At 43.5% G+C, this 56,872-nt stretch carries 57 protein-coding genes and 2 pseudogenes (2 of these 59 only partly in view); 39 read left to right on the top strand and 20 right to left on the bottom strand.

The genetic code is table 11. The features are described 5' to 3' along the window. The 7 genes from ACXADE_RS05135 to ACXADE_RS05165 all read left to right on the top strand — a co-directional run. Window positions 1-1,492: the 3' portion of an ABC transporter ATP-binding protein gene (locus ACXADE_RS05135; protein WP_474979419.1), read on the top strand. Its footprint begins 257 nt before the window's first position; 1,492 of the gene's 1,749 nt are visible here — the last part of the coding sequence; its start codon lies beyond the left edge, outside the window; the stop codon is at window positions 1,490-1,492. After that, window positions 1,489-3,516 carry an ABC transporter ATP-binding protein gene (locus ACXADE_RS05140; RefSeq protein ID WP_474979420.1) on the top strand — a complete coding sequence of 676 codons (2,028 nt, stop codon included), beginning with the start codon at window positions 1,489-1,491 and terminating at the stop codon, window positions 3,514-3,516. Before ACXADE_RS05135 ends, ACXADE_RS05140 begins: the two co-directional genes overlap by 4 nt. A 36-nt stretch (window positions 3,517-3,552) precedes the next feature. After that, window positions 3,553-4,386 (top strand): S1C family serine protease, encoded by an 834-nt coding sequence (locus ACXADE_RS05145; protein ID WP_474979421.1) that lies wholly within the window; start codon window positions 3,553-3,555, stop codon window positions 4,384-4,386. 328 nt (window positions 4,387-4,714) lie between these two features. After that, on the top strand, window positions 4,715-5,452 hold the full coding sequence (gene sigI / locus ACXADE_RS05150) for an RNA polymerase sigma factor SigI (RefSeq protein WP_474979422.1): 738 nt from the start codon (window positions 4,715-4,717) through the stop codon (window positions 5,450-5,452). Beyond that, window positions 5,449-6,624, top strand: a complete 1,176-nt coding sequence (locus ACXADE_RS05155; RefSeq protein WP_474979423.1) for an anti-sigma factor domain-containing protein — start codon at window positions 5,449-5,451, stop codon at window positions 6,622-6,624. The genes sigI and ACXADE_RS05155 overlap by 4 nt, the downstream gene beginning before the upstream one ends. Window positions 6,625-6,695: 71 nt before the next feature. Continuing rightward, window positions 6,696-7,097, top strand: coding sequence for a DUF1499 domain-containing protein (locus ACXADE_RS05160; protein WP_474979424.1), 402 nt, complete (start codon window positions 6,696-6,698; stop codon window positions 7,095-7,097). Then, window positions 7,087-8,508 carry a dihydrolipoyl dehydrogenase family protein gene (locus tag ACXADE_RS05165; protein ID WP_474979425.1) on the top strand — a complete coding sequence of 474 codons (1,422 nt, stop codon included), beginning with the start codon at window positions 7,087-7,089 and terminating at the stop codon, window positions 8,506-8,508. The genes ACXADE_RS05160 and ACXADE_RS05165 overlap by 11 nt, the downstream gene beginning before the upstream one ends. 61 nt (window positions 8,509-8,569) lie before the next feature. Here ACXADE_RS05165 and ACXADE_RS05170 read toward each other — a convergent pair whose 3' ends face one another. Then, the gene (locus ACXADE_RS05170; protein WP_474979426.1) at window positions 8,570-9,187 is read right to left on the bottom strand and encodes a TetR/AcrR family transcriptional regulator; all 618 of its coding nucleotides are present in this window, start codon (window positions 9,185-9,187) and stop codon (window positions 8,570-8,572) included. Window positions 9,188-9,464: 277 nt separating this feature from the next. On the opposite strand from ACXADE_RS05170, the gene ACXADE_RS05175 reads away from it, so the two are divergent. Next, window positions 9,465-11,027, top strand: coding sequence for a GNAT family N-acetyltransferase (locus ACXADE_RS05175; protein WP_474979427.1), 1,563 nt, complete (start codon window positions 9,465-9,467; stop codon window positions 11,025-11,027). 12 nt (window positions 11,028-11,039) lie between these two features. After that, on the top strand, window positions 11,040-11,765 hold the full coding sequence (locus ACXADE_RS05180) for an SDR family oxidoreductase (protein ID WP_474979428.1): 726 nt from the start codon (window positions 11,040-11,042) through the stop codon (window positions 11,763-11,765). 52 nt (window positions 11,766-11,817) lie between these two features. Here ACXADE_RS05180 and ACXADE_RS05185 read toward each other — a convergent pair whose 3' ends face one another. Further along, entirely contained in the window at window positions 11,818-12,051 is a 234-nt protein-coding gene (locus tag ACXADE_RS05185; RefSeq protein WP_474979429.1) for a YhdB family protein, read from the bottom strand. Between the two features lie 181 nt (window positions 12,052-12,232). Between ACXADE_RS05185 and ACXADE_RS05190 the strand changes: the two genes are divergently transcribed. Then, window positions 12,233-12,694, top strand: a complete 462-nt coding sequence (locus tag ACXADE_RS05190) for a hypothetical protein (protein ID WP_474979430.1) — start codon at window positions 12,233-12,235, stop codon at window positions 12,692-12,694. A gap of 107 nt (window positions 12,695-12,801) precedes the next feature. After that, a complete protein-coding gene (locus ACXADE_RS05195) occupies window positions 12,802-13,338 on the top strand; it encodes a YhcN/YlaJ family sporulation lipoprotein (protein WP_474982198.1) in 537 nt (178 codons plus the stop codon). A 20-nt stretch (window positions 13,339-13,358) separates the two neighbouring features. Here the strand turns inward: ACXADE_RS05195 and ACXADE_RS05200 are convergent, their stop codons facing one another. Further along, on the bottom strand, window positions 13,359-14,069 hold the full coding sequence (locus ACXADE_RS05200) for a class I SAM-dependent methyltransferase (RefSeq protein WP_474979431.1): 711 nt from the start codon (window positions 14,067-14,069) through the stop codon (window positions 13,359-13,361). 123 nt (window positions 14,070-14,192) lie between these two features. On the opposite strand from ACXADE_RS05200, the gene ACXADE_RS05205 reads away from it, so the two are divergent. The 8 genes from ACXADE_RS05205 (at window position 14,193) to ACXADE_RS05240 (ending at window position 22,717) form a co-directional block, all read left to right on the top strand. Then, window positions 14,193-14,768 (top strand): TetR/AcrR family transcriptional regulator, encoded by a 576-nt coding sequence (locus ACXADE_RS05205; protein ID WP_474979432.1) that lies wholly within the window; start codon window positions 14,193-14,195, stop codon window positions 14,766-14,768. Between the two features lie 70 nt (window positions 14,769-14,838). Further along, window positions 14,839-15,213, top strand: a complete 375-nt coding sequence (locus tag ACXADE_RS05210; RefSeq protein WP_474979433.1) for a YhgE/Pip domain-containing protein — start codon at window positions 14,839-14,841, stop codon at window positions 15,211-15,213. Next, complete coding sequence (locus ACXADE_RS05215) at window positions 15,206-17,047, top strand: YhgE/Pip family protein (protein WP_474982199.1); 1,842 nt, start codon at window positions 15,206-15,208, stop codon at window positions 17,045-17,047. Before ACXADE_RS05210 ends, ACXADE_RS05215 begins: the two co-directional genes overlap by 8 nt. Window positions 17,048-17,196: 149 nt before the next feature. Next, window positions 17,197-17,694 (top strand): N-acetyltransferase family protein, encoded by a 498-nt coding sequence (locus tag ACXADE_RS05220; RefSeq protein ID WP_474979434.1) that lies wholly within the window; start codon window positions 17,197-17,199, stop codon window positions 17,692-17,694. A gap of 84 nt (window positions 17,695-17,778) precedes the next feature. Further along, a complete protein-coding gene (locus tag ACXADE_RS05225; protein WP_474979435.1) occupies window positions 17,779-19,191 on the top strand; it encodes a SpoVR family protein in 1,413 nt (470 codons plus the stop codon). Between the two features lie 1,220 nt (window positions 19,192-20,411). Then, entirely contained in the window at window positions 20,412-20,948 is a 537-nt protein-coding gene (locus ACXADE_RS05230; RefSeq protein WP_474979436.1) for a hypothetical protein, read from the top strand. Between the two features lie 201 nt (window positions 20,949-21,149). Beyond that, the gene (gene dat / locus ACXADE_RS05235) at window positions 21,150-22,040 is read left to right on the top strand and encodes a D-amino-acid transaminase (protein WP_474979437.1); all 891 of its coding nucleotides are present in this window, start codon (window positions 21,150-21,152) and stop codon (window positions 22,038-22,040) included. A gap of 239 nt (window positions 22,041-22,279) precedes the next feature. Then, complete coding sequence (locus tag ACXADE_RS05240; protein ID WP_474979438.1) at window positions 22,280-22,717, top strand: hypothetical protein; 438 nt, start codon at window positions 22,280-22,282, stop codon at window positions 22,715-22,717. Between the two features lie 20 nt (window positions 22,718-22,737). Here the strand turns inward: ACXADE_RS05240 and ACXADE_RS05245 are convergent, their stop codons facing one another. After that, complete coding sequence (locus ACXADE_RS05245) at window positions 22,738-23,373, bottom strand: YczE/YyaS/YitT family protein (RefSeq protein WP_474979439.1); 636 nt, start codon at window positions 23,371-23,373, stop codon at window positions 22,738-22,740. A gap of 139 nt (window positions 23,374-23,512) precedes the next feature. Between ACXADE_RS05245 and ACXADE_RS05250 the strand changes: the two genes are divergently transcribed. Beyond that, entirely contained in the window at window positions 23,513-24,265 is a 753-nt protein-coding gene (locus tag ACXADE_RS05250) for a (S)-benzoin forming benzil reductase (RefSeq protein ID WP_474979440.1), read from the top strand. 41 nt (window positions 24,266-24,306) lie between these two features. Here the strand turns inward: ACXADE_RS05250 and ACXADE_RS05255 are convergent, their stop codons facing one another. After that, window positions 24,307-25,284 (bottom strand): S66 family peptidase, encoded by a 978-nt coding sequence (locus ACXADE_RS05255; RefSeq protein WP_474979441.1) that lies wholly within the window; start codon window positions 25,282-25,284, stop codon window positions 24,307-24,309. Between the two features lie 105 nt (window positions 25,285-25,389). Between ACXADE_RS05255 and ACXADE_RS05260 the strand changes: the two genes are divergently transcribed. Continuing rightward, window positions 25,390-25,569 carry a hypothetical protein gene (locus ACXADE_RS05260; protein WP_474979442.1) on the top strand — a complete coding sequence of 60 codons (180 nt, stop codon included), beginning with the start codon at window positions 25,390-25,392 and terminating at the stop codon, window positions 25,567-25,569. A gap of 8 nt (window positions 25,570-25,577) precedes the next feature. On the opposite strand, the gene ACXADE_RS05265 is transcribed toward ACXADE_RS05260, so the two are convergent. Then, the gene (locus tag ACXADE_RS05265; RefSeq protein ID WP_474979443.1) at window positions 25,578-26,207 is read right to left on the bottom strand and encodes a class I SAM-dependent methyltransferase; all 630 of its coding nucleotides are present in this window, start codon (window positions 26,205-26,207) and stop codon (window positions 25,578-25,580) included. Further along, window positions 26,204-26,737 (bottom strand): dihydrofolate reductase family protein, encoded by a 534-nt coding sequence (locus tag ACXADE_RS05270; protein WP_474979444.1) that lies wholly within the window; start codon window positions 26,735-26,737, stop codon window positions 26,204-26,206. The genes ACXADE_RS05265 and ACXADE_RS05270 overlap by 4 nt, the downstream gene beginning before the upstream one ends. Before the next feature lie 278 nt (window positions 26,738-27,015). Between ACXADE_RS05270 and abc-f the strand changes: the two genes are divergently transcribed. Further along, window positions 27,016-28,596, top strand: a complete 1,581-nt coding sequence (gene abc-f / locus ACXADE_RS05275; protein WP_474979445.1) for a ribosomal protection-like ABC-F family protein — start codon at window positions 27,016-27,018, stop codon at window positions 28,594-28,596. Window positions 28,597-28,643: 47 nt separating this feature from the next. Here abc-f and ACXADE_RS05280 read toward each other — a convergent pair. Further along, a pseudogene (locus ACXADE_RS05280) lies at window positions 28,644-29,514 on the bottom strand (DMT family transporter). 328 nt (window positions 29,515-29,842) lie between these two features. Here ACXADE_RS05280 and ACXADE_RS05285 point away from each other — a divergent pair. Continuing rightward, complete coding sequence (locus tag ACXADE_RS05285) at window positions 29,843-30,115, top strand: hypothetical protein (RefSeq protein ID WP_474979446.1); 273 nt, start codon at window positions 29,843-29,845, stop codon at window positions 30,113-30,115. A 24-nt stretch (window positions 30,116-30,139) separates the two neighbouring features. Further along, the gene (locus tag ACXADE_RS05290; RefSeq protein WP_474979447.1) at window positions 30,140-30,694 is read left to right on the top strand and encodes a GNAT family N-acetyltransferase; all 555 of its coding nucleotides are present in this window, start codon (window positions 30,140-30,142) and stop codon (window positions 30,692-30,694) included. Window positions 30,695-30,708: 14 nt separating this feature from the next. On the opposite strand, the gene ACXADE_RS05295 is transcribed toward ACXADE_RS05290, so the two are convergent. After that, on the bottom strand, window positions 30,709-32,169 hold the full coding sequence (locus ACXADE_RS05295; RefSeq protein ID WP_474979448.1) for a SulP family inorganic anion transporter: 1,461 nt from the start codon (window positions 32,167-32,169) through the stop codon (window positions 30,709-30,711). Window positions 32,170-32,446: 277 nt separating this feature from the next. Here ACXADE_RS05295 and ACXADE_RS05300 point away from each other — a divergent pair, with 277 nt between their 5' ends. Beyond that, the gene (locus ACXADE_RS05300; RefSeq protein ID WP_474979449.1) at window positions 32,447-32,866 is read left to right on the top strand and encodes a universal stress protein; all 420 of its coding nucleotides are present in this window, start codon (window positions 32,447-32,449) and stop codon (window positions 32,864-32,866) included. 30 nt (window positions 32,867-32,896) lie between these two features. Continuing rightward, the gene (locus ACXADE_RS05305) at window positions 32,897-33,103 is read left to right on the top strand and encodes a zinc ribbon domain-containing protein (RefSeq protein ID WP_474979450.1); all 207 of its coding nucleotides are present in this window, start codon (window positions 32,897-32,899) and stop codon (window positions 33,101-33,103) included. A gap of 41 nt (window positions 33,104-33,144) precedes the next feature. Here ACXADE_RS05305 and ACXADE_RS05310 read toward each other — a convergent pair whose 3' ends face one another. The 3 genes from ACXADE_RS05310 to ACXADE_RS05320 form a co-directional block, all read right to left on the bottom strand. Then, the gene (locus ACXADE_RS05310; RefSeq protein ID WP_474979451.1) at window positions 33,145-34,779 is read right to left on the bottom strand and encodes a putative ABC transporter permease subunit; all 1,635 of its coding nucleotides are present in this window, start codon (window positions 34,777-34,779) and stop codon (window positions 33,145-33,147) included. After that, window positions 34,772-35,494, bottom strand: coding sequence for an ABC transporter ATP-binding protein (locus ACXADE_RS05315; RefSeq protein ID WP_474979452.1), 723 nt, complete (start codon window positions 35,492-35,494; stop codon window positions 34,772-34,774). The genes ACXADE_RS05310 and ACXADE_RS05315 overlap by 8 nt, the downstream gene beginning before the upstream one ends. 89 nt (window positions 35,495-35,583) lie before the next feature. Beyond that, entirely contained in the window at window positions 35,584-36,084 is a 501-nt protein-coding gene (locus ACXADE_RS05320) for an N-acetyltransferase family protein (protein WP_474979453.1), read from the bottom strand. Between the two features lie 89 nt (window positions 36,085-36,173). Between ACXADE_RS05320 and ACXADE_RS05325 the strand changes: the two genes are divergently transcribed. From ACXADE_RS05325 to ACXADE_RS05335, 3 genes are all read left to right on the top strand, one after another. After that, the gene (locus ACXADE_RS05325; RefSeq protein WP_474979454.1) at window positions 36,174-36,728 is read left to right on the top strand and encodes a sugar O-acetyltransferase; all 555 of its coding nucleotides are present in this window, start codon (window positions 36,174-36,176) and stop codon (window positions 36,726-36,728) included. An 87-nt stretch (window positions 36,729-36,815) separates the two neighbouring features. Continuing rightward, window positions 36,816-37,571, top strand: a complete 756-nt coding sequence (map, locus tag ACXADE_RS05330) for a type I methionyl aminopeptidase (protein ID WP_474979455.1) — start codon at window positions 36,816-36,818, stop codon at window positions 37,569-37,571. Between the two features lie 563 nt (window positions 37,572-38,134). Beyond that, a complete protein-coding gene (locus ACXADE_RS05335) occupies window positions 38,135-39,325 on the top strand; it encodes an IS110 family RNA-guided transposase (protein WP_474979456.1) in 1,191 nt (396 codons plus the stop codon). Between the two features lie 1,029 nt (window positions 39,326-40,354). Here ACXADE_RS05335 and ACXADE_RS05340 read toward each other — a convergent pair. The 3 genes from ACXADE_RS05340 to ACXADE_RS05350 all read right to left on the bottom strand — a co-directional run bounded on the left by ACXADE_RS05340 (window position 40,355) and on the right by ACXADE_RS05350 (window position 42,449). Then, complete coding sequence (locus ACXADE_RS05340; protein WP_035510016.1) at window positions 40,355-40,552, bottom strand: cold-shock protein; 198 nt, start codon at window positions 40,550-40,552, stop codon at window positions 40,355-40,357. Window positions 40,553-40,749: 197 nt separating this feature from the next. Further along, window positions 40,750-41,601 carry a hypothetical protein gene (locus ACXADE_RS05345; protein WP_474979457.1) on the bottom strand — a complete coding sequence of 284 codons (852 nt, stop codon included), beginning with the start codon at window positions 41,599-41,601 and terminating at the stop codon, window positions 40,750-40,752. A 20-nt stretch (window positions 41,602-41,621) separates the two neighbouring features. Next, the gene (locus ACXADE_RS05350) at window positions 41,622-42,449 is read right to left on the bottom strand and encodes an alpha/beta fold hydrolase (protein WP_474979458.1); all 828 of its coding nucleotides are present in this window, start codon (window positions 42,447-42,449) and stop codon (window positions 41,622-41,624) included. A gap of 100 nt (window positions 42,450-42,549) precedes the next feature. Between ACXADE_RS05350 and ACXADE_RS05355 the strand changes: the two genes are divergently transcribed. Beyond that, entirely contained in the window at window positions 42,550-43,323 is a 774-nt protein-coding gene (locus tag ACXADE_RS05355; RefSeq protein ID WP_474979459.1) for a cobalamin-binding protein, read from the top strand. A 20-nt stretch (window positions 43,324-43,343) separates the two neighbouring features. Here ACXADE_RS05355 and ACXADE_RS05360 read toward each other — a convergent pair whose 3' ends face one another. Next, window positions 43,344-44,177, bottom strand: a complete 834-nt coding sequence (locus ACXADE_RS05360; RefSeq protein WP_474979460.1) for an MBL fold metallo-hydrolase — start codon at window positions 44,175-44,177, stop codon at window positions 43,344-43,346. Between the two features lie 132 nt (window positions 44,178-44,309). Continuing rightward, complete coding sequence (gene nhaC / locus ACXADE_RS05365; RefSeq protein WP_474979461.1) at window positions 44,310-45,716, bottom strand: Na+/H+ antiporter NhaC; 1,407 nt, start codon at window positions 45,714-45,716, stop codon at window positions 44,310-44,312. Window positions 45,717-46,130: 414 nt separating this feature from the next. On the opposite strand from nhaC, the gene ACXADE_RS05370 reads away from it, so the two are divergent. The 4 genes from ACXADE_RS05370 to ACXADE_RS05385 all read left to right on the top strand — a co-directional run bounded on the left by ACXADE_RS05370 (window position 46,131) and on the right by ACXADE_RS05385 (window position 48,278). Next, window positions 46,131-46,868, top strand: coding sequence for an AzlC family ABC transporter permease (locus ACXADE_RS05370; protein ID WP_474979462.1), 738 nt, complete (start codon window positions 46,131-46,133; stop codon window positions 46,866-46,868). Then, a complete protein-coding gene (locus ACXADE_RS05375) occupies window positions 46,865-47,158 on the top strand; it encodes an AzlD domain-containing protein (RefSeq protein WP_474979463.1) in 294 nt (97 codons plus the stop codon). Before ACXADE_RS05370 ends, ACXADE_RS05375 begins: the two co-directional genes overlap by 4 nt. A gap of 61 nt (window positions 47,159-47,219) precedes the next feature. Continuing rightward, window positions 47,220-47,660 carry a hypothetical protein gene (locus ACXADE_RS05380; RefSeq protein ID WP_474979464.1) on the top strand — a complete coding sequence of 147 codons (441 nt, stop codon included), beginning with the start codon at window positions 47,220-47,222 and terminating at the stop codon, window positions 47,658-47,660. Between the two features lie 84 nt (window positions 47,661-47,744). Next, complete coding sequence (locus tag ACXADE_RS05385; RefSeq protein ID WP_474979465.1) at window positions 47,745-48,278, top strand: N-acetyltransferase family protein; 534 nt, start codon at window positions 47,745-47,747, stop codon at window positions 48,276-48,278. Window positions 48,279-48,311: 33 nt separating this feature from the next. Here the strand turns inward: ACXADE_RS05385 and ACXADE_RS05390 are convergent, their stop codons facing one another. Beyond that, a complete protein-coding gene (locus ACXADE_RS05390; protein ID WP_474979466.1) occupies window positions 48,312-49,187 on the bottom strand; it encodes a cation diffusion facilitator family transporter in 876 nt (291 codons plus the stop codon). A gap of 284 nt (window positions 49,188-49,471) precedes the next feature. Between ACXADE_RS05390 and wrbA the strand changes: the two genes are divergently transcribed. From wrbA to ACXADE_RS05405, 3 genes are all read left to right on the top strand, one after another. After that, a complete protein-coding gene (gene wrbA, locus ACXADE_RS05395; protein ID WP_474979467.1) occupies window positions 49,472-50,077 on the top strand; it encodes an NAD(P)H:quinone oxidoreductase in 606 nt (201 codons plus the stop codon). A gap of 1,528 nt (window positions 50,078-51,605) precedes the next feature. Next, complete coding sequence (locus ACXADE_RS05400) at window positions 51,606-51,848, top strand: IDEAL domain-containing protein (protein WP_474979468.1); 243 nt, start codon at window positions 51,606-51,608, stop codon at window positions 51,846-51,848. Window positions 51,849-52,017: 169 nt separating this feature from the next. Then, the gene (locus ACXADE_RS05405; protein WP_474979469.1) at window positions 52,018-52,851 is read left to right on the top strand and encodes a M15 family metallopeptidase; all 834 of its coding nucleotides are present in this window, start codon (window positions 52,018-52,020) and stop codon (window positions 52,849-52,851) included. Between the two features lie 39 nt (window positions 52,852-52,890). On the opposite strand, the gene ACXADE_RS05410 is transcribed toward ACXADE_RS05405, so the two are convergent. Beyond that, window positions 52,891-53,511 (bottom strand): NAD(P)-dependent oxidoreductase, encoded by a 621-nt coding sequence (locus ACXADE_RS05410; protein ID WP_474979470.1) that lies wholly within the window; start codon window positions 53,509-53,511, stop codon window positions 52,891-52,893. 104 nt (window positions 53,512-53,615) lie between these two features. Between ACXADE_RS05410 and ACXADE_RS05415 the strand changes: the two are divergent. After that, window positions 53,616-54,910: pseudogene (locus ACXADE_RS05415) on the top strand (MFS transporter). A 3-nt stretch (window positions 54,911-54,913) separates the two neighbouring features. Here the strand turns inward: ACXADE_RS05415 and ACXADE_RS05420 are convergent. After that, on the bottom strand, window positions 54,914-55,828 hold the full coding sequence (locus ACXADE_RS05420; RefSeq protein ID WP_474979471.1) for a zinc dependent phospholipase C family protein: 915 nt from the start codon (window positions 55,826-55,828) through the stop codon (window positions 54,914-54,916). 298 nt (window positions 55,829-56,126) lie between these two features. On the opposite strand from ACXADE_RS05420, the gene fumC reads away from it, so the two are divergent. After that, window positions 56,127-56,872, top strand: partial view of a class II fumarate hydratase gene (gene fumC / locus ACXADE_RS05425; protein ID WP_474979472.1) — the 5' portion only. 646 nt of this gene lie beyond the right edge of the window; 746 of the gene's 1,392 nt are visible here — the first part of the coding sequence; the start codon lies at window positions 56,127-56,129; its stop codon lies off the right edge, out of view.

Genomic DNA, 56,872 nt, shown 5'->3' on the forward strand with positions numbered 1-56,872 from the left:
GATGATGATGGAAAAAAAGATGAGATCACGATTGATGAATCATTTTCTCCGGATGACCCCGACATTTTTTGGGAAAAATCGGACAGGAGATCTCATGGCCAGAGCCACGAACGATTTGAAAGCATTGACGATGACGGCGGGGTTTGGCATCTTAACGCTCGTGGACTCGACTGTGTTCATGATGCTGATCATCGGGGTTATGGGATTTACCATTAGCTGGCCTTTAACATTTGCTGCGCTTATTCCCCTCCCTGTCATGGCAGTGGTCATGAACCGATATGGGAAAGTGATTCACAAGCGTTTTACAGAAGCTCAGGAATCGTTTGGAGAGATGAACAATCAAGTTCTTGAATCCGTTCGAGGTGTCCGCGTAATTCGTGCTTTTGTTCAGGAAAAAAATGATGAACGTTCCTTTCACAACCGGACCACAGAGGTCTTCGATAAAAACCTGGAAGTGGCGAAGATCGATGCTTTGTTCGAGCCGACGATCAAGATTCTGGTCGGATTGTCTTATACGATCGGATTAGGCTACGGTGCAAACCTTGTCTTTCAAAATCATATCACGCTCGGAGAAATGGTCTCCTTTAATGTTTACTTAGGAATGCTAATCTGGCCGATGTTTGCAGTTGGTGAGCTGATCAACGTGCTTCAGCGGGGGAATGCATCACTCGACCGGGTACAGTCTACCCTTGACTATGAACCGGATGTGAAGGACCCTGAACACCCGATCCGAATCGATAATCCGCATCAAATAGTGTTCAAGGATTATTCCTTTCAATATCCAGAGGCTGTGAATCAAAGCTTAAAAAATATCCAATTGACGGTGAAAAAAGGGGAAACCGTGGGGATTGTTGGCAAAACAGGGGCAGGAAAAACGACGTTATTCCGTCAGCTCCTTCGGGAGTATCCGGGTGGTTCAGGGAAACTGGAAGTGAACGGTGTGGATCTCGAAAAACTTGGCATGGATCAAACGAGAGGGTGGATTGGTTATGTCCCTCAGGATCAAGTGCTCTTTTCAAAAACCATACGGGAGAACATCCAGTTCGGTAAACCAGGGGCTACAGATACGGAGATTGGCCGGGTATTGGAACTCGCTCATATTTCATCTGATATCCAGCACCTTCCTGATGGTCTGGATACAAAAGTAGGCGAAAGCGGCGTAACGCTTTCGGGAGGCCAAAAGCAGAGGGTTTCCATTGCCAGAGCATTCATCATGGACCCTGAAATTCTCTTGCTGGATGATGCTATGTCAGCCGTGGACGGGAAAACGGAAGCTGCAATCCTCAGTCATCTACGCAAAGAGCGATTAGGGAAAACGACTTTCATTGCTGCCCACCGGTTGTCCGCAGTTACCCATGCGGACCATATTCTTGTCCTTGAGAATGGAAAATTGCTTGAACACGGGACTCATGAGGAGCTGGTCCACAGTGGTGGGTGGTATCAACAGCAGTATGAACATCAACAGCTGGAGGACAGGGAGGTGGAACAATGAGGAGTTCTACAGAAAAGCAGTTGTTTCATTATGCCTGGATGTTCCGTAAACAAATCTTTCTCGGCCTTGTTTGTTTGATCGTAGCTGTAGCTCTTGAGCTTACAGGACCATTCATTGCGAAGAGATTGATCGATCAGCACATCATTGGAATAGAGAGTGATTGGTATCAGGTTCAAGAAAGTGTAGAGGGCGCTGTCACTTATGATGGCAGCAGTTATGTACGAGCCGACCGCTATGAAGGGGCGGCGGATATCCTCCATACACGGACAATGATTCAAGCCGGACGCAATTATTATCTGACAGATGAAAAAGTCCCTATCACAGGAGCGCGACAGTGGGAAGATGGAGTCCTGACCATAAAATCGGCTAATGACACGTTCTCAGTAAGTGCCGAGAAGTTGAATGTTGAGTCGTTGTATCGATTTTTCCAACCGGAAATGAAAGCTATTTACTGGCTTCTCGGTCTATACGTGCTGTTATTGGTCATTGCTTCCATCTTTCAATTCTCACATACCTACTTGCTTCAGAAATCATCGAACAGAATTATAAGGAAAATGAGAGATGATCTATTTGAACATATTCAGAAGCTGCCGATACAGTTTTTTGTCGATCAGCCGGCAGGAAAGGTAGTCGCCCGTATAACGAATGATACAGAGTCCATTCGTGAACTTTATGTGAAAGTCCTCGCTACTTTCGTGACCAGTTTCTTTTATATGGCTGGAATCTACCTCGCTTTATTATTATTAGACTGGCGCCTTGCCTTATGGAGTCTGTTATTGATTCCTATCCTGTTTGTATGGATGAAAGTGTTTAAAGGGTATGCAGGCAGATATAATCAAGTTGTTCGGACGACCGTTAGTGATATGAACGGAAATATTAATGAAGCGATCCAGGGAATGTCCATCATTCAATCCTTTCGACAGGAATCACAGACATCCAGGGATTTTGAAAGATTGAATGAGCGTCATTTCATCTATCAGCGTAAATTGATTAAACTTAGTGCTTTGACCTCCTTCAATCTCGTGAATGTGTTGAGGAATTTGGCGTTTGTTGCATTCATTTTGTATTTTGGAGGCGGTTCTATAAGTCCTGAAGGGGTAGTAACTGCTGGGGTCTTATATGCTTTCGTTGACTACTTAAACAGGCTATTTCAACCAGTTACGGACCTCGTCAACCAATTGCCACAATTGGAGGAAGCACGTGTAGCTGCCGGGCGCGTCTTTGATATTCTGCAAGAAAAGGGAGAAGATGTGGAAGTTCAACCGATTGAAAAATATCGGGGGGACATCGAGTTTGCTCAAGTCACTTTTGCTTATGAAAAAGGAAATACAGTGCTCGGAAATTTATCGTTCAGGGTGAAGACGGGAGAAACAGCCGCATTCGTCGGTCATACAGGTTCCGGGAAGAGCTCAATCATGAATCTGTTGTTCCGATTTTATGAACCCCAGGAAGGGACGATAAAAATCAATGGAATACCTACGAATCAATGGTCCCGCCAGCAAGTGAGAAGCCATATGGGAATTGTCCTGCAGGATCCTTTTATATTCAGTGGAACGATTTTGTCGAATGTAACGATGAATGATGAACGTATTTCCCGGGAAATGGCGGTCAGAGCTTTGAAGGCTGTCGGAGCAGATCAGTTTATTAAGAAATTTCCCGAGAAATATGATCATCTCGTGGAGGAAAAAGGAGCAAGCCTGTCTATGGGCGAGAGGCAGTTAATTTCTTTTGCCCGTGCGCTGGCGTTTGACCCTGCCATTTTGATTTTAGATGAAGCAACAGCGAATATCGATACCGAAACCGAACAGTTGATTCAAAATGCCCTCGAAGTTTTGAAACAGGGAAGAACTACTTTAGTGATCGCCCATCGCCTGTCGACCATTCAGCAAGCCGATCAAATTTTCGTATTGAATCATGGTACAATTAGAGAACAGGGAAACCATGATCAATTGATCCAAATGAAAGGGGAGTACTACCGCATGTACCGCATGCAGCAGGGAGCTGCAGGTATAACGGCGGTTTAAGTGCCTCCTCATTCTGCTGATATGGAGGCAGGGTTGATGCGTGAATATGAAAAGGATAGAAAAGATATTATTGATGAAGACCTTTATGAAGAAATCGATGATGAGGAATTGTATGAACTCGTTCAGGAAGAGAAAAGAAAAGCTTATGAACGGGAAAGGTCAGAAGAGAAAGCCCGAAAGGAAAGACGACCGTTTCCGAAATGGCTGTTTTGGCTCATCGCCTTAATGATGGTGTTTAATATCGTCGCTGTACTGCCGAATACTTTTTCCATACCAGCTATCGATTTCCTTATGACGTCCGCTAAACTCTCTACCAATGAAACGGTAAAGGAGTATAAGGAGTCGGTTGTCGTTGTGGAGGCTGGTCAAAGCAGAGGGACCGGATTTGCTTATACAGAAGACGGGTATATCCTTACGAACCACCACGTAATCGAAGGTGAAAAAAGAATTTCAGTCGGTTTTCCAGAGGATGGTTTATTTGATGCGCAAGTAGTAGCGTCATTTCCTGAAGTTGATCTTGCCATACTTGATGTAGATGGTAAAGGGCTCCCTCATCTGGAATTAGCTGATGACACGACATTCGATTCAGGGGAACATGTTTACTTTATCGGAAACCCTCTCAAGTTTACTGGAATAGCCAATCAGGGGAACGTCATCGGTTATAAGCAGCTCGATGATTGGAATGAGGAGGTTCTCATGTTGGATGCTCCAATTTACAGAGGGAATTCCGGGAGCCCTGTCATCAATGAACAAGGGCAGGTAATTGGAGTTGTTTTTGCCACCCTGCATGATGATAAAGAAGGTCGTGTAGGTCTTGCAGTACCGATTGATTATTATCATGAGTTAATCAAAGAAGGGAGCCTTTCATAGGTTCTCTTCTTTTTTTCGGAGGTATTTATACCTACAAATGCAAGGCTTTCAGACTTTATCTTTTTTTGTAGAAATAAGAAGAGTCTTAGGGCTTATTTTTTGAAATGGTTATTTAATAAAATGTAACCCCTTTGAAGTAGACCAATGGGGTCTTGTTCAGTAAAATGGTCATGGTCACGGACAATACCTTTTTACCTGACCCTAAAACTGCATACTTCAGAAATATTGGTTGATACGATTTTGTAACACAATTGAAATAATCTTAAAAAAGACACCCAAAAAACGATAGCCCAAACCGAAATCATTAATAGGCTGGAGGTGATAAAGGTTGATCAAACGTCTTTTTCAAAAAGCGGATCCCTCCCTGGATGAGCAAGTTTCTTCAGCCAAGCAGGGGGACGATGTTGCAAGGAATGAAATGCTGAAACAGTATCAACCTTTTATCGCCAAAAGTGTTTCTGAAGTTTGTAAGAGATATATAGACCCTAAGAAAGATGATGAGTTCAGTATCGGCTTGCTTGCTTTCAATGAAGCGATTCAATCTTACTCATCAGATAAAGGAAGTTCATTTCTTTCTTTTGCAAGGCTTGTGATCAAGCGTAAGGTGATCGATTACATTCGTAATGAACAAAAACGGGTGCACGTCACTTCGCTTGATGAGGATTTCCAGGATGAAGAACAAATGGAAAACCCTCTGGAGATTTCAGCTGCCAAAGAAAAGTACCAATTGGAGACAGAAGCTTGGCACCGTAAAGAAGAAATCTTGGAGTTTCAAGCCCAATTGAAAAAATATAAACTTTCATTTGATGAGTTAATTGGTGCGTCACCAAAGCATAGAGACGCGCGGGAATCCGCCGTCCAGGTAGCGAGACTTGTGTATGAGGATGAATCCCTGTGTTCGCAAGTTCTCGATAAAGGCCGACTTCCGATTAAAGAATTGGTTCATCGTGTCGATGTTAGTAAGAAAACATTGGAGCGAAACCGCAAATTCATCATTGCCTTAGTTCTCATCCTTAACGGGGATTATGTATATCTCAAGGATTATTTGAAAGGGGTGGGTATGTGAAAAAAGGTATTGTCATGGAGCAGCAGAGTGAATACATGATCGTTATGACCAGCGATGGTAAATTTCATAAAGCTGAAAAAGTTGACGATGCAGATATCGGGATGGAAATTCGATTCAAAATCATTGAGGATCATAAAGTCCTGCATCGTTGGACTCAGGTGCTGCATAATCATTATTCGAGAGCAGCTATTGTTGCCCTTGTGTTCCTGCTGGCGTTATTTCCTGCTTTCTTTCTCTATGGAAACAATCAGGCTTATGCTTATATGAACATAGATATCAATCCAAGTGTGGAACTTGAGTTGAATGATAAAATGCAGGTCATCGATCTGAATCCTCAAAACGAGGAAGCGGAAGATATCATTTCGTCCTTTGAAGATTGGAAAAAGCAAGACGCGTCCGAAGTTACCTTTCAATTGATCGAGTTGAGTCAACAAAAAGGTTACGTCAATGAATCCAATCAAGTACTGATTGGGATCAGTTATTTAAAGGAAGAAGCGGATGCTGAATATACAGATGAGATCGAACAGTTTCTGAAAGAAAAGTCCACAAATATGACGATTGCAACCTTCCTGGTACCCGAAGAGCTAAGAAAAAAAGCTATTAAACAAAAGGCTTCTGTCAATGAGATGGTGGCGGATAAAATCAATGAAACGGATTCCGAAGATGGGATGAGTTCAGAAAATCCTGTACCCGTTGAAGAAGATGATCGAGAAATTATTCAATCCTTTTATAAAAAAGATTCATCGGATGAAGGGCAGGAGGCCCCGGTCGATCCTGATTTGAAACCTATTGAGCCGGCAAATCGTGACTTGGAAATCGAGAAACAATCGACGATAGAGACGGACGTTGAACAAGCGGATCCGTTAGGAAAAGCGAAGACGGGTCCACCTGAAAGTGAGGAAAAATCTTCTTTTCACTTAGAAAAACATGGAGAGAAGAAATATAACGAAAAAAAGAACATAACGAATAACAACAAAAAAGATAAAATCCATAAGAAAGAATCCTACAGGGATCAGAAATACCATAAATCGAAAAAAGAGGATAAAGCTAAAGCACGGTCTTCTTCAAAACATCATAGGAAGAAAGGTGACCAGCCTAAAGGGAAAGGTCACCACTACAAAAAGCAACCTTCTTCCGGCAAGCAAAACTCATCTCATGGAAAGCACTCCTGAATATTCAGGAGTGCTTTTTTGTTGAAGGCAGCGACAGGATAGAGGTATCGTGTAGAAAAGGAGGAGTCATGATGAGTGAGTCTTATATAGGTGTCAAAAACGGGAAACTGTCCGATTGTCCAAGATCTCCGAACTGCGTCAGTACTCAAACAGACCAGGAAGATAAGCGGATGTCTCCACTACCCTTCTCGACAGACCTCGAGACGACAAAATCTGTGGTGAAGGAGATTATCGGTCAGATGGAGAGGACAAAAGTGGAAACCGAAACCGTAAATTATATTCACGCGCTCGTTGAAACAAAATGGATGAAATTTAAAGACGATGTAGAATTTTATTTTGATGAAGATGGGAAGGTTGTTCATTTTCGTTCGGCTTCCAGAATGGGGTATTCCGATTTTGGGGTTAATAAGAAGAGAATGACAGAGTTCAAGGAGCATTATGAGACGATGAGGAGAGGATCACGTGACATTTGATTATCAGATAGCTGTCATCGGGGGCGGATCAGGTGGACTGACAGTAGCCGCTGGTGCCGCGAGCTTTGGTGCGAAAACAGCGCTTATTGAGCGGAAATCCGACCTTGGGGGGGATTGCCTTCACTACGGGTGCATGCCCTCCAAAGCTTTGATTCAGGCAGCTAAAGAGGTGAAAGAAGCTTCAGATTACACAAAATTCACAGATGAAGATTACTCTAAGTGGTTTTCTTCTGCTATGGAGCGGGTGGAAGAGGCATTACAAGATGTTCAGGCGCACGATTCAAAAGATCGTTTCATTGAACTTGGCATCGATCTTTACGAGGTAGAAGGAAAATTCCTTGATGAACATACATTGCAAGTGGGCGAGCAAACGATTACAGCTAAGCGTTTCGTTATCGCGACAGGATCATCCCCATGGATTCCGCCTATAGCAGGAATGGAACAAGTGGATTACCTGACGAACGAATCCATTTTTTCATTGAAAGAAAAACCTTCGTCTATGGTGGTGATTGGTGGAGGAGTCATTGGGGCAGAACTTTCCCAGGCTATGAGCCGTTTGGGAGTGGAAGTGACCATGATCGAAGGCGGCCCTCAAATCCTATCCAAAGAGGACGAGGAGATAGGCGCCCTTTCTCAGCAACTGTTATCTGAGGAGCTTCATATCCTGACCAATTCCAAAGCTGAATCCGTGGTAAGGGAAGGGGGACGTGTCCGGGTACACTATACAAAAGATGGCATCCAGAACAGCCTTCTCACAGATGCGATCCTAGTAGCTGCTGGAAGGAAACCGAACATAGGTAGTCTCGATTTGGACAAGGCGGGAGTCAAGACTGAAAATGGCTCCATTAGCGTCGATGTCACATTGAGAACCAACAAAAGCCATATTTATGCTGTCGGGGACTGTAATGGGTCGATGCCGTTCACTCATGTGGCAGGAATGGAAGGTAAAATCGCTGTGTCCAATGCTGTGTTAGGGCTTTCCAGGAAAGTTTCCTATGAAAAAGTTCCCTGGGTGGTCTATACATCACCTGAGGTCTATCATCTCGGCTTGACGGAATCACAAGCAATGGAAGAATATGGGGAGGACCTGTTGACCTTCAAAACAAAATTGAGCGATAATGATCGTTTTATGGCAGAGCGTAAGAGAGACGGACTTGTGAAAGTTATGACAACCAACCGAGGTAAAATTGTAGGGGCGCATGCGATTGGCGAAGGAGCGGGAGAATGGATGCAGGAAGTCGGTACGATTCAGGCGCTCAATAAGAAATTCCAAAGCCTTTCGAGTGTCGTCCACCCGTATCCTGCCAAAAATAATGTAGTCACTCAAACCGCAGACCTCTATTGGAGGGAGAAGTTATTCGGCAGTAAGTGGAATGATCTTATTCGCTGGTATGTGAAGAAGTGGAGATGAAACTTACAGAAAGATGGTAAAAGAGCGTAGAGACAATCCTCTACGCTCTTTTCATTTGCCATTATTTTTTGTCTTGATGGAGACGTTCTTCCTGGTTTCCCATCAAGCCGTAAAAAAACATATGGGTGATTTCTTCACTCAATTCAGCGAGGGAATGATCTGTGAAATCTTCCTGTGACTGCATGGCCTGATAATACATTTCTATATAAAACATGATGGAGCGCAGGGAAATATCGGGGTGGACGTACCCTTGCGATTTCCCCTGTTTCACAAGTTCTGTAAGTAAAGGGAGCGTTTCTTCATCGGTGATTTTCTGAATCAATTGTTGTAATTCGGGGTTTCCATGAATGACGGTTTGAAGAAAACTTGGATCCATATGGAGGATGTTTTCTTTTTTATCCTGTATCACGAATTGAATTTTGTCTTTGAAGTTCATATCGTCATCCTGTACCACTTTACGGAAGCGTTCCAATCGGCCGTAAATGAACATTTTTATTGTTTCGAATAGAAGCTCGTCTTTGCCGCCAAAATAATTGTAGATGGTGACCTGGGAAACTTGAGCTTTTTTAGCAATTTCCTGGATGCTGACTTTATGCACCCCGTATTCTGAGAACAGTTTCAGGGAGGCGTTCAAAATATTTTGTTTTTTTCGTTGTTTTCTTCTTTCAAAACCATTCATAGGCTACACCTCTTCTTAACCTATCATACACGAGGATATGAACCGATTCAATTCATACATTTCATTTCTGTTAGTATCATCCTGAAGATTATATTTGTAAGGATCCTATCCCATTCCCCCAATCTTTTTTAGAGCATGCTTGAGTAGACTTCGTTCATAGCTCCATATGAACGAATAACCTATTTCGGATGGTAGGTCTTGTGTTTTAACTAGACAAAAAGGAGCTAGGTTAAGTACGATTAAAAGGGTTCGAAGATCATATGAGGAGGAAGATAAGATGTCAAAGCTTGATCTGACTCAATACGAAAAGAAAATGATCGTGAGAAATATGCAGGAAAAAGATATTGAACAGCTATTCAAATTGCAGAAGGTGTGTTTTCCTAATATGGACCCATGGAAGCGGGAGCACTTGGAAAGTCACTTGAAGCATTTTCCGGAAGGACAGGTCGTTGTTGAATTTGACGGCAAAATCATTGGCAGCTGCTCCAGTTTAATGATCAATTTTGATGAATACGACGATAAACACACATGGGACGATATTACAGATGAAGGATACATAACCAACCATGACCCGGACGGATACAATTTATATGGAATAGAAGTAATGGTTCACCCTGAATACAGAGGAATGAAGATTGGAAGGCGGTTGTATGAAGCAAGGAAAGAGCTTGCTCGTGAGCTGAATTTAAAAAGTATCATCATCGGAGGGCGGATTCCGAACTATCATAAATACGAATCAGAACTGTCGCCGCGGGAATATGTGGAGGAGGTCAGAAATCAGAACATTTATGATCCGGTTCTTACTTTTCAAATCATGAATGGCTTCTCTGTGATGCGGATTAACCCGGATTACCTTCCGGACGATGAACAATCTATGAAGTATGCCACGTTGATGGAGTGGAACAACATCGACTACCGCGCCCGAACAAAGCGGTACTTTAAAACGAGTCATCCTGTAAGGATCATGGTCATCCAATACATGATGAAGAATATAGATTCTTTCGAAGAATTTGCGAAGCAGTGTGAGTATTATGTAGATGTTGCTGCGGATTACGGGGCCGATTTCGCCGTATTTCCTGAAATTTTCACCACTCAACTCATGTCATTTTTAGAAGAAAAAGTGCCGTCTAAGGCTGTACGGAAATTGAGTGAATATACGGAGGAATATATCGAATGGTTTACTTATCTATCCGTTAAATACAATGTGAATATTATTGGTGGATCCCATTTTGTGGAAGAGGAAGATCAGATCTATAACATTTCTTACTTATTCAGAAGGGATGGTACGATCGAAAAGCAATATAAAATCCATGTTACGCCGAATGAGCGGACGTGGTGGGGAATCCAGCCTGGGGACGCTGTCAAGGTTTTTGATACAGATTGTGGTAAAATCGCCATTCAAATCTGTTATGATATCCAGTTTCCAGAACTCGCCCGATATGCGGTTGATCAGGGGGCGAATATCATTTTTGTTCCGTTTTGTACTGATGATCGGCAGGGATATTTGCGTGTACGTTATTGTGCTCAGGCGCGTGCAGTTGAAAACCAAGTCTATACGGTCATTGCAGGAACTGTTGGGAATTTGACGCAAGTGGAAAATATGGACATCCAGTATGCCCAATCCGGCATTTTCACGCCTTCCGATTTTGAATTCGCGCGGGATGGAATTATCGGGGAGTGCAATCCGAATGTTGAAACCGTAGTGGTAGGCGATGTTGATTTGGAAATACTGAGAAGGCAGCGGAAGTCAGGTACTGTACGTCAACTCAGGGACAGACGGCGGGATTTATTTGACCTGCATTTTAAATTAGAAACAGAAGATAAGCCGGAAAGAACGTAAGGAGGAATGAAAGTGTTGGACAAACAAGTAGCGATCATTACTGGAGCTTCAAGAGGAATCGGTAAGGAAATTGCTTTTCAATTAGCTGAAAAAGGAGCTCATTTATCCATCATAGGCAGTTCAGAAGAAATTTTCCATACGAAAGAAGAACTGAAAAAACAGGGCTATGAACACGTACTGGCTTATACGGCTGACGTTAGTGAAGAAAATGAGATGGACCAGGTGGTTGAATCAACGAAGAAGGCGTATGGTAAGGTGGATATCCTTGTCAATAATGCTGGAATCGGCGACTTTAAAGCGATTGAAGAGGTGACGGTAGAAGAATGGCGCCGTACATATGACATTAATGTCCAAGGTGTATTTCTTGCTACAAAAGCTGTTCTCCCGATTATGAAAGCCCAACAGTTTGGAACCATCATTACTGTAGCGTCAGACGTATCCCGTTATACCATACCTGATGGAGGCGCGTTGTATACGTCAACGAAATATGCTGTCCAGGGTTTCATGGGATCACTCGCTCAGGAAGTAAGAAAAGACGGCATTCGAGCAGGTACGATCAATCCGGGGATGGTGGATACAAACTTTGCGAATGGGACACAGGGAGATCCGGAAAAATCAGACTGGCTGAAAGTCCATGATATTGCCGAAGCGGTGGTATATATGGCTCTTGCCCCTAAACATATGGTCATTGATGAAATGCATCTTCATCCGCTTGTACAAGAATACCCACGAATGTAATGGGGAACAAAAGAAGACCAGTCCATCCATAGGATGGGCTGGTCGTTTTATTTTAAGTGAAACTGGGTTGAATAGACGAAGCTTGTGCATGATCGATATAGCTTAACAAAGCCTCGTGAGATTCCAGCATTTCACTTTGTCTGCTTGGGTAGTAGCACGAGTGAAGAAAGGTTTCGATCTTCTTCGAAAGGAATTCATCCCGCGTGCGGACCATGAGGACGAGCAAGTCGTCCCATTGCCCCCAAATCATGAAATGGAGGGCTTTGTCGTAATCGTAGTGACTCATTGAATGACACTTCCTTTTTGAAAGGAGTGGTCTTATTATCCCCTCGACCATGAATACTCAATCAGAGAGTTCGTCACAGTTCTGGGAAGACCGACACATTTTTGCTTATTTCTTCCGCAGAGAAATGGAAATTTTGTTATGATAGTATGGAAAAGTTTTGCTTTTGGAAGGAGTCTTCGTGATGACAGAGAAAAATCTTCTTTATGTAAATGTGGGGTGTGTCCTTACATTGGGGTTGTCATTATTCGTGACTTTTTTGACAGCTGAAGCTGAGGCAACCCAGCAGGTGATGATTCTCGTTTCTGAAATCATCGGAGGAATTACCCTCATTGCTGCCAGTCTTTCTCTTTTTTACATAAAAAGTGAGCAAAGGTATCTCCCCATATCCATGTTATGTTTTTTAGCTCCCTGGCTGCTTTATGGAGTCGGTCATGAAGTAGGTTTTGGAGCTTCAACTTCTTATGTGTGGATTTGGTTTATCAGTCTGTATCTCCTGTTGATGGCCGGCTTCATTTTTATCCGGATCGGCTATAAAAAAGTAGAAGGTTATTATAAACTGATTTGTGCTTTTCTTTTATTTATTAATGCTATTTTTTTCGTTTATTTAATTTTCATTCAAATTTGGTGGAACCTTCCGATTTAAACGGAAGGTTTTTTTGACCTTTTCCTGTTTTTACCTATCGCATATTTGGATGTCAACCACACATACTAACCGTAAACACGAGTGGAAGGAGGTTGGACATCTTGAAAATGAAAAGATTAGCGATTGGTTTCTTAGCAGCCGGTGCGCTCGTTGCATGTCAAGCCGAGCAGGAAGCGGGAGACAATGGCAACTATGATGGCGTAGAAAATACAAGCTTCGAGCGTACGGCAGACGATATGGCTGAAAACGGTCAAAAAGCGAACAAGTATGACAACGATCGTGGAATGGTTCATAACACGAATTATAAAGTAGCGAAAGATGCAGCAAACCGTATTGAAAAGAATGTGGATGGCGTCGATCGTGTGTATGTTTTAAAAACCCGTGACAATGCTTATGTAGCTGCGGAACTCGATCATCCAAAAGGAGACAAGAACGAAGTCTCTGATGAAATGGAGAAGCAAATTAAAAAAGCAGTGAAAGCGTCGGATCAGGATATTAACAATGTCTATATTTCAACGAACCCTGATTTCGTTGACTTGACGAATAACTATGTGGAAGATGCGGAAAATGGGGAGCCTGTCAGAGGATTTTTCCGTGAATTTGGAGAAATGGTCGATAGAATTTTCCCTGATCAGCGATCTTAACGAAGAGAAGCTAGGACCTTTTATAAGGATCCTGGCTTTTCAGCTTTTATGATCATAAAACTGGGTTGGGTCGATACTTTATGGAATCCTTCCGGGTGGCTGTCTTTGAAAGCAGCTGTTGGTCTAGGTTCTTTGAGTTGGACAAAATGAAATCTTTCCATCACCGTCATAAGGGTTTCTTCGAGGGAACGTCTGTAGAATGACATGGGGACTTTTTTTCCTCCAACATTCCATACATCTTCTATCCGGTGGCAACGATAATAATCATCGATTTCGTAATTTGCATAGTCCATAAAGGGATGGTGGGTAGAAAAAAGCAACGTCCCACCTGGGCGTAAGACACGATGAAACTCCTTGAAAACAGAGGTCCAGTCCTTGATGTAATGCAGAGTGAGTGAGCTGAGGATGAGATCTAAGTGATGATCGTCAAATGGAAGAGGAGCCGTCAAGTCGTGTACGAAAGCATGAACCTTCCTATTTTCCGTCCTTCTTCTGGCAGCTTCAATCATAGCAGGGGTGAAATCGATAGCGGTCACTTCTGCTCCCTGCTCCGCCATATAGTGGGCGTACCATCCTGCAGCACAGCCTGCATCCAACACTTTCTTTCCTGCAAGGTCGGGAAGAAGCTGAAGCATCGCAGGACGTTCCAAATGCGCATTATAAGACTTTGTATCGACCTCGAATTCATAATGGGAAGATAAATGCTCGTAAGATTCCAGGATTTTTTTCATCATCAATCTCCTTTTTTAACGTTTTCTTCCATTGTACTTTAGTTAAAGGTTGCATCTCTACAAAAAAGGCGTATAATCATCCATGTGAAATGTGACTATATTGTTCAAATGGTCAGGTGGTGAATGAGTATGGATAAGAAAGAAGTGATTCTGGAAGCTGCACGTGAATCATTTTCGGTGTTCGGCTATAAAGCGACCACGATGGATCAAGTCGCCAAAACAGCGAACGTGGGTAAAGGGACGATCTACAATTTTTTTCAGAACAAAGAGGAGCTGTTTCAGAAAATCATTGCAGACCTCCTTCATGAAATGAAGAAAAAAGCAGAATCTGTCATGGATGATCATCGTTCGCTGAAAGAAAATGTACACTTGGCACTGGTTGAAATCCTTCAATATCGTAAAAGTCATCAATTGACGGTAAAGCTTGTCTATGAAGCGCGTGAAATGGGAACCGCGACAGTTAGAGAAGCTCTTCAGAGTATAGAGACGTCAGTACTCGATTATCTGAAGGGGAAAATCACAGCTGCTGTTGCTGAAGGGGACATTCGGGAATGCGATCCAGAAATCACAGCTTTTATGATGTTGAAATTATATATGGCATTGATTATCGACTGGGAAGAAGGTCATGAACCTTTGACCAAAGAGAAGATTCTGCATCTATTTGATGATTATGTGTTTAAAGGATTGTCACCTGACTGATGGTCCTCTTTTTTTAAAGAGATATGACTAAATGGACATTTTGGTCATTTATTATTAGGAGGTAGAAATAATGAACGGTTGGAAGCTTTGGTTATCCGAATGGAAGCATATTGGGAAGAATAAAAAGGTCCTTGTGCCTTTTCTGGCAGTTTTACTCATTCCGTTGATTTACAGCGCCATGTTTTTATGGGCGTTTTGGAATCCGTATGACAGTATGGATCAACTGCCTGTAGCGGTCGTCAATCTTGATGAAGGTTCAGAATTCAACGGAGAACCTTTGGAAGTAGGGAATGAATTTGTCGACCAGCTGGAGAGTAGTGGAGACTTCGAATACCATATAGTGTCAGCAGAAAAAGGTTATGAGGGGTTAGAAAAGCAGGACTATTACATGCTTGTAGAAATTCCAGACCATTTTTCTGAGAGATGCGACTACGGTGATGGATGATACTCCACAACCACTACAATTGAAGTACGTGCCGAATGAAGGTTTCAACTTCTTATCCGCTCAAATTGGGGAATCGGCTTCAGAAAAGATGAAAGCTAAATTATCGAGCGAAATGACGGAAACCTATGCGAATGCTATGTTTGAGCAGTTCAGTGAATTGCAGGATGGTTTAGCTGAAGCGAGTGAAAAAGCTGGAAGTCTTGGGGCTGGTGCCAATGAGATCGATCAGGGAGCAAAAGAACTGGAAGAAAACCTTCAAACTTTCACTGAGAAACAACTGGAACTAGCAAGCGGTACACAAACCTTGAGAAACGGTGCGTCTGACCTTGCTTCCGGTTCTATTGATTTACGCAATGGCTTAGGGAAATTACAGGAAGGATTTTCTCAGATCGAAGAGGGAACAGCTCAAGCGGCTGGTGGTACGACCGATTTGGAGGAAGGAATTGCCCAATCCAAAGCTGGAGCAGAATCTTTAAAATCCGGTCTTTCTTCAATGGTTGAGAAAACGGCTCCTTTGAAAGATGGTGCTGCCACACTTCATGAAAGCATGGTTGGCTTGGATAGTGGAGCGGAACAGCTTTCTGCCAATGCTCATCAATTAAATGATCGTCTGACCCAAATGAAAGAAAAATGGCTTCCAATAATGGAGAATTTGCCTGAGGAACAACAACAAGTGTTTAAACAGCAAATGGAAACCATGGAATCTGCGACAGCTTCCCTTGCTCAAGGAGCTTCTAACGTTGCAGCTGGTACAGGGAAAGTTGTAGATCAGACAGGGCCATTGGCTGGGAAAGTGGAAGAGCTTGTGGGAGCACAGGAGCAACTGCATAAAGGGTCTGTATCCCTGGTAGAAGGTACTAACCATCTTTATGCTGGAGCATCTGAGCTTTCTGACGGGCATGCCAAATTGTTGAATTCCATGCATGAATTTTCAACAGAACTTTCAAATGCAGAAGCAGGAGCAGGAGAACTTGCTTCAGGGGCATCTAAAGTCAATCAAGGGGCTAGTCGAATTTTTGATGGATCCAATCAATTGGCTTCTGGATCCAGACAACTCCAAAATGGAGCCGGTGATTTATCTGCAGGGACAGATGAATTGAGTTCAGGAACCGAGGAATTTGAATCAAATCTTACATCCGCTTCACAGAAAGCCAGTGAAGTGCAGGCGGACGAAGAAACAGGAGAAATGATGGGGGCTCCTGTAGGAGTAGATAAAGAATCCATGAACCATGTACCGAATTATGGTACAGGCTTTACGCCTTATTTCTTATCTTTAGGGTTGTTTGTCGGAGCGCTTCTCATTACTATCGTTTACCCTGTAAGAGAATCATTCGGTACCCCGGTAACCGGATATGGATGGTTTCTCTCGAAATTCGGAGTGTTGTTTGTAGCGGGTACTGTTCAAGCCGTCATAGCAGCCAGTGTGATTTTATATGGGCTGAACCTTGAAGTTGCAAACGTGTGGTATTTCTATGGTTTCAGTATTCTTACGAGTCTTACATTCATGGCTCTTGTCCAAATGTTAGTGACGTTGCTCGGTGATCCCGGAAGATTCGTCGCTATTCTGGTGTTAATCCTTCAATTGACGACAAGTGCCGGTACGTTCCCGATAGAACTAATCCCAGAACCTTTGCAATGGTTCAATCCGTTGCTGCCCATGACATATTCGGTGGCTGGCTTCAAGTCCATCGTATCTAGTGGTGATTTCACATTCATGTGGCACAATGCGACGATTTTAAGTGGCTTCATAGTGGGGGTATCGTTAGTGACGATGACTTATTTCGTCATGAAAAAAAGGAAAGATTCTAAAAAAGGGTTAGAACATGCCGCCTGAAAAAAAGAGAGCAGCTGCTCTCTTTTTTTTGATTTCTTTAGGATGGGATGTTTTTTACTCCTTCTCATAGAGTGTATGTTCTATTCCGAGGCTTTTGGAAAATGAATCATTACTTTCTGATACAATAATCGAATAGAAGGAGGGGTGGGATGATTAGAATAGCAGAGGTTAAGGATGGAGGAGCTTACCGGAATCTCATTGAAAAGCTTGAAGGGGAGTCTGATTTTCTCCTCTTTGGAAGAGGGGAACGATCAACTTCCGTGGTGAAGGTCGAAACGATGATTGAAAATATAAGAGGACAAAGCAATTCGGTCCTATTATTATCAGAGGCGGAAGGTGTACTTAACGGCCATGCAACGGTTTTTGGAGGTGGGGCTCCGAGAAACAGACATGTGGCAGGCGTGATTACAGGGGTTTTAAAAGAATACCATGGAACAGGTGTTTCTAAAGACCTCTTCCAATCTTTATTGGACTGGTCTTACGAACAGGGCGTCGAAAGGCTTGAATTGAGCGTTATGGTTCATAACCTGCGCGCAGTCAACTTTTATGAACGAATGGGGTTTGAAAAAGAAGGGGTAAAGAAACGATCGCTTATCGTTGATGGAAAGCCTGTGGATGAATTCATGATGGCACGCATTCTCGTATAGGGGACAAGAAGATGTTTTGAACCTTCATGTTCGCTCTTCTACTTTCATATAGTAAGGTAAGCGAATTTGAAGGAGGGGGCATCTTTGAGACCAGATGACCAAAAGAAGCTCGAATATGCGATCAGGGAAATCACTGAAATCGCTAAGGGATTCGGGCTTGATTTCTATCCAATGCGTTACGAAGTCTGTCCTGATGATATTATTTATACATTCGGAGCGTACGGGATGCCAACACGCTTCTCCCATTGGAGTTTTGGAAAGCAATATTACAAAATGAAGCTTCAATATGATTTGGGTTTGAGTAAAATTTATGAACTCGTTATCAACTCGAATCCATGTTATGCCTTTCTATTGAATTCCAACAGTCTGATTCAAAACAAACTGATTGTCGCTCATGTCCTGGCGCACTGTGATTTCTTCAAGAACAATGCCCGTTTCCAAAATACGAAACGAGACATGGTAGAAAGTATGGCCGCCACGGCAGATCGAATCGCTGCTTACGATAGGAAGTATGGCAAGCAGGAGGTCGAATCCTTTTTAGACGCTGTTCTGGCGATTCAGGAACACATAGATCCTTCCCTCGTCCGGCCGAAGCTTGCCTGGTCCGCCGATGAAGAAGAGAGTGCAGAAAAACCACTTTTAACAGAATATGATGATCTTTGGAAAATGGACGAATCTTCTTCCTCAGAGGACCAACCGACATTCAGGAAAAAAAGGAAGTTCCCTCCCCGACCGGAAAAGGACCTGTTATTGTTCATTGAACAATACAGCCGCGAACTGGAAGATTGGCAGAGGGACATTTTGACGATGATGCGGGAAGAGATGCTGTATTTCTGGCCGCAATTAGAAACAAAGATTATGAATGAAGGATGGGCGTCCTATTGGCATGCCCGCATTTTGCGGGAGATGGATTTGACCAGTGATGAATCGATCGAGTTTGCCAAACTGAATGCAAGTGTTGTTCAGCCGAGCAAGACCCAGTTGAACCCTTATTATTTGGGATTGAAAATATTTGAGGACATTGAAGAGCGTTATGACAATCCTACAGAAGAAATGAAAAAGCATGGGATTGAGCCTGGTACTGGAAGGGAGAAAATGTTTGAGGTAAGGGAAATAGAGTCGGATCAGAGCTTCATTCGGAACTATTTAACGAAGGAGCTTGTGCGCAGGGAAGATCTGTACCTTTTCCAAAAACAAGGGCAGAAATACAAAATTACCGATAAAGATCATGAAGCGGTCCGAGATCAGCTCGTTACCATGAGGGTGAATGGCGGTTTTCCATACATCACCGTCCAGGATGGAGATTATGTGAGGAGTGGCGAATTATATCTGAAGCACCATTACGAAGAGGTAGAACTGGATGTCAGTTATTTAGAAAAGACCCTCCCCTATGTTTATCAGCTCTGGGGACGGAATGTCCATATCGAGACGAAAGTTGAAGGCCGGGATGTCGTGTTCAGCTATGGTGGGAAAAAAGTACAAAAGAAATACTTATAATAAAAAAACTGCTCTTTTTTTAGAGCAGTTTTTTATTTGAAGGTAATGAGTAAAGAGATAGAATCCTTCTCTTCTCCCCTCATGGTTTATTGTATTGGCTCTGTTTAAGTTCAGTGTTGATATTGCAGCAACGGATGGAAGTGACAATGAATGATGGGATGGTAAAAGAGAATTTATTTCCAAATGTCGAAACCTTTAGATGATCTACTTGCACGATCCAACCATTGAATCTTGTTGGATTATGATTTCGAAACGGAGTCTTAAGCTAAATGGCAGGATTGTTGAAGACTTGATTTCGAGACTTCTGTGTAGTGGATAGGGGCTGCGGGGAATGACTCGCTTTCCGCGGGAGCGCGGTGAGCCTCCTTAGGCTAACGCCTTGCGGGGTCTCACCAAGCACTTTTTTCCTCGTAGATATCCGATTTCTGCGCCTAGCGGCTAGTGAGACTTCCCTCGCTTCTGTACGATAAGTCAACATCGAATCTCTTCGTTCTTCGTGTTTCCTTTATCTCCTCCAGCTCAGTCCAGTCCATACGCCGCTGAACGAGGCGCCTGCACACTTAAGGTAGGAGTCTCGCCATTCCCCTCCGCCCCTTTGCCATATAAGTCTCTCGAAACCACTACTTAAAAAATCAGCTTGTATGGGTAAGAGAAGGGAATGATATCATCTCTACCCCATGAACGTTTAGCATACGCAAATGCTTGATACTACGTATGATCTGCCCGTCTAGGGGAGAAGAATTGGAAACTTACGAATCCATACAGATGTTCGAACCTCAACCATTCAAGCTCACCCTTTTTAAAGTGGCTTCGAGACACTTATAAGGGAAAGGGGGCGGAGGGAAACGGTGAGACTCCTATGGGACGTGTGGGACAGGTGAGACCCCGGAAGGCGTAGCCTGAGGAGGCTCACCCACCGCCCGCCCCATGGAAAGCGAACCTTTTCCCGGAGCCCCTAGAATCACACAAACATCTCGAAGCTGAGTCTTCCACAAACGGGAGCTTTCGTTGAATAAGCCAAAATATAAAAAGGAATTTCCATAAAATTGGGAGTTCCTTTTTGCAGTAATATCAACACTAAACTTTAACAGAGTCATTGTATTAAAAGAATGAGAAAGTCATTAAATATCGACAAAACTGCTGCTTTCTTTTGACAAAGAATGAGGGGGGGATTTGATATAATACCTTTAATATTTACCTTTCCTGAAGAGGTGAGATGGATGAAAAAAGTTCGAATGGCCGTCTTTGGTTTATTGGCTGTCTTAATTACTGCGGTTTTCTTTTATTTAGACAATAAAGAAGTTAATGCTCTGAAAGACGATCAAACGTATCCTATGGTGGATGAGCCGAAACAACACCCGGAGCCCATTTCTGTTTCTGCTCAGGAAATTTCCGAAACGAATATCCACTTGACCAAATTATACAGTCGAAATGACGCCAAAGGACTGTATCTCGGAATGTGGTATAAAGATGGTAACCCTCTCATGAAGAATAAGGAAGAAGAGTGGTTGAAGGAAGGAGGGCACATTGAGTTTCTCGTGAAAGCTGTTGATTCGAATGGTACTACTTACAATGGTTTCACCATCGGGACCGAAGAAGGAACGTTCACGACCTTCCGTTTTATCCAATTTGATGATTTTCATTATGACAAGGATCTGAAAGAACTCGATTTATCTTTCTATCCTCTGGTTGATCGTGGGGGAAAAGGAGTTCCATACGAACACGCTTGGCTGGAAACCACGGTTGAGGTGGAATGAACCATTGACAACAGCATAAGATAATATCAATGAACGCAGGTAACATTCGTTGAAGGACATAGAGCTTAGACACCCGTCTAGGCTTATTTTTTTCGATTTCCTAGGTCTTCAGAAAAAACTTTTTCATCTCAGGGTCCATTCAGGGGCTTTTTTCTGATAAACTATTCGTTAAACGCAGAGATGACTTGAGGAGGAAAAATGATGACGATTCACGATTATATTTTGACAGAAGATGATTTCGTAAAACAAGACTCATTAAAATATCCTTTCGAGGAACGTGGCCTGCAATTTGGTGATGGCGTTTATGAAGTTATCCGAGTATATAATGGCACGTATTATTTAATCGATGAACATATTGACCGTCTTTACCGTTCAGCGGCTGCTGTAAAAATCGAAGTTCCTTATAAAAAAGAAGACATGTATGAGCAGTTGGATGAACTGCTTAAGAAAAACAGCATACACGGGGATGCTAAAGTGTACATGCAGATTACGAGAGGATCAGCACCGAGGGATCACGTTTTTCCAGATGAAACGAAAGCTAATTTATATGCATATGTAAAAGATCTGGGACGCCCTCATTCATTCCTGCGCGAAGGCGTCAGTGTCATCACACAGGAGGATGTTCGCTGGGATTGGTGCTATATCAAAAGCTTGAACCTGCTTCCGAACGTGCTCGCTAAACAGACGGCTAAAGAGAAGGGGAGTTATGAAGCGATTCTCCATAAAAATGGAGAAGTAACGGAATGCAGCTCTTCAAACGTTTATTTCGTAAGACACGGAAAAGTGTATACCCATCCGGCTAAGAAGAACATTCTTCATGGGTGTGTCAGAATGAGGGTGGAAGCTTTTTGTCAGCGGGAAAAGATCGAATTCATCGAAGAAGCGTTTCAATTGGAGGACTTGGCGTATGCGGATGAACTGTTTTTATCCAGCAGTACCTCAGAAGTGATGCCGATTCTGAAAGTAGATGGACAGACGATCGGAGACGGTCAGCCTGGTCCTGTTACCCGGAAACTGCAGAAATGCTATGAAGAAGATGCTCGTATACTGGAGGAAGATTCAATCTTCACCGGCCAGATGGCAGGTGAATAACAAGGTAAACCGGTGGCCCACAGCCCACCGGTTTTTTTATGAGCTCTCATGTGAAAGCGTGAGCATCAAACCTGGCACTGCAGAAACTCTGTCCGGTACCTGGTACCCAATAGAGTGCAGAAACCACGTTCCCGTACCGGGTACCAGAAAGGGTAAGGGGGAATGAGAAAGCGGGATCAACAACGGGGCGGAATGGGTATGCTATAATGCTAGGGAAAAGAGGAAAGGAGCGGTGTGAAATGAGTAATATCAAATTGGAATTGTCGAAAAAACAATATGAAACGCTGGTGGAGATGGTCTTTCTTGGTACATGGATGGTCAATTCAACCAAGATGGAACTGGATGAAGAGTTCGAAGATGTGAGGGAACTTGTATTATCGAAATATAAAGAAGCAAACCTTGAGGATAAGGTGTCTTATCAGGAACAAATCGGTGTCCACGATCTTGATGTAGACTATGAATCGAAACTGTTGGATACACATGTCGAGGAATATGATGAGTTTAGTTTCTGGGACAAGCTTGTCGAAAAACTGGCAGAGAAAGAAATGAACCAACGGTATGGCCCGATTGATGGAAAACTTTCCGAGGAGCAAATGGAGCAGCGTCTGACCATTGAAGAAGAGATCGGTCGTAAGCTTGAAGAGACCGGCGTAACGAAACTTTCCTTCGAGGAGTAGAAAAAAGCGTGATGGCAGCATCACGCTTTTTGAGTCATTTTCTTTCTGGGTTCTGTCCAAAGGACCGCAATAGGCCGAGCCCATCGGAACGTCCATTGGATGAGTGGTCCAAGCAGTAAGGCGACGATCAATGTTCCGAATCCGACGGGCGCTCCCAGAAGGAATCCGATGAAAGCCATCCCCGATTCTGAAAAAATCCGAACGGTACTCTTGGATTGATTGGTTTTTTCATTCATGATCATCATGAAATGATCCAGTGGAATCCGTGGAAACGGGGTGCGTAAGTAAACAGAAATACCAACAGCTGTGGCTAAAAGGCCGAGGGAGAAAATACCCCACTGGGCCCACCAGGCTTCATATTCCATATTCTCAAGGAGACCGTAAAGAAAGATATCGAGCGTTCTTCCGCGAATGATGATGGGAATCAAGGATTCAAATTGAGGCCGCTTTTTTTCTAATTTGGCATTCACCAGCAAAAGAATGATAAAAGCAGCAATCATCACACTTCCAACGGTTACTGGAAAATGCATCGACAAACCGACAGCAATACTGTCCCCGGGTCCAACCCCTAAACCTGATTTTATTATTAGAGCAAGACCGAGACTGGAAACGACAAGCCCTGCTGAATAGATGATAAATAAAAATAAATATCTCATAGGCAGACTCCTTTATCTGTCCACTTGTGCTCCGTTAATCATATCGTCTGGCTAGAGGGATGTAAAGTTTAGCACGGAGTGTTTATCCTTAGGATCAAAGGGAATGCCATGAAAAAGAATAGGAGAAAGGATGTGTCCCATGCAATATGCTATTGTAACCGGAGCTTCCCGTGGTTTGGGTGAAGCGATCGCCCGGCAGTTTATGATTAAGAACGTCAATGTAATCGGGGTCTCACGCTCTGGAAATGATGATTTGAAAAAGGTGGCTGATGAACATGGAGTGGCCTATCATCATGTGAGCTGTGACTTGTCAGACATGGATCATTTGCAGGCTGGCCTTGATCAGATCGTCGACCTTGTATTTCATGAGAAAACTCATTACGTATATCTCGTCAATAATGCAGGAGTTGTCGACCCTATTGGAACAGTGGGAGACCTGAATGCAAGTGCGATCCAGAAGCATATGCAGGTCAATGTAACGGCTCCGATCCTATTGGTCAATCGTTTCGTGCAGGTTGCCAATGAAAAAAGTATTTCGCTTGGAATCATCAATATAACTTCCGGGGCTGCAGAAAAAACCATCCATGGTTGGAGTACGTATAGCAGTTCCAAAGCTGCCATCAACCGTTTCACCAAAACTCTGGCATTGGAACAAGAAGGGAAAGGACATACCATTCTGGCTTACAGCCCAGGAGTGATTGACACAGAGATGCAAGGTGAAATACGATCCTCCAGTGAAGACGCCTTTGCAGATGTTGAGAAATTCAGAAAACTGAAGGAGAATGACGAACTGCGTTCACCTGATGAAGTAGCCGGGGTCTTAATGGATCTTTTAGCAGCCCCTGGAAAAATTGAAAACGGAAACGTATATAAACTTTATGATTTAGTTTAAAGCAGTAGAAAGGAGCTTCCTGGTATGCAGAGAGCTCCTTTTTAATACTCCAGTAGTGTGATCTTAGATGTATGATGGGACGCCTCAATTCTCGCCCGACCACCAATAGGAAAAGTGAAAATCGGAGTGGTGTGCCCGAAACTGGCATTGTAAATAATCGGCAAATCCTCAAGTTCCCTTTTTGACCTTAGGATTTGTTTTAATGTTCCTTCTTCCATGTTGGATCCTATTTGGAAACGACCGATGACGATTCCTTTTACTCTATTGAAGCCAGGTTGATGGATTAAAGATTGTAAATTACGGTCGAATGTGAACGGATCGGAAAGTAAGTCGTCTTCGAGGAAGAGGATTGTATCTTCCAGGGCAGGCATGAATTCAGTTCCCTGTAATAAATTCAACGTACATAAGTTACCACCGATGACTTTTCCTTCAGAAACACCATCATGTAACACCTCATATCCGGAGTTATTATAAAATGTCCGGTCTGCTTGATTTAAATACCAATGGTCATCGCTCCAGGACTCAGCAGGGAAGATGGAATAGGGCTCTGATTCCGTCAACACTTTCAGGAAGTGATCGAAAGTATATGTCATTCCAAGCTCCATTCCGAATGAAGAAAAATGCGGACCACTGTAAGTGACTAAACCTGTTTTATGATAGATCGCGTTTGCCAGGACGGTGATATCTGAATACCCACAAAAAATTTTCGGATTCCTTTCCATTAAATCAAAATCCAGGTGATTCAATAATTGGTTGCTGTCATACCCGCCCAGAGTAGTAAGAATCGCTTTAACCTTCGAATCAGAAAATGCTTCGTGAAGATCATCCACCCGGTGGTTAACAGGGTTAGAAAGAGTAGGGGCATCTTCACCGGCATACCTGCTGAATGTAACGTTAAATCCTGACTGTTTTAAACGGTCTATAGAAAGCCTCTGCTGTTCAGGAGCTACAATTGCAAGGCTTCTTGCAGGCGAGATGACACGGATTTCATCCCCCTTATTTAGTTTTGCAGGAATCATAAAATTCTCTCCTATTTCTTACTGGAATTTAAAATCCACCCGGTTGTATGCGGCTTATGCTTATTTGCCCTATGTTCACGTATGTATAGATAAAGGGGGGATTTTATGTTTTCGACGATCGCAGGCCTTGTTATTGTAATTGTCGTGTTTGTCCTTGTTTTCAGAATAGCGGGTCCGTCAACAACCAGCCGTACGATTTCTTCAAAGAATGAAGAACCAGCAGCGTGGCATCAAGGGTTCCACCATTACGATTCCGATGGTGGAGGAGACGGTGGTGGTGAATAAATGCCTCTTTACTCCGTTTTCCTTAGGATAACCCCTTGGAAATGGGGCGGGCCATCCCCCTGTTCTTGCATCGGTATTTTATGAAAGGCTTCAATCTTGAAATATGGAGATAAGACCTCTTTTAGAACGTTGTCTTCATAAAAAGAAAAGTACCGCTTAGGAGTATGGAAGTCCTTCTGCCATATACCTTCATGACTGATGCCTCCGTACACCCCTAGATAAAACAGACCATTCGTTTTTAAAACGCTTTGGATTCCTTGTAAGATCCCGGGTAAATGTTCTTTAGGAACATGGAGGAGGCAGTTCAATGCCCATATGGAATCAAAGGTTTCAGCCTGGAACTGGAGATTATCGAAGCTCATGATGTCTGCCTTTAATCCTTTGCTTCGACATTTTTGTACCATTTCGCCGGATAGATCTGTGGCGTGTACGCGTAAGCTGTTTTGCGAAAAGAACAGACTGTCTTTTCCAGTACCCGCTCCGATTTCAAGCATCGTCTGTTTATTTTCCTTTAATAATAATTGAAGAAAATCTTTCCGTTCACGAATTTTCCAATCTTGGATGGGGGTTTGATTCCGACGGGTAGATTCCCGGTCGTAGGCCTCTGTGAGTTGGTCTTTTAATGTCTTTGGGATCATTTGCTGTTATCCTTTGATTCATAAACGATTGAGAGCATCCCATCTTCGTAGGCTTTTGTTTCTTTAAGCTGGAGATCTGCTTCCTGGTCATGTTTTTGGAAAAGCGGAAGTCCCTTGCCGATTAATGTGGGTTGTATGAAAAGACGATATTCGTCAATCAACCCTGCGGATATGAAGGAATGGATGAGATGCGCCCCGCCAACAATCCAGATCGTCTTATTTTGATCATCCTTCAGCATGTTTACGAGAGGAGCAGCCTGTTCCGGCTGAATATAAGTGGAATAGTCATCATGTCCTTCACGGAGATTGCTAACGACATAAACATCTTTCATTTTGTAAGGGAATTCGTCCGTTAATTCGAAAATATGATCATACGTTTTTCTTCCTAAGAAAACAGTATCGACCGTTTGAAAGAATTCTTCAAATCCATAATCCTCTTCTGAGTCGTCCCACAACCAATCAATGCTTCCATCTTCTCTTGCAATATATCCTTCGAGGCTTGTTGCGATAAACAATACGACTTTTCCCATAAGATTTCCTCCATTCTATGCCTTGTTTTTCCAAGCCATTTCATCATATAATAAACGTAACAAAAAAAGAAGGGACTGACGTTGAAAGCAATGAAGTACTAATCCTGTTGCTAAACGAGAATAATCGATTACACTCGTTCCAGATGCAGGATTGGTCTGTCCTTTTTTATAAAAGGGTATGATTGCTATTAACGTCGCCTTTATTAAAGGGCCTGGTATGTTTTTATGCAGTGATACAAGGCTTCAAACCTCTCTGGAACGGTCAGGGAGGTTTATTTATGTTGCATATGCGTGCTAGGGATATACATTATCAGATCGGAGCCAGGAAAATTCTCGGCATCAAGGAATTGAAAATCCATGAAGGGGACCGGATCGGATTAGTAGGAAGGAATGGCGTCGGGAAAAGCCTCCTTCTTCAATATTTACTTGGCGAACTCGATGTGACACCCGGTGTTGAATGGCATGTTTCCTATGGTTGGTTGAAACAGTTAAACGAAGGAGAGTGGAGAGTTTCCCCTTTGAGTGGTGGAGAAAAAACATTGGCCAGGATGGATGATTTGCTGAAACAAAACCATTCGTTGTTATTCCTGGACGAGCCGACCAACAATTTGGATACAGAGCACATAGAAAAGGTGGAAGAGAGACTTTCTGATCATCCTTATTCATATGTGATGGTGTCGCATGACCGGATGTTGCTCAATCGTTGCTGTAATAAGATTTGGGAGCTGGAAGATGGAGAGATTAAGGAGTTTCAAGGGGATTACGATTTCTATGAATCGCAAAAATCACTGGAACGACATCAAGCATACGAAAAGCATGAGCACTATCAGAATAAAAAGAAACGAATCGAAGGTAGAATCCGCCAGAAAAAAGACCAGTCCAAAGGGATGAGAAAACCTCCGAAGAGGATGGGCAACTCGGAAAGGAGACTGGGCAAAAATAAAGCTGCTGCCCATCAGAAGAAAGTGGAACGTGTGAGTAAAACACTGGAACACCGTCTCAATCGCCTGGAGAAAGTTGAAAAGCCGAAAGAATGGGATCAGGTGTGTATGGAATTCAATCAGATGGACCATGTTCATCAAAAGGTGATTGGAAACGTGAAAGAATCTAAAGTTCTAGCGGGATCTAAACACCTTTTTACCATTCCTGATTTGACTCTTCGTAATGGGTTGAAAACAGCATTGATTGGTGGAAACGGGTCTGGGAAATCAACGTTGATCAGACAGTTGTTGAAGTCTGAGGAATGGCTGGCACCAGGAGTGGAAATCGGGTATTTCCATCAGACTCTAGAAGATATGCCGGAAGACAAGACGGTCTTTGAGTATGCAGGTGAAGAGAGTTCTCTTTCTGAAACAACCATTCGGATTATCCTTGCCCGTTTACGATTTTATAAAGAAGATATGAATAAATATGTCGGGTACTTGAGCGGAGGGGAGCGTGTGAAACTTGCCCTTGCCAAGCTGATAGCCAGTGGAGCAGGCCTGCTTTTGATGGATGAACCGACGAACCACTTGGACATAGACGCGATCGAGGCATTAGAACAGTTAATCTGTGATTTTCCCGGTACGATCCTTTACGTATCCCATGATCGGACATTCATTGAGAAGACGGCGGACCAATTATGGATCATCGAAGGGGCAAAATTAAACGCCTTCAATGGAACCTGGAAGGAATGGGTAGACCACCTTGAAAACCCCCCTGCTCATGGAGAAGAAGGTTACGACCTTATGACGTTGGAAACGAAACGAACTGAAATTGTCAGCCGACTCAGCATGCCTGCGCCGGGGGATGATGTTGAACAATTGGAAGCTGCCTATCAAGAAGTACTATCACAACTGAAGCAGTTGAAAACCCCATAAAGAAAAGCGGTCTTGGGGCCGCTTTTCTTTATGATCCTCCTTGGATTTTAGGAAGTTTCTTCTTTCTTAGCTTCTTTGTTATTTCTGAGGAACATGTAAAGGGATGCTCCGAAGATCGTCAGATAGCCGAGGACACTAAGGATATCAGGTATTTGATCGAACAGGATGATACTGATGAGTGCCGAATAGACGACAGTCGAATAAAAGAAGATAGATATTTCTCTTGCGGGTGCGAATTTATAGGCGATCGTCAAACCGAATTGGCCTAATGTCGCAAATGCACCAGCAGAGAGCAGATAAACCCATTGTTTAACACTCATCGGCTCGTAGAAAGCAATGGTGAACGGCAGCAGCGTGACCGTCGTGAAAAAGGAAAAATAGAAAACGATGGTATAAAACTTTTCCTTATCTCCTAAAACACGGAGCAACGTATAGGCCCCGGCCGCGAATACAGCAGAAAAAATCCCTGCAAGATAAGGGATGAATTCTAGAGAGAGATGCCGGTTTTATGATAAACAGAGTACCAATGAACGCCACAATGATTGCGATGATTTGATAGAGTCGCGCTTGTTCCTTCAAAAATACAGCTGAGAAAATAATTAATAGAAAGGGACTGAGTTTATTGAGCATGTCAGCATCTGACAGGACAAGATGGTCAATGGCATAGAAAAACAGCACCATTCCGATTGTCCCCAGGGCATATTGTGAAAGGAGCAGTTTCTGGTTTTCCTTTTTACCAAACAGACGCTCTTTGTTAAACAGCACAAAACCAAAAGCGATAACGGCAGAAACCACATTACGGAAGAGAGTCTTCTGGACCGTGGGGACGTCTCCTGACAATTTGACTAAGGCGGCCATCATAGAAAAGCCGAATGCTGATATTAATAGAAGTATAATTCCTTTATTTCGATTGCTCATACAGGTTCCTCCAGTTGTTCTTAGGTTGTGCAAAAAAACACCTTTACCATCCTAATATAAAAACCCACGGAAAGAAAGTCTCGAGCTCTTTCCATCCAGGGGGCATTTTAAAACGGGTGTTAGAATGTTTGTTGATGGAGGAAAGAGGGTGTGGAATGAGGGAGAGGCGTGTATGAGAATAAGGTGCTACTCCATCCATGAAGGGTCTTTTAGTTACGGTCTGCTAAGTATCTTCTTAGCTTTCCTCATAACCCAGGGGCGTATGTGCACCGGGCCAAAAAATGAGCTATACTTGGTGTAGCTAAGGAGAAGGAAAGGGCGATGGAAATTGATTTGTTCTCAACGTATATTTGAGAGAACACGTGTCATAGAAAATAATCAACAGCTTTACCTGGAACATGAGTCCAACCTGGAGCTGTTTGAAACGATGGTGGTATCACCAAAGGAATCATTTCCTCTTCATAGTATTCATGATGTATCCTATCAGGATTCTGCCGGGACTTATGGGATGCTATACCTTCATACCATTAAAGGTGTTCGTGCGTACATGGTAAAAGAGGACCCGACTCCTTGGATGAATCAGTTGAAAGCTTCTTTATAAGAAAAGAGTATAGGACGTGGTGGAGTGGAGTTGATTGAAGAAAATGACCGAATTTATCTTCGGGAAGTTTTATTCGAAGACTGGTCAGCCTTTCATCCTTATTCCTCAAATGAAGAGACGGTAAAGCACCAGCCTTGGGGGCCGAACACGTTAGAAGACAGTCTCTTTTTCGTCCGTCAAGTAATCATCGATCGAAAACAAAGGTACAGAAGCCGTTTTGTTTTTACCATAGTAGACAAAAGAATAGAAAAAGTGGTCGGGAATATCGAGATGAACATAAGAGACTGGGACGGTGTGGGTGAAATTGGTTTTATTATCCATCAGGATTGTTGGGGAAGGGGCTTGGCTACAGAAGCTGTTCGTTTAATGATTCGTTATTGTTTTAATTATTGTGATCTACAAAGGGTAGTAGCTATATCCAATCCGGAAAACAAAGGGTCGATTCGAGTGCTCGAAAAAGTCGGCATGATCAAAGAAGGCACGCTCCGAAAAGATTTACTAGTCAAGGGAGAGTGGCAGGACTCATCTGTTTACAGTATGCTACGTGAAGAATGGATAGAAAAAAGCGCAAGGCGTTAAGCCTTGCGCTTTTTTTATGAAGCATTCATTTTATCATTTACAGTAAGTCGTCGGACGAGTTGAGAACTGTCTTTATTTAATCCAGCAATTTCAACATTCACATCTCGCTCCTCGAATTTCGCTACGAGCTTGTCGATGGCGGCAACTGCAGAGTCGTCCCATACATGAGAATGAGTGAAGTCAATAACAACGTGTGAACTGTTCACATCATAGTTGAAATGTTTGATTAAGCTGTCAGTGGAAGCAAAGAAAACTTGTCCGCTGACATGGTAGACCATTTTTTCAGCATTCTCATCAAATACTTCTTCGACTTTCACTTTTGAGATCTTCGCTACGAAGAAGATGGCACTGAGGATAACTCCTGCAATGACTCCTTTGGATAAATCATGAGTCTGGACGACAGTGCCGACCGTTACTAGCATGACTACACTGTCTGTAATCGGAGTTTTCTTGAAACGTGTCAAGGAACTCCAGTCGAATGTGCCGATGGATACCATAATCATGACACCGACAAGGACAGCCATAGGAATTTGGACAAGCAGGTCATTGAATACGATGATTAACAACATCATAAATATTCCGGCTATGAGCGTGGACAAACGGCCTCGTCCTCCTGAAGAAACGTTGATGACAGATTGACCGATCATCGCACAACCTGCCATTCCTCCGAAGAACCCGGACACTACGTTTGCCACACCTTGACCACGTGCCTCTTTGTTCTTATCACTTACGGTATCAGTCATATCATCAACAATCTGAGCAGTTAATAGGGATTCAAGTAGACCAACAAACGCAAGAGCTAGAGAAATAGGGAATATGATCTGCAATGTTTCAAATGTTAACGGAATATCTGGAATTAAAAAGATCGGCAGAGTACTGGAAAGTTCCCCCATATCTCCTACTGTTTTCAGTCCGGCACCAGTCGAAATCGCTACAATTGTCATAACAACGATTGCTACTAGAGGTGAAGGAACAGATTTTGTGAACCTTGGTAAAATATAAATAATGGCTAGTGAACCGACGACCATCGCATACATCGCCAAACCAGCACCCTCAAAATGGACAAGTTGAGATGAGAAAATGAGAATGGCCAAAGCATTGACAAAACCGATCATGACAGATCTTGGGATGAACTTCATTAGCTGACCAATTTTCAAAGCCCCTAAAGTGAATTGTAAAATCCCGGTCAAAATCGTAGCAGCCAGCAAGTACTCTAAACCATGGTCTTTGACTAAAGTTACCATAAGGACAGCCATAGCTCCGGTCGCAGCAGAAATCATACCTGGACGACCACCTATAAAAGCAATGACGACGGCGATGCAGAAGGAAGCGTACAGTCCTACCATGGGGTCGACTCCAGCGATGATAGAAAAAGCGATTGCTTCAGGGATGAGCGCCATAGCGACAACCATGCCTGAAAGCACATCGTTTTTTACGTTTCCAAACCATTGTTGTTTAATTGTTTCAGTGTTCAATTGCGCACCTCTTTCTTCTTTATTTGTTTGTATCGTCCGTGACAATACGGAAATCCGGCAAGAACGATCAGATTATAACACCTTAAAGGGATATTACATAACCCCATGTAAGCGCATAAATGTTGTTTTTTCTCTATTTTTCTCTATTTTTTTCGTGAGAGGACCCCGATTTCACAAATTAATATTTCCCGAATGGAAATTGGAGGGGGATTTTATACATTCGAAAGAGAGAACGTGGTAAAATTGAAAAAAGTTCAGTTTCGAATGGGGGATGTGAATGTATAAAAAGATATTAGTGGCAGCGGATGGTTCTGATCATTCGATTCGCACGGCGGAACGAGCTGCAGCTCTTGCCAACTTACAAGGAGACGCTGAAATTACGATTGTCTATGTGATTGACGGCGATCAATCCAAGTCGGACGTATTATCTGAAGGGGATCAAAGTTTGATTGGACAACGCCGGCAGCAAAGGTTGAAGCCGATTGAAGAAATTCTGAAAGAGAAAAAAGCTGCCTACCAAGTGGATATTCAGCACGGGGACCCTGGTCCGACTATCGTTAAATATGCCAACAATCATGAGTTTGATCTCGTTGTCATCGGTAGTAGAGGTTTAAACACCCTTCAGGAAATGGTATTAGGTAGTGTGAGCCATAAAGTGGCTAAGAGGGCAAAATGCCCGGTCATGATTGTTAAATGATAGAACTACAGGAACGAAGGAGGGCCGTACATGAGTGAACAAGGGTGCATTAAATGTGGAAGTACGGATGCAGGAACGAAAGATGTTGCGATGACAGGGTCTGGATTATCTAAAATGCTGGATGTACAAAACAACAAATTCACTGTCGTTTACTGTAAGGATTGTGGATACTCTGAATTTTACAATCAAAGCGCTTCTAAAAGCGGGAACATCCTGGATTTCTTTTTTGGAGGCTGATTCCAGAAAAAAGCTCTGATGACAGTGCATCAGAGCTTTTTTTAATGAATATGATGATACTTTTTAAGGACCATACGCTTCAAGAAGTAATGTAAAAGCCCCGTTATCCCTCCCAGAATGAGGAGCAATGTCAGGGCGACCTGTGCCATTCCCTGTAAACCACTGTTCCATAAGATGATGATGATGATTCCAAAGACCAACGTTTCAAGGGCGAGAGGGACAATCCCTATGAATCTTCCCTTAAAAACCTCTCGTTCATCTGTCCAATTCATCTTAGGACTGTACAAGTCAATCATTAATCCTGCGATACTTGCTACCCATGCCGTGACAAGGGAAATCAAAAACCAGAGCAGCCAGATTTTAACGGGGACATGCAGAACGAAAAGGGCAGCCAGGCTTAACAGGAGTAAAGATAAGATGTTCATAAAGAAGGATACGAGCAGTTTACTTAAAATCACAGTCGATGGGGGAATTGGCAGATACAAATGATTGAACCAGCTTTTTCCATCACGTGAAATGGAAGAGAAGGAAGCCGGGGTAATTCCCAGGGCGATGACCGTAAGACCGAACATGCCCAGGATCACTTTTTTACCTTCGATTGTGTTTAGTTGAGACGCCCATTCTGTGAATGGACCATTAGGGTCCATTAAAATGATAATGACTAAAAATACCGGGAAGAAGAGGCTTTGAACGACAATCTGAGTGAAAAAAGTCGGCGTGCGGAAGATGACCCGCATTTCTTTTTTCCACAGGCTTAACAAGACAGATTGTTGCCGGACCTGTTTCTGAACTTTTTCTTCGCTGAATTCACTGCGTTTTCCCCCTGATAGGCCAAGGACCCCTTTGAAATAGAATTTCTGGCCGATGGTAAGAAATAAAAGCACAGCGCCAATGGATAAAGCTATGAATAACAGTAGATAGAGAACGCCCGCCGGTGTCACTATCTCCGTCAAGGCTATGCTGCTGAAATACGCGGTGGGAAAAAATTTAGTCACAAGTTCAAGGAGACCATTCTGCTGGGTCAATAGTTCCGCTGCATTTCCTGTATCAGAATCCATCCGTATTAAAACGTTGATGCCAATGGCGAATGCGAAACCAAGGAGGCCTACGAAAACTTTCGTGCGATCTTTGTTCTTGGATATATTCGCATACCTCATGATGAACATGATGACTATGGCCGTTAAAACAAAAGGAATCAACGGAAATAAGCCCCAAATGAGCAAAGCCAATATGTAATAAAGCCAACCGGAACCGCTATGCAGTCCATAAAAGACCAGGGACGGCAGCAGGATAATCGTGTTTAAGCCGTACAGGGATAGAAAAGGTACGGCTGATTTCCCGAAAATAATCTGGTATGGCTGAAAAGGCAATGAAATAAAAGACTCCACATCTTCTGCAAAATAAAAGGAACTGAGTACTGTGCCGATACTCGTAAAACAGAAGACGAGGGTCATCATCACAAACAGTAAGCCCAGGATAACCGCTTCATTACCAAGAGGTTCAAGGGTTGCATACATATTCCCAATCAGACCTTGAAGGAAAAACAACAACAGAAGACCGAATGGGATCATCATAAGTCCCATGATGACATAACCGAACTTCTCCATACTGGTTTTGTTTGCCATCGACAGCTGCATTTTGACCATAACCCGCATTAATTTCCATGCTTTACTCATTTTGGGTCAGCTCCAGGAACAACTGCTCTAAATTGTCATTGTCTTTGAATTGCTGTCTCATTTGAGTCATGTCGCCTTGAAATTGCAGGTGCCCATTGTTGATGATCGCTACTTCATCACATAGTTGTTCGACAACTTCCAATACATGGGTGGAAAAAAACACGATTTTTCCACGTCTTGCATGTTCTCTCATCATTTCTTTCAATGTGTAGGAAGATTTTGGATCTAGCCCTGTCAAAGGTTCATCAAGAATCCAAACATCAGGATCATGGAGAAGTACACCACTGACAACGATTTTCTGCCTCATTCCATGGGAATACGTTTGGATATGGTCGTTTAAAGCTTCATAAATTCCGAAACTTTTCGTTAGATATTCGATTTTTTCTTTTCTCACATCTTTTGGAACTTCGAATACATCCGCGATAAAGTTCAGGTATTCGATTCCTTTTAATCGGAGGAAAATGTCAGACCGGTCAGGGACATAACCGAATTGATGTTTTGCCTTCATCGGTTCTTTCTCTACATCGATCCCATTCATTGTGATGGAACCTTCATCTATGGGAAGGATGCCGGTCATCATTTTGATGGTCGTTGATTTTCCCGCACCGTTAGGACCAAGAAAACCGAAAATCTTTCCATCTGGTATGGATAAATTAAGATCTCTTACCGCTTGTTTGCCTGCAAAGTTTTTAGAAATATGGTTGATTTCAATCATAGATTCACCCTTTTTTCATAATTCCTTTCTCCCTGTAACATACGGATACGAAGGAGAAATGTTTCATTTTTCCAATAGTAAGAGAAGGATTAAAGAAAAAGAACCATATGATCTTCATCTAAATAGCGGCCGGGCAGTTTAATAGCTTTCATTTCTGTGCCGTACGAGCGGAAGCCAAGCTTTTCATACAAATGCTTAGCGGGATGATTGTCCGTGACAACACTTAGGTGTAAAACTTCTAATTCGACAGCTCGGGAGAATTGGATCAATTCATTGATCAAGAGCTCTGCGCCACCTTTCCGTCGTTGGCCTTTCGTTATGTACATGGCTACGATGGATGCTTTGTGGGCAAACTTTGGGTGAGTTTCTTTCACGAGTGTAACTACACCTGAGAGTTTTTCCTCCACAAATAATCCGAATGTGCGTGTCGTTTCACTTTCTAATCGCTCGCCTGTAGTTTGGATAGGGTCTGGTCGTTGTTTTTCTTGTTCATATGTCGTAATAAAAGCGTCGGGGTTGTTGAGTAGTGCTTCTAATCGTAAGTCATAATAGGCTTCAGCATCCGCTTGTTTCAATTCTCGCACCTGCATGAATGTCGACCTCCTTTGGTTGTTCCTAGCCTAGCGAAAAACTGTGGTAAAGTAAAGAGAGAAATGTAAAGAGAGATAGGGGTGACTGTATGACTGAAAAGGAGAAGATGTTAGCCGGAGAGTGGTATAAGCCTTGGGATGATGAGTTGATCTTTGAACGCTCAAGGGCGAGGCAGCTTATGAATCAATTGAATCAGACAAAGGACACAGAGGAGCATTATCGAAAACAGCTGCTTCAGGACCTTTTTGGTACGATTGAGGGAGAGTTTGGGCTTGAGCCCCCTTTTTATTGTGATTATGGATCGAACATCCATGTAGGCGACGGTTTTTTTGCGAATTTCAACTGTGTGTTTCTCGACGTCTGTGAAATACATATAGGAAAAAGAGTGCTCATCGGTCCGAGTGTACAATTGTACACGGCCACCCATCCCATGGACCGGGAGAAAAGGGCAAGTGGATTAGAGGCAGGCCGGCCGGTAACAATTGGAGATGATGTCTGGATTGGAGGCAGTGCTGTCATCAATCCTGGAGTGACTATTGGAAATAATGTTGTGGTTGGAGCGGGAGCAGTGGTCACGAAAGATGTTCCGTCCGGTGTATTTGTCGGTGGGAACCCTGCCAGAATCATTCGTGAAGTGGATTGAGTGCCTGAGGGTGGTCGTACTTCTTAATTTTCGTTATCATACTAGAGGATACTTGCATACGTAATAGAAAAAGAGAGGGCTGAGCAAATGATCAAAAGAAAGAGTCAACGAGAAATCGAAAAGATGCAGGAGGCAGGGAAGCTTCTTGCGAGTGTTCATAAACAGTTACGCACGTTTATCAAGCCTGGCGTGACTACAATGGAAATTGAGAATTTCGTAGAAAAATATTTAGCTGAACGAGGGGGAACTGGTGAACAGAAGGGTTACCAGGGGTATGAATTTACAACATGTGCTTCCATTAATGATGAAATCTGCCATGGTTTCCCACGTCATGAAAAGTTGGAAGAAGGGGATATCGTGACCATTGATATGGTTGTGAACCTCAATGGCTTCCTTGCCGATTCTGCCTGGACGCACGCAGTAGGGGAAATCAGTGAAGAGGCTCAAAAATTGATGGATGTGACAAAAACATCCCTCTATAAAGGGATCGAGCAGGCCGTTCCAGGTAAACGCATTGGGGATATTGGTCATGCGATCCAATCTTATGCAGAAGGTGAAGGCTATTCGGTTGTCCGTGATTTTACAGGCCACGGCATTGGTGATTCGATCCACGAAGATCCTTACATTCCTCACTTTGGGGCAGCCGGTAAAGGCGCTCGTCTTAAAGAGGGAATGGTCATTACGATTGAACCAATGATTAACATCGGTACATGGGGAAGTCAGATGGATGAAAATAATTGGACGGCGCGAACTGTGGATGGTACTCTCTCTGCACAATATGAGCACACAGTTGCGATTACAAAAGAAGGTCCAATGATCCTTACCGAACAAGAAGACGAATAATCGAGAAAAGAAGGCTCTCTCCAGAGCCTTCTTTTTTATTTTTGGCTCTGTTAAAGTTCAGTGTTGATATTTGCATCAACAGATGGAAGTGACAATGAATGATAGGAGGGCAAAACGGAATTTATTTCCAAGTGTCGAAACCTTTAGATGATCTACTTTCACGATCCAACCATTGAATCTTGTTGGATTATGATTTCGAAACGGAGTCTTCCGCTACACGGCAGGATTGTTGAAGACTACCTTTCGAGAGGGTTCGGGGTTCGTTATTGTGTTGAGTGCCAGGGGTGGCTGGGAAGCTACTCGCTCGTATATTATAGTTACCAGATCATTTCTGGTGGACCTCACTACCTTCTTACGAGGTATAATGAGGACAATCAGATGGAGGTGTCGACGCCTCGCTTGAAGCCATGTCTTCGTAGGAAAGAATGACACCTCCCTCTTTACAAGATAATCCGTATAAGCTGGATGACACGTCGTTGTCGTATATCTAACGAGCCTGGATACTTGTAAAGATTCGGAGGAACCCTCCCATCTGGTAATTATTACAGGGCAGGTGGATTTTCTTGTATTATCTCGGCATTGATATTGGAAAACAGAACCATGAGGCTGGTTTAATTGATGAGCATGGACAACCGATAGGTAAAACCGTACGTTTCTCTAATTCCAAATCAGGGAGCGACAAACTTCTAAATTTTTTAACTCAACACGAGATTACACCAGATAATTGCGCATGTGGACTTGAGGCCACAGGTCATTACTGGTTATCCGTCTTTTCATTTCTACATAAGCTTGGATTTAAAGTAACCTCGTTCAATCCTCTACAATCCGATGCCTTACGGAATTTTTATATTCGTAAGACGAAAACAGATGAACGAGATGCGTACCTCATCGCTCAGGTTATCCGGATTGATAACCCGGAGGCTACCCCATTTATTGAAGATGACCTCCTTCAGTTAAAGAACTTGGAGCGACTTCGCTATTCTTTAGTGGACCAAAGTTCAGATATCAAACGAAAGATTATTTCTCTTCTCGATCAAGTGTTTCCGGAATATGAACGTTTGTTTTCCGATACTTTTGGTGTATCTTCTACCGAAGTTCTCCTTCATTATCCTTTGCCTGAAGACCTTCTATCTATTGATACAAAAAAACTGGCTGAGCTCCTAAATCAAGCTAGTAAAGGAAGATACGGCGAACGGCGTGCTCAGGAAAAGGCAGATCAATTGAAAGAAAAAGCACAGGAAAGCTTCGGCATATCCATAGGAGGAGAAGCATTTCGGGTGCAGATTCACATTCTCCTTGAACAACTATCCCTCTTGGACCGACAAATTAGCGAGATAGAAGCATCGCTCATAGAGCTTTCAAATCGCCAGGAGCACTACTTAACTACAATTATCGGTATTAGCGATGTTCTTGCGGCAGCCATATTAGGGGATATCGGTTCCATCGACCGTTTTGAACGTCCTGAACAACTCGTTGCCTTCGCAGGATTAGATGCTTCTGTACACCAATCAGGCAACTTCCAAGGAAACAGGATGAAGATGTCGAAGAGAGGGTCTCCTTACCTCCGTCGTGCCATATGGCAAGCCGCTTTTGTCGCTAGCTTTCAAGATCCTGCTTTGTCTCAGCACTATAAAAAGCTAAGAAAACGAGGGAAAGCCCACGGAACAGCCGTGGGAGCTGTAGCCCGTAAGCTGACCCATATTATCTTTGCGATATTAAGGGATAAGAAGCCTTACGAGTCTCGCCCGAAATAAAGTCATAACAGAAAAAAGCTAAAAGCTTTTAAATGCCTCTTCCAAGAGGTTTATTTGGCATGGAGACAAAAATGCTTCATAAAGGATAATGAAATTTCACTTTACAACCTTGACTTTTTATAGCTGGTCTTTCCTGTGGGGGAGTGCCGAGCTTCCTCGGGCTTATCGCCCTGCGGGATCTCGCCGATCTCCTTTCTCCCACGGGAGTCTCGCAGCTTCCCAATCACCCCATTCGATCATGCGAGAAACGAACCCCTTTATCAACGTTGGATGGTCTTCCATTACCCTGGTTGTTGTAAGCATAAAACGCTATGTATCAAGCTTTCTAGGTTCGAGCACCTCGGATTGGGAATATGATCCTTATCCTCTCACCAACTAGAATAGCGGATGATTCATGAAGGGGTTTCGAGACCCTGATCTAGCCAAGGGGCGGAGGGGGATGGCGAGACTCCTATCTTAAGTGTGCAGGCGCCTCGTTCAGCGGCGTATGGACTGGACTGAGCTGGAGGAGATAAAGGAAACACGAAGAACGAAGGGATTCGATGTTGACTTATCGTACAGAAGCGAGGGAAGTCTCACTAGCCGCTAGGCGCAGAAACCGGATATCTATGAGGAAAAAAGTGCAGGGTGAGACCCCGCAGGACGTAGTCCGAGGAGGCTCACCGCGCTCCCGCGGAAAGCGAGCTATTCCCCGTAGCCCCTAACTCCCACACAAACATCTCGAAACTGAGTCTTCCACAAACGGGAGCTTTCGTAGAATAAGCCAAATATAAAAAAGGAACTTCCAATTTTATGGAAGTTCCTTTTTTGCAGTAATATCAACACTAAACTTTAACAGAGCCTTTATTTTTGGTTCTATTAAAGTTTGTCGTTGTTAAAGGTTTCTTTTGAAATGTTTGTTGAGTGGAGACTGCGGGGAACGACTTGTTTTCTGCCTCGATCCAGCTCACATATATGGAAACAGAGCCTTGTATAAATGGAATTCGTGCATAAAAAAACTCCCCTCGGGAGGGGAGTTTTTATACGTTCTTATTTTTGAACGTTAGCTGCTTGTGGTCCACGCTGGCCTTCTTCGATTTCGAAAGTTACAACTTGACCTTCTTCAAGAGATTTGAAACCTTCTTCTTGAATTGCAGAGAAGTGTACGAAGACGTCGTCTTGACCTTCTACTTCGATAAATCCAAAACCTTTTTCTGCGTTAAACCATTTTACTGTACCTTCAACCATGTACAATTACCTCCTGCGTGGAAAATCCACAATGTATTACTATTCTTGCTCTTCAAGTTCCATCAAGACGACATCTTTCGAAACATCTTCTCTTGCATGAATCTGATCGAACAACGAATAATTAACCCAAGTATAACAGATGCCCAAAAGGAATGAAAGCCCTATAGTGAAAAACTTTTCCCATCTACTGGGAACCCTTATTCCTGGGGCTGAGTGAGGTATGCCTGGTTCATTAGTGAAAACAGGGACCTCTCTACAATAGCGTCCACTTCTGTTTTATGAACCTGAGCCAGATCATAAAGTGGGCGGCCTTGTTCGAGTAGATGCTCGACAACAAGGTACCCTGTGTAATTCGCTTCCTTCTCGAAACCGGAGGCTCCTGTTCCTTTTGTAAAGGAATAGAGGGCTTCGTAATCGGTCCGGTGAAGATGGGGTTGAATGTTCATCATCACTCTGTTTGGTTCCAGGCTGCACTTTTCAGCTTGCCAGGATAGTGGAAAATCAATCATACCGCTTTCTTCCATTACTTCTTCCGTTGTATGAGCGGCCATCCCTTCCTGGAAGATCAACTGGCCCAAGGTCCGAGTATGACTTGGGGCAAGCCCTGATTGGCAGCAATGGACGACGCGGGTCAATTCCTGGATCAACCTTGAGCGGCTTGAGGTCAATTCTACAGGGAAGCATAGAGTATAATGCTGGTCCTTTTCCATAATGAATGGATCTGTTTCAAACGTTCCTACGAAGAACATGACGGTCATTCTTACGGAAGATGTACAATGGAGAATTTGCTTGATAGATTCTACATACCCATTCACTTCTAAAGGACCAATGTCAAAGTATTGGATCTTATCATACACTTGTTCATATCGGTTCCAAGCATAGTCAATCATCTCTTTAGCCAGTTGTCCCTGCTGATACCCAGGCGGGGTGTAGGGAAAAGCATAAAGGTCCGACCACAACTCGTAACGTTTGTGGACGGGCGTTTGTGAAGCTTGGTCATAAAACGTAAGGAAACGATCCAGCATCTGTTTGCATTTGACATCATCCATGATGATCCCCTCCGAATGGTTTAAGTTTTAGTCAAAAATTCCAAGCGTTTCTTCCAAACGGTGTGAGCGTCTTTACCTATCCAGATTAAATGGCTGTCAGCATCCACTTCTAAAATTTCGCAGTCGGGAACAGAAGACTTCAGCAACAAAGCGTTCGTGTAAGGTACACTGCGATCCTTGTGGGAATACATTCCTAATACGGGCACTTGAATTCCTGTCATGTCTGGGGTTTCATGATCGATGTCTGTGATGAATCCTTTTCCTGATCTCGAACTTGCCAGCATATCTACGATAAATCGTCGATCATTTGCCGTTAGATTGTCCAAGTATTCTTCCACATTTTCTGTTGTTAAGTCAGCCAGAAGTTGTTTCATGACTAGGTCTGGGAAGAATTTAAGCATGGTGCGCAGGCTGCTCCAAACGATTTTTTCTGCTGGTCCAAATAAGAGAGAGGCTCGATGTTTTACTTCTCGATCCCATGATGTGAGGAGCGCTGCTTCAAGCAGTAGGCGATCCACTCTGTTGGGATGGTGGAGAGCGAGGGCTACCCCAGTAGGACCAGCTGCCGATACACTGATGACGTGGACTTTTTCAATTTCGAGATGGTCGAGAACTTCCACGATGGTCTCAGCAAATTCTTCTGGCGTACGGCCCGTTGAGAGTTCTGTGTAATCGTAGCCGGGACGTGAAACGGTAAGTAATGAAAAACCTTCATAAATGAGACTGCTATGAGACAAGTCCGTGTCTCTCGTGGAGTGTCCTCCTTTCAACAAAAGAACGGGAGGTCCTGATCCTCTATATGTAAATTCTACAATTCCTTTGGAAGTATCAAGGAGTGTCGTCGTCAATGGGTTCATCCCTTTCTGGGTTTCTTTTTCCGTAGTTTAAATATAAGCTATAATGAAAGAAAATGAAACATCAGACGATTCTGAAAAAAGGGGTTAAAAAATGAGAATTGTGTCGATTTGTCCAAGCAATACTGAAATTGTCGCTAATCTGGACCAGACCCATCTGTTGGTTGGTGTCGATAATTATTCTGATTATCCGCCGGAAGTAGAAGATCTTCCGAAGCTTGGGCCGGATTTATCTATTGATATGGAAAAGGTGGCTTCCTTGCAGCCTGACCTTGTGCTTGCTTCGTTGTCTGTGCCGGGAATGGAAAAAAATATTGAAGGATTGGAAGCCTACAATCTGCCATATATGATTCTGAATCCTAATGAGCTTCATGAAATTGCTGAAGATATCCGCAAGGTAGGAAAGGCTTTAGGAGTGGAAGAAAGGGGTCATCATAACGCAGATGAATTTTTAAAAGAGGTGGAAGAATTCAGAAAACGTTCGGAAAAATTTATCAATAAGCCTACCGTTTATTGGGAGTGGTGGCCGAAGCCGATCTTCTCTCCTGGAAAGTTGAATTGGCTGAATGAAATTAGTGAATTAGCTGGGTGCCGGAACATCTTCCATGACCAGCCTGTCGCCAATTACCAAACGGATTGGGAAGATGTGAGGAAACGGAATCCGGATCATATATGTATGGTGTGGGTTGGTGTGAAAGAAGAAAAGATGAACCCGGATCTGTTAAAGAAAAGACCGGGGTGGGACGATGTGGAAGCGGTGCAGAGAGATCATATCCATGTCCTTGAAGAATCTCTGTTCTGTCGTCCAAGTCCGAGGTTGCTGGAAGGGTTAAGGAAAATAGCTGGAATTATTGAAAACAGCAAGTGACGATCCCGTCACTTGCTGTTTTAGTGAAGTTTACGATTATGTTTTGGAACAGCCAATTCTTTGAAATGGTTTGCCAATTCATCCAGCTGTTTGGTGAGGAGCTCACCTTCCATGGGGAGCCCGTGCCCGGTAACAGCTACGTTCGGTTTCAGAGAAGCCAGCTCTTTTACAGATTTTTCAGCTTCTTCCCAGTTATGTGTGAAGTATGCTGGAGGTCCGTGGACATGCTGGTGCTGGATGAATACAGCCATGCTTGATTCCTGTTTAACGGTGATGAATGCATCCCCGCTTATAAGGGCCCGGTCCTTTTCACGGAAAAGAGCCACATGTCCCGGCGTATGGCCAGGAGTGTGTATCGCTCGCCAGTCTTCAAGGTAGGGAACGGAGCCATCAGAAGGGAGCGGGTGGATGTATTTGCCCAAGTCCGCCTGGTGAGTAGGGAAGAAAGGAGAGAGCAAAGAAAACAATCCTCCTCCGACGGTCGCATCCCCAACAGGATAATCCCTTTTGTCTGTTACATAGTCCATTTCCATCGGGTGGATGTATAGAGGAACTTTCCATTCTTCGGCCAATTGTTTTGCTGAACCTACATGATCGAAGTGACCATGAGTTAGGATGATGGCTTTTGGTTTGGCTGGCCCATATCTTTTTTCCGCGGCTTCCATAATACGTTTACTGTAATGACCGATGCCACAGTCGACAAGAACCCAGTCTTCCGCCCCTTCTTTTCCGATAAAGATAACATTCACGATCAACGTCCGGTAAAAGGCGATGTCTTCCAGTACTTGTTCAGCTTCTGCATGCCCCATGTGGTATTCTTCATTTGAAGGATCTTGATGCTCCTGTTGGTCCATGCCTATCACCTCAGATTTCTTTTATTTTTTATTGTAGGTCAGAGCAGTAGATTTATTCACCACATGCGAGGAAACCAGTCGAATGTCGTAAACATAAAACCCGCCCCATGCGATTATGGGACGGGTTTTTCATTAGTTTGCTTTATGCATCGAATGGACCTGTGATTGTTTAGGGGTCAATGTCTTCCCTGTCATGCCGAACAATAAAGTAAGGAGGGGGCTCAACAAGCAGAAGAAAGCGAATGGCAGGTATTCCAGTACAGAAACACCAAGCACACCGGACAGGAACACACCACATACACTCCATGGAACAAGTGGATTAATGACTGTTCCTGCGTCTTCAAGCGTACGGGACAAGTTTTTACGTGCAAGTCCTGCTTTCTCATAAACATCCTGATAAGCTTCTCCTGTAAGGAGAATGGACAAATATTGTTCGCCAATGGCGATATTGATCCCAATGGCTGTGAAAGCAGTGGAAAGGGTAGCTGACCTTGCTGATTTCAAGGATCCCTGAACTCGACTTAAAATGGAAGGGATAATTCCAGTAACAAAGAACAGACCTCCAAGAGCAAGTGCGAGAATGACAAGGGATACGGTAAACAGCATGCCGTTCATTCCCCCTCTGGTCAACAATTCATTGACGACTTCATTCTCTGAATTTCCTGTGTACCCGTCAAACCATGTCCCGAACAGAGCTCCCCATTCCATGACACCACGGAAACCTGCAATGGCTGTAGCTGCAATACTGCTGATGGCAAGAGAGAGGAAAGCCGGACGTTTCGTGACCGTCATTACTACCAGTAACGCTAATGGAATCCATGAACTCCAGTGCATCAGCCCGGTTTCACCCAGACCCACTACAAAATTGTCCAGCTCTTGGACGTTAGGATTACTGGAGGGTGAAAGGACCATAAATAAAATAAAAGTGATGATAAATGCAGGGATTGTCGTCCACGCCATGTTTTTAATATGGTCGAACAAGTCGACTTTCACAATCGTAGACGCCAGGTTGGTTGTATCCGATAGAGGGGACATTTTGTCGCCGAAAAAGGCGCCTGAAACAATCGCCCCGGCCGTCATGGCTAAGGACGCATCCATGGATTGGGCCACTCCGATAAACGCTACACCAACAGTCGCAGCTGTTGTGAAAGAACTTCCTAACGCTACACCGACAATAGCCGTAACTGCAAATACGATGGCTAAAAACCATGGACCGCCAGCGAGAAGAAAGCCTGCGTTCATAAGAACCGGAATCGTGCCGCTTGCCATCCAGCTTGCAATTAAAATACCAATGACAAAGAACAAAAGCACAGCCCCCATCCCGGTCTGAGCTCCTTGGGTCATTCCGTACTGCAGTTCTTTAAAGCTCATTTTTCTAAGAACTCCATAAGTGATCATGATGAGGATGCCGATTAGAATCGGCACATGAGGTACAGTCTCTACTTTTATAATGAAAAAACTAATCATACTTATTGTTAATAACAGGAGTAACGTGGATTCGATGACTCCCGGAAGCTTCTTTGGTTGTAGGTGAAGCATTTGAATTCCCCCTTGTTTTCTTTCGTTTCTCCGAATCAGGGACAGACAGAAAAAAGCTCCGCCCCTGAAACCAGGGACGAAGCTTTCACTCCGCGGTACCACCCTTGTTGGTAAAAATTTCTACCCACTCTGCTGGTGTATCATCGGACTTGGAATTCTGTAATTCAACGGAAGGATGCCCAAGTTCACACCACCCACTTGGTCTCTGATCTACTGCCTTCGATCCGTTTACTGCGGAATTCATGATACGTTCTATTCTTTTTTGCTTAAACGCTTTTAAGCAATGAAATATTGGTATAATCATAAGCGATTACTCACGTGATGTCAATCCCTGAACTGAGTATCTTGTGCTTCAAATCATAGCGGTGTTTGTGTATAATAGTGGAAATTTGAAAGAAAGAGGGGGGGGAGAACATGGAGTCCCGGGCGATACAAACAACAGCTGCTTCTACGCGGTTACTTATGATAAAGAGAGGAATCATTGCTGGATCTCCTATTATGCTTGGATATCTACCGGTGGCACTTACATATGGAGTGCTGGCGAGTCGGACGGGCATGACCAACCTGGAACTTACATTGATGAGTGTTTTGGTTTACGCAGGTGCGGCCCAATTTTTAGCTGTTGGAATGGCAGCTGCCGGGACGGGGATGATTGAAATTATCATCGCTACCTTCGTTTTGAATTTCCGTCATTTTGTCATGAGTCTATCTTTCGTGAATCGTTTAAAATCAATCGCTTTAAAAGCAAAACTCCCTTTATCTTTAGGTTTGACGGATGAAACCTTTACCATGGCTGCTTTATATAGGAAAGAAGCGGATGAGAAACACGGAAGCTTATTTTATGCTTCTTTGATCTTAACCGCCTATATCTCCTGGGTGGGTGGATCATACTTAGGGGGCGTTTTAGGTGACGTCATGCCTGCCAGGTTAAGTGATAGTATGGGCGTCGCTTTGTATGCCATGTTCATCGGTTTGTTGATTCCATCAGTGAAGAGAGATTTTAAAATCGCTGCAATTGCTGTGTTTGCGATGTTGATCAATTTCATTTGTCAGTTCTGGGGGATGAGTCAAGGTTGGGCCATCGTTACAGGTACAATTGTGTCTGGGTTCATCGGAATATGGATTCTTGAAGATGAGGAGGCAGAGAAATGATTATTTGGATGATAATTGGGATGGCGGTGGTCACCGCTGTTCCCAGGTTCCTGCCAGCTTTGATCGTTGACTTTGTTACTTTTCCTAAGTGGGTCGATCGCTGGCTCAATGCAATACCATATGCCGCTCTCGGGGCTTTAATTTTTCCAGGTATCATGACCGTTAAACCAGATGCTCCGCAAATCGGTGTCGTTGCAGGTCTGGTAGGAGTTTTACTGGCATGGTTTGGGATTCACATCATTTTCGTAGTCCTTGGAGCAATAGCCTCTGTTTTCCTGATGACTTTGTAATCACACATGCCCAGAGGGTGCATATCGTATAGGGATACTTCCGAGAAAGGAATTGATCGTTATGCACCGACAATTTGGATTTCCTTTCGGGCAAATCTTCGGGTTTCCTACACCTAACCAAGGCGGCCAGTTCGGACCCGGCCAACCCCCAGGTCCGCCTCCAGGGGGACCACCTTTTGGCGGGGGACAGGGACAGCCGCCATTTGGTGGAGGGCCAGGCGGACCTGGAGGCCCGGGGGGGCCAGGAATACAACTCCCGCCGCCTCCTGAGGAACCCCCAAGTTCACAAGGAGCTTCCGTTTATGCTGTGGATCCGGGGTCATTGTACGGCTGTTTATATCGCTATACGTGGATTCGACTTATGAACGGCCGGTCGTTCTGGTTTTATCCGACATTTATCGGCCGTACATCTGTCGCTGGTTATCGCTGGCAGCGCAGCCGCCGTCAATGGGTGTACACCGGGTTTGATACGCGACAAATTTCCAGTTTCCAATGTAGATAATCGGCAAAAAAAAGGTGATGTCACTTTTGGCATCATCTTTTTGTTACAATAAGAATTAATTAGAGGAAGAAGGGACGAATCCATATGCCTGCAGTTAGAACCGCTCGCTTTGAAGATGCTGAAACGATTGCCGAAATACATGTGAAGAGCTGGAAGTCCACTTATAAAGATTTAATTGATGAAAGAGATTTAAGTAATACGACAGTGGAGCATCGAATAGCCCTTTGGGAGACCGTACTTCGAACGCCTGTAAATGGACAAATCGCCTATGTCATCGAAAATGATGCAGGCGAAGTGGTAGGCTTTGTATCCGGTGGCAAAGAACGAACGAAAAGCTATGGCTATGATGGAGAAATCTATGCCATCTATTTGTTGGATGAATATCAGGGCAAGGGGTATGGAAAAGAGATGCTCCGGGTATTCTCCAGTGGGATGCTGGAAGCTGGATATGAATCGCTTCTTGTATGGGTGTTGACGAATAATCCATCAAGCCGGTTTTACATAAAATATGGAGCGGATCCTGTAGAGGCTGAGCGTGTCACGATCGGACAGGGGACTTATGAGGAAACGGCCTATGGATGGAGTGAATTAGAAAAGTTAACAGAACTACTGGCCTGAAAACGTAAGAAGCCTGCCGAATCGGCAGGCTTCTTACGTTTCTTCTTCATAAGGTTCAATGTGGATATGAGCGTATCTGATGTTCTTCTCTTTTTCAAGACGTTCTTCTACTTCATCTGTAATGATATGCCCTTCCTGAACAGTAATGTCTGGATTGACGTGAATGGTGGCTTCCACAAGCGTTTTATTTCCCTGCATTCGCGCTTTGACATCTTTTACCGCCCATACATCAGGATGATCGGATATGCTTTCCCTGATGCGTTCAATGCCTTCTTCATCATAGCCATCGGTCAGGCTGTGGGTAGCGTTTACGAATATGTCCCAAGCCGTTTTACAGATGATCAACCCGACAATGAACCCTGCGAGTGGATCGAGCCAGAACAAACCCAATTGGGATCCTGTGATTCCAATAAAAGCTCCGATACTTACAAAAGCATCGGACCGGTTATCCTGAGCGGCGGCAAACAGTGCCTGACTGTCCACTTTTTTGGATAAACGAAGGTTGTATTTGTAGACACCGAACATAACCATGGCAGCACCAAGTGCTGTCCAGGCAGTGAGCATAGAAGGTTCACTGACATTCTGTTGTATCATGTCCTGAACGGTACCAATGATGACTTCAATACCTACGGTCATCATAATGAAAGCCGCAATAAGAGAAGCAATGGTTTCAGCACGGAAGTGCCCGTAATGGTGATCTTCATCCGGTGGCTTCCTTGATATTTTTAAGCCCACCAGTACAGCTACTGAAGCAATCACATCCGTCGTATTGTTCAACCCATCTGCTCGAAGTGCTTCAGAGTTTCCAAATGAAGCGATGATTAATTTTGTGGCAGCTAAAATGAGATAGGCAATAATGCTTACCCATGCCCCGCGTTCTCCTTTTTTTAAGTTCGAATATTCATTCATGGATTTTATCCTCCAGATCGATCGTATAAAGGCTTGATATAGCTTACCAAATAGGGGTTCAGTGGGTCTAGAGAAAAAAAGCTTTCCATGTTCATGTTAATTGCCTCCAGGCAAAACATTCATAGGCTAGGGGCCATTGTTAAGGTAAGGTTAAGCCTTTTTTAAATATCTCGAAATCTAGATTCTTTAGTTTGAAAGTATTTCAGCGGGGGTATACTCTATTTGTGAATCCTTAATGGATCTTGGGTAAGAATAAATAAACACTCATAGAAGGAGAGATTCATGTGGCAAATGTTAAATTAGCAATTGTTTATTACAGTTCAACAGGCACGAACTACAAAATGGCTCAATGGGCTGAGGATGCCGCTAAACAAAAAGGTGCCGAAGTGAAAGTACTACGTGTGCCTGAGTTGGCTCCAATGGAAGCGATTGAACAAAATCCAGCATGGAAAGAACATTACTTAGCTACGAAAGACTCTGTTCCGGAAGCGACTGTTGATGATCTTGACTGGGCAGACGCTATTATTTTCAGTGTTCCAACACGTTTTGGAAATGTCCCTGGGCAAGTGAAGCAATTCATGGATCAGGCAGGTGGACTTTGGTTCCAAGGTAAATTGGTGAATAAGGTCGTAAGTGCGATGACATCTGCACAAAATGTTCATGGTGGTCAGGAAGCCACATTGTTAAACTTCTATACGACGATGTTCCATTGGGGTGCAATCATTGCAGCACCGGGTTACACGGATGATGCTGTCTTTGCGTCCGGAGGAAACCCTTATGGTACGAGTGTAAGCGTGGACGGCGAAGGAAATATGAAAGAAGATGTGGAAAGCGGTGTTCGTCACCAGGTCAATCGTACGCTTGATGTCGCGAGTCGCTTTATTAACTGAATCAAGTAGAAAGAACATGGAACTCTAGGTTCCATGTTCTTTTTTTATTTGGATCATGAATCTTGATGAGTAGGAATCAGTTGTAGGGATGACGCGGTTTCTATGGACCATTGGTGAGTCCTCTAAGGCTCTGACTTCGGGAGATACCTGAATCCTGGATTTTCTCTTGAACACCTATTTTTCTGGAAGGCTCTGTTAAAGTTCGGTGTTGATATTTGCATCAACGTATTGAAGTTACAATGAATGATAGGAAAGGTGAAAGTGGATTAATTTCCAAGTATCAAAACCTTTAGATGATCTCCTTTCACGATGTAACCATTAGAATCTTGTTGGATTATGATTTCGAAATGGAGCCTTTCGCTAAATGGCAGGATTGTTTAAGACTCCGTTTCGAGACTTTTGTTGAGTGGATGGGGGGCTACAGGGAATAGCTCGCTTTCCGCGGGAGCGCGGTGAGCCTCCTCGGACTACGTCCTGCGGGGTCTCACCAAGCACTCTCTTCCTCGTAGATATCCGGTTTCTGCGCCTAGCGGCTAGTGAGACTTCCCTCGCTTCTGTACGATAAGTCAACATCGAATCTCTACGTTCTTCGTGTTTCCTTTATCTCCTCCAGCTCAGTCCAGTCCATACGCCGCTGAACGAGGCGCCTGCACACTTAAGATAGGAGTCTCGCCATTCCCCTCCGCCCTTTGCCATATAAGTGTCTCGAAATCACTTTCAGAAGTAGGCGCTCACTATACGAATGGAGAGCTGTATTACTTATCTCCATCGTATGGAAGGAGCTCATAACCGCTTGTTATAGAGCACTTTCTTACTATAGGTAGTAATAGTGGAAGCTGCTCCTTCTTGTAGGGATTCGTTTCTCGCATGATCGAATGGGGTGGTTGGGAAGCTGCGAGACTCCCGTGGGAGAAAGGAGATCGGCGAGATCCCGCAGGGCGGTAGCCCGAGGAAGCTCGCCACTCCCCCACAGGAAAGCGAGTGGCTTCCCAGCCACCCCTGACGCTCAACCAGGCAATGAATCCCTGGAACATCTCGAAATAAAGCCTTCAAGAAATGGGAGCTTTCGTTGAATATGCCAATTATAAAAATGAAGAACCTCCATAAAATTCGAAGTTCCTTTTTTGCAGTAATATCAACATTAAACTTTAACAGAGACTTCTGGAAAAGGACGGACAGTTTTCCCCACAAAGCAAACCAGTAAATGAATCGCCAGCCGTGCCTGAATTGAAACAAAAAACGGGTATTAAGGATAAGAGTGGAAGAGTTTTTCACTCTTTCTCTGATATGCGACACAGGGAGATGTGAGGATCTTTTGTTTTTCGATATGGAAGCGACCTTGAAGTGTATTCTTTAGGGATTTTGTATCTATTTTTTAACAACTTGGACAGGTAAACCGCTCTAGCAATAGGGGTGAGAGGTTTATAATTTGAGAATATGGGTATCATAATACTAAATATTCAGAAAACTTGTTGCGAAATTCTATTATATCCTGCATAATGAAAAAAAGCATGAAGGGGGTAGTCTCATGAGAAAGCAAAAGATTGATTACGTTATCCGTCGCGACCCCGAGTACAAAGGGAAAGAGATTACGGCAAAGAGAGAATTGTCCTTTGGAATACAGTTAGCCTCACGTCTGCTTTTGGATCAACTTAGTTATCAGTTCAATAAAGAACGCCTGGACAGGGAAATAAATCAGGCGATTGACAATGGCGATCGTGAAGAATTTGATCGTTTAAGCTTACAATATCAACCCTTTACATGGGAATAAGATAAAACCGTTGCTGAGGCAGCGGTTTTTTTTGCGAAACTTTTCTTCCATAATATCTGACAAGAGGTTCCAGGTAGGAAATGGAAAATAGCTTCCTATGTATGATATACAACTTCTTCCTGTGAATGTTATAGTAAGTGTATCATCATAGACTAGGAAGGTAATTCAATTGAAAAAAGTATCGATATTGCTCATGTTATGTATTGGATTGACGGCATGTTCTCTCGCATCATCAAGTACAGATGAGGATGCTGAAGGTAACAAGCCGGATTCCTCGAAGGAAGAACAAACAGTTGAAGAGGAGTCATCTTCCTCTGAAGAAACCAGCGAGAATCAACACGAGGAGTCCTCTTCTGATAAGGAAATGGATAAGGAAGCTAAAAAAGATAAAAAACTCGAAAATGGTATGGTTGAAGTCGGAGAGCCTGAGAGTCTGCAGGTTGTCGTGAATAAACAGCGGAAACTTCCTGAGGGTTATACTCCCGAAGATTTGGCTGTACCGGCTGTTCCTTTTTACTTTACCGAAGACCATCCAAAAAAGCAGATGAGACAGGAAGCCGCAAAAGCGTTGGAAGATCTGTTTGCAGCAGCTGAAAAAGATGGCATTGAATTGGTGGCCGCTTCGGGCTATCGCTCTTATGAAAGACAGAAAAGCATTTACGACAAAAATGTAGAAATTTATGGAAAGGAAGAAACGGATACGTTCTCCGCACAGCCCGGGACGAGTGAACATCAGACGGGCCTTGCTATGGATGTTACATCTGCACAAGTGGCTTTCAAATTAGAACAATCATTTGGTAAGACTGATGAAGGAGAGTGGCTGGCAGATCACGCCCATGAGTATGGCTTTATCATCCGTTACCGAGAAGGAGCCAAAGAGATTACAGGGTATATGTATGAACCTTGGCACTTGAGATATGTAGGGGAAGAGGTCTCCTCTGATATCCATGAGCAGGCCGTAACATTGGAAGAGTTTTTCGGCCTTTATTCTAAAGACGAATAAAAGAAAGCCATTTCTCCAAAACAAGGAGAAATGGCTTTCTTAATAACAAACCCCTACACGGTGAAAAAGGAATTTTTTGTTATGAAGTTCCTTATAGGCGAAATCGGCTGTATCAGAAACTGTAATTTTCTTCCCGCCTTCTGGAAGGGTATCGCGTTCAAATCGGATGGATCCATTTCTTCCCCCATCAGGGAGATAGGTTGGGCAGATGATCGTCCATTCAAGCGTGCTGCTTTGTAGGAATTCAAAGACCTTTACATGTTCTTCAGCGGCAAAGGTTTTCTTTCTTTTCGATTCTGATGTCTGAAACCGGTATTTTCCTTCTTCATATCTACTATTCAGTATCCCGGCTGTCCCTATCGTTACAATCCTTGTTATTCCTTCATCTTTCATCGCTTGAATAATTAATGGAATACTTTGAGAGAGTGTGTCCGTCTTGTCCGTATTTAAAGCACTTATGACAGCATCACAACCTGCGATCGTTCGTTTGACATCCCCTTCATCTTTAGCGTCACCTACGACCAACTCTGCTCCGGGAATGGCGGTAGACGCCCGGTTTTCATCCCTTACCAAAGCTTTTACGTCCAAATTGTTTTCTATTGCCAACCTGGCCATTTCTGACCCTACTCTTCCTGTACCACCAAATAATGCTATTTTCATTAAATCACCTCAAAGAATTGTAAAGTTCATTCATGTTCCAATTTCGTTGGAAAAATATTCTGCTATGCTTGCTTTAATAGAAAAGCGGATGGGGGAAACGAATGATGAATAAAAAGCCCGTATGGAGTTGGATTTTATACGATTTTGCAAATTCTGCTTTTGCCACCACAATCATGGCGGCTGTCTTACCTGTCTTCTATTATGATGTAGCAGCTAAAGGGGTTCAAGAATCTTTAGCTGCAAGCTATTGGGGGTATTCCCAATCGATCGCTGTCTTAATCGTAGCGATACTTGCCCCGGTCCTTGGAGCCATCAGCGATTATTCGGCTTCTAAAAAACGATTTTTACTTTTCTTTGCCTTTATGGGTATGATTGCGAGTGTTTTGCTCGCGCTAGTAGGAGAAGGGGGGTACCTATTAGCTTCCGTTCTTCTCGTTGCAGGTACCATTGGTTTTTCAGGAGCTAATGTCTTTTATGATGCTTTTCTTCCAGAAGTAGCAGACGAGAAAAAAATTGATCGGATATCAGCTGCGGGATTCATGCTGGGCTATGTTGGAGGGGGATCCTCCTTGCGGTCAACCTGCTGATGATTATGAAATATGAATGGTTCGGTCTGCCAAATGCTTTAGCTGGAACCCGGCTCGCGTTCATCTCTGTGGGCGTTTGGTGGCTTGTCTTTTCCATTCCTTTAATAAAAAATATCAAGGAAGAGAAAAGAAAAAAGCCTCAGCGCGACCGTCCTTATCTTTCCATCGGCTTTCAACGTCTTGGGAGGACGTGGAAAGAACTGCGTCAATTCAAACAACTCCTCTTATTTTTATTTGCCTTCTGGTTATATAACGATGGAATTTCCACAATCATTAAAATGGCGACGATTTATGGGAGAGATATTGGCATTGACAGTACATCTTTGATCACTGCGCTACTCATCACGCAATTTGTTGGCATTCCATTCACCTTTTTCTTTGGTTGGCTCGCGGGTAAGATTACACCTAAACGTGCATTACTTCTGACGTTATACATTTATTTGGTGATCGTAGCTCTAGGGTACTTCATGACTTCAGCTTTGCATTTCTATATTCTGGCTGTATGTGTAGGTTTCGTTCAAGGGGGTGCCCAGGCGTTGAGTCGTTCTATTTTTGGACGGATGGTACCGGGAGACCGTCATGCGGAGTTTTTCGGTTTTTATGGAATATCTTCAAAATTTGCTGCTATATTCGGTCCATTTGCTTTCGCACTGGTCGGTCAATTGACAGGATCCAGCCGTTTCGGCATCCTCTCCCTGGTTATATTTTTCGTTATAGGAATCATTCTATTGCACAAGTTGGATGTCGATAAAGGGAGGGAGCAGGCCAAAGCCGGCACCCGTCCTGATGACCGCCCAGTCATTCATACTTGATCGTCAAATAATGGGGCGGCTATACCGGTTTTCCAACATACGTACGACAGGTTCACCTGTATCGTATGAAATGTTGCTGATGATTTCACTCATCGCTTTCCAAGCACTGGATGAACCTGTTTCCCAATAATCGAAAATGTGTTGAAAAAGTAAGGATGCTTCTTTCTCTGAAGCATTATATAAATCTAGAAATGAATCATTGTGCATTTCTTGTGTGGCCGGATGGTGCCATTCGTTGTTCAGTTCATTCAAAAAATCTATGTCTGAACGAATGGGTTGATGGGAGAAAGAGGATACGAGTGACCCGAACCACCGGTTCTTCCATTTCCAAGGGTCATACAAAACGCGTTGGGCGGCTTGGATATGTCGAAAAGATTGGGGGACAACTTTCTTATTATATAATGCGTACATGTCAGGAAAGTGTTCAGCAAGTAATTCATGCATAAATGTTGAAATCTCTTGTTTTTTTCTCCCGATTTTGATTTCTTTGTGGACTGGGGTTCTCCATGGTTCCAAGTTTCGAAAACGTTTAAGGAGAATGGTATCCACCAGCACCTCAAATTCCTGGTGCTTATTCTTTTCATAACCGGCATGATAATGGATGAAAGGATGGGTGTTCCGGTCAAGGATATGATGACTGACAAACCCAAGAATATACCCCTGGAGTACGTTTTTCTCTGACATCCCCCGGTGGATCATATCCATAAGGACAGGGCCGCACTTTTCCGTATGCATGCGTAAACCGATATCTGCTACTTTCCGATCAGGTGAAAAAGGAAGGAAGTTATGGTAGAAAAACGGATCTGGGCCTTGGGCGCCCAAATGTAAAGGGGCAGGAGATGTTTGCAGAAGATCGCTTCTCCCAAGTTTTTCACATAGCTGGTCGACAAAAAGGATATGAGTCCAAATGTTAGGCATATGTTCGCTCCCTTCTATCAAAATGAAAACCAAAAAAAGATATAGAATAAAACATCAAAAAAAAGAGCCTTTGCAAAGGCTCTTTCACCACTTTTTACCCACTTGAGAGATCAAGCAAGGATGGTAAGTATGTATCTTTGCTTGATAAATTTATTATATACAAAAATCTGAATAATGTAAATAATCAGATTAAAAACCTCGGGAAAATTGTCAAAAAAAGAGGGCTTCTGGTGATTGTTCAAAAGATTCTTGATACAATGTAAGGGTATGCAATGAATTGAGCAAAGGGAGGATTATCATGGATTACCGCATTGAAAGAGATACCATAGGAGAAATCAAAGTACCGAGCGAAAAATATTGGGGTGCTCAAACACAACGAAGCAGACAAAACTTCCCAATTGGCGATGAAAAGATGCCTACAGAAGTCGTCGAAGGATTTGCGATTCTTAAAAAGAGTGCAGCTAAAGCGAATGCCGCACTTGGATTACTTGAAGAGGAAAAGGCTGAGGCTATTGCGTATGCTGCAGACCTCATTATTGCCGGGGAGCTTGATGAACATTTTCCTCTTGTCGTCTGGCAGACAGGTAGCGGTACACAATCCAACATGAATGTAAATGAAGTCATCGCTTATGTAGGTTCACAATGGCTGCAGGATAAAGGCAGTGAAACTCGCCTGCACCCGAATGATGATGTTAACAAATCACAAAGTTCGAATGATACTTATCCGACGGCTATGCACATTGCTTCCGTCCGTAAAATTGAAGACGTCGTTCTTCCGGCCGTCATTCAATTCAAGCAAACGCTTCAGGAGAAAATGGAAGCGTTTAACGATATCGTGAAAATTGGACGTACACACTTACAAGATGCTACTCCTTTAACCTTAGGCCAAGAGATCAGTGGCTGGCACCGAATGTTGGAAAAAACGGAAAAAATGCTAATAGAAAGTACCGAATATGTGAAAGAACTCGCCATTGGTGGTACAGCAGTGGGTACAGGATTGAACGCACATGTCGAGTTCTCTGAACAAGTTGTAGCTCAAATCAA

It is taken from the genome of Halobacillus sp. ABR2_026 (assembly GCF_056158545.1).

What these genes read in the sequence shown, in the direction of transcription:
- ACXADE_RS05140 (WP_474979420.1), top strand. Translation starts at nt 1,489, where the DNA reads ATGAGGAGTTCTACAGAAAAGCAGTTGTTTCATTATGCCTGGATGTTC.
- ACXADE_RS05145 (WP_474979421.1), top strand. Translation starts at nt 3,553, where the DNA reads ATGCGTGAATATGAAAAGGATAGAAAAGATATTATTGATGAAGACCTT.
- ACXADE_RS05160 (WP_474979424.1), top strand. Translation starts at nt 6,696, where the DNA reads ATGAGTGAGTCTTATATAGGTGTCAAAAACGGGAAACTGTCCGATTGT.
- ACXADE_RS05170 (WP_474979426.1), bottom strand. Translation starts at nt 9,187, where the DNA reads ATGAATGGTTTTGAAAGAAGAAAACAACGAAAAAAACAAAATATTTTG.
- ACXADE_RS05175 (WP_474979427.1), top strand. Translation starts at nt 9,465, where the DNA reads ATGTCAAAGCTTGATCTGACTCAATACGAAAAGAAAATGATCGTGAGA.
- ACXADE_RS05185 (WP_474979429.1), bottom strand. Translation starts at nt 12,051, where the DNA reads ATGAGTCACTACGATTACGACAAAGCCCTCCATTTCATGATTTGGGGG.
- ACXADE_RS05190 (WP_474979430.1), top strand. Translation starts at nt 12,233, where the DNA reads ATGACAGAGAAAAATCTTCTTTATGTAAATGTGGGGTGTGTCCTTACA.
- ACXADE_RS05195 (WP_474982198.1), top strand. Translation starts at nt 12,802, where the DNA reads ATGAAAAGATTAGCGATTGGTTTCTTAGCAGCCGGTGCGCTCGTTGCA.
- ACXADE_RS05200 (WP_474979431.1), bottom strand. Translation starts at nt 14,069, where the DNA reads ATGAAAAAAATCCTGGAATCTTACGAGCATTTATCTTCCCATTATGAA.
- ACXADE_RS05205 (WP_474979432.1), top strand. Translation starts at nt 14,193, where the DNA reads ATGAGTATGGATAAGAAAGAAGTGATTCTGGAAGCTGCACGTGAATCA.
- ACXADE_RS05210 (WP_474979433.1), top strand. Translation starts at nt 14,839, where the DNA reads ATGAACGGTTGGAAGCTTTGGTTATCCGAATGGAAGCATATTGGGAAG.
- ACXADE_RS05215 (WP_474982199.1), top strand. Translation starts at nt 15,206, where the DNA reads ATGGATGATACTCCACAACCACTACAATTGAAGTACGTGCCGAATGAA.
- ACXADE_RS05220 (WP_474979434.1), top strand. Translation starts at nt 17,197, where the DNA reads ATGATTAGAATAGCAGAGGTTAAGGATGGAGGAGCTTACCGGAATCTC.
- ACXADE_RS05230 (WP_474979436.1), top strand. Translation starts at nt 20,412, where the DNA reads ATGAAAAAAGTTCGAATGGCCGTCTTTGGTTTATTGGCTGTCTTAATT.
- dat (WP_474979437.1), top strand. Translation starts at nt 21,150, where the DNA reads ATGACGATTCACGATTATATTTTGACAGAAGATGATTTCGTAAAACAA.
- ACXADE_RS05240 (WP_474979438.1), top strand. Translation starts at nt 22,280, where the DNA reads ATGAGTAATATCAAATTGGAATTGTCGAAAAAACAATATGAAACGCTG.
- ACXADE_RS05245 (WP_474979439.1), bottom strand. Translation starts at nt 23,373, where the DNA reads ATGAGATATTTATTTTTATTTATCATCTATTCAGCAGGGCTTGTCGTT.
- ACXADE_RS05250 (WP_474979440.1), top strand. Translation starts at nt 23,513, where the DNA reads ATGCAATATGCTATTGTAACCGGAGCTTCCCGTGGTTTGGGTGAAGCG.
- ACXADE_RS05255 (WP_474979441.1), bottom strand. Translation starts at nt 25,284, where the DNA reads ATGATTCCTGCAAAACTAAATAAGGGGGATGAAATCCGTGTCATCTCG.
- ACXADE_RS05260 (WP_474979442.1), top strand. Translation starts at nt 25,390, where the DNA reads ATGTTTTCGACGATCGCAGGCCTTGTTATTGTAATTGTCGTGTTTGTC.
- ACXADE_RS05265 (WP_474979443.1), bottom strand. Translation starts at nt 26,207, where the DNA reads ATGATCCCAAAGACATTAAAAGACCAACTCACAGAGGCCTACGACCGG.
- ACXADE_RS05270 (WP_474979444.1), bottom strand. Translation starts at nt 26,737, where the DNA reads ATGGGAAAAGTCGTATTGTTTATCGCAACAAGCCTCGAAGGATATATT.
- abc-f (WP_474979445.1), top strand. Translation starts at nt 27,016, where the DNA reads ATGTTGCATATGCGTGCTAGGGATATACATTATCAGATCGGAGCCAGG.
- ACXADE_RS05300 (WP_474979449.1), top strand. Translation starts at nt 32,447, where the DNA reads ATGTATAAAAAGATATTAGTGGCAGCGGATGGTTCTGATCATTCGATT.
- ACXADE_RS05305 (WP_474979450.1), top strand. Translation starts at nt 32,897, where the DNA reads ATGAGTGAACAAGGGTGCATTAAATGTGGAAGTACGGATGCAGGAACG.
- ACXADE_RS05310 (WP_474979451.1), bottom strand. Translation starts at nt 34,779, where the DNA reads ATGAGTAAAGCATGGAAATTAATGCGGGTTATGGTCAAAATGCAGCTG.
- ACXADE_RS05315 (WP_474979452.1), bottom strand. Translation starts at nt 35,494, where the DNA reads ATGATTGAAATCAACCATATTTCTAAAAACTTTGCAGGCAAACAAGCG.
- ACXADE_RS05320 (WP_474979453.1), bottom strand. Translation starts at nt 36,084, where the DNA reads ATGCAGGTGCGAGAATTGAAACAAGCGGATGCTGAAGCCTATTATGAC.
- ACXADE_RS05325 (WP_474979454.1), top strand. Translation starts at nt 36,174, where the DNA reads ATGACTGAAAAGGAGAAGATGTTAGCCGGAGAGTGGTATAAGCCTTGG.
- map (WP_474979455.1), top strand. Translation starts at nt 36,816, where the DNA reads ATGATCAAAAGAAAGAGTCAACGAGAAATCGAAAAGATGCAGGAGGCA.
- ACXADE_RS05340 (WP_035510016.1), bottom strand. Translation starts at nt 40,552, where the DNA reads ATGGTTGAAGGTACAGTAAAATGGTTTAACGCAGAAAAAGGTTTTGGA.
- ACXADE_RS05345 (WP_474979457.1), bottom strand. Translation starts at nt 41,601, where the DNA reads ATGGATGATGTCAAATGCAAACAGATGCTGGATCGTTTCCTTACGTTT.
- ACXADE_RS05355 (WP_474979459.1), top strand. Translation starts at nt 42,550, where the DNA reads ATGAGAATTGTGTCGATTTGTCCAAGCAATACTGAAATTGTCGCTAAT.
- ACXADE_RS05360 (WP_474979460.1), bottom strand. Translation starts at nt 44,177, where the DNA reads ATGGACCAACAGGAGCATCAAGATCCTTCAAATGAAGAATACCACATG.
- nhaC (WP_474979461.1), bottom strand. Translation starts at nt 45,716, where the DNA reads ATGCTTCACCTACAACCAAAGAAGCTTCCGGGAGTCATCGAATCCACG.
- ACXADE_RS05370 (WP_474979462.1), top strand. Translation starts at nt 46,131, where the DNA reads ATGGAGTCCCGGGCGATACAAACAACAGCTGCTTCTACGCGGTTACTT.
- ACXADE_RS05375 (WP_474979463.1), top strand. Translation starts at nt 46,865, where the DNA reads ATGATTATTTGGATGATAATTGGGATGGCGGTGGTCACCGCTGTTCCC.
- ACXADE_RS05380 (WP_474979464.1), top strand. Translation starts at nt 47,220, where the DNA reads ATGCACCGACAATTTGGATTTCCTTTCGGGCAAATCTTCGGGTTTCCT.
- ACXADE_RS05385 (WP_474979465.1), top strand. Translation starts at nt 47,745, where the DNA reads ATGCCTGCAGTTAGAACCGCTCGCTTTGAAGATGCTGAAACGATTGCC.
- ACXADE_RS05390 (WP_474979466.1), bottom strand. Translation starts at nt 49,187, where the DNA reads ATGAATGAATATTCGAACTTAAAAAAAGGAGAACGCGGGGCATGGGTA.
- ACXADE_RS05400 (WP_474979468.1), top strand. Translation starts at nt 51,606, where the DNA reads ATGAGAAAGCAAAAGATTGATTACGTTATCCGTCGCGACCCCGAGTAC.
- ACXADE_RS05410 (WP_474979470.1), bottom strand. Translation starts at nt 53,511, where the DNA reads ATGAAAATAGCATTATTTGGTGGTACAGGAAGAGTAGGGTCAGAAATG.
- ACXADE_RS05420 (WP_474979471.1), bottom strand. Translation starts at nt 55,828, where the DNA reads ATGCCTAACATTTGGACTCATATCCTTTTTGTCGACCAGCTATGTGAA.